At 64.7% G+C, this 57671-nt stretch carries 50 protein-coding genes (1 of these 50 running past the window's edge); 20 read left to right on the top strand and 30 right to left on the bottom strand.

Annotated elements, in window-relative coordinates:
• The 4 genes from pstB to OPU71_RS09710 all read right to left on the bottom strand — a co-directional run.
• On the bottom strand, nt 1-346 hold the beginning of the coding sequence (pstB, locus tag OPU71_RS09725; protein ID WP_267727765.1) for a phosphate ABC transporter ATP-binding protein PstB. 437 nt of this gene lie to the left of the window's left edge; 346 of the gene's 783 nt are visible here — the first part of the coding sequence; the start codon lies at nt 344-346; its stop codon lies off the left edge, out of view.
• A gap of 46 nt (nt 347-392) precedes the next feature.
• On the bottom strand, nt 393-1316 hold the full coding sequence (pstA, locus tag OPU71_RS09720) for a phosphate ABC transporter permease PstA (RefSeq protein WP_267727764.1): 924 nt from the start codon (nt 1314-1316) through the stop codon (nt 393-395).
• Between the two features lie 13 nt (nt 1317-1329).
• Nucleotides 1330-2247, bottom strand: coding sequence for a phosphate ABC transporter permease subunit PstC (gene pstC / locus OPU71_RS09715; RefSeq protein ID WP_267727763.1), 918 nt, complete (start codon nt 2245-2247; stop codon nt 1330-1332).
• Between the two features lie 105 nt (nt 2248-2352).
• On the bottom strand, nt 2353-3333 hold the full coding sequence (locus OPU71_RS09710; protein WP_267727839.1) for a PstS family phosphate ABC transporter substrate-binding protein: 981 nt from the start codon (nt 3331-3333) through the stop codon (nt 2353-2355).
• A 243-nt stretch (nt 3334-3576) separates the two neighbouring features.
• Here OPU71_RS09710 and OPU71_RS09705 point away from each other — a divergent pair, with 243 nt between their 5' ends.
• Entirely contained in the window at nt 3577-4533 is a 957-nt protein-coding gene (locus OPU71_RS09705) for a DUF808 domain-containing protein (RefSeq protein ID WP_267727762.1), read from the top strand.
• 63 nt (nt 4534-4596) lie between these two features.
• Here the strand turns inward: OPU71_RS09705 and OPU71_RS09700 are convergent, their stop codons facing one another.
• On the bottom strand, nt 4597-6450 hold the full coding sequence (locus tag OPU71_RS09700; protein WP_267727761.1) for a phytase: 1854 nt from the start codon (nt 6448-6450) through the stop codon (nt 4597-4599).
• A gap of 55 nt (nt 6451-6505) precedes the next feature.
• On the bottom strand, nt 6506-9040 hold the full coding sequence (locus tag OPU71_RS09695) for a TonB-dependent receptor (protein WP_267727760.1): 2535 nt from the start codon (nt 9038-9040) through the stop codon (nt 6506-6508).
• 321 nt (nt 9041-9361) lie between these two features.
• Between OPU71_RS09695 and OPU71_RS09690 the strand changes: the two genes are divergently transcribed.
• Together OPU71_RS09690 and OPU71_RS09685 are read left to right on the top strand one after the other, a co-directional pair.
• The gene (locus tag OPU71_RS09690) at nt 9362-10264 is read left to right on the top strand and encodes a GGDEF domain-containing protein (protein WP_267727759.1); all 903 of its coding nucleotides are present in this window, start codon (nt 9362-9364) and stop codon (nt 10262-10264) included.
• Nucleotides 10265-10275: 11 nt separating this feature from the next.
• Nucleotides 10276-11280 (top strand): AraC family transcriptional regulator ligand-binding domain-containing protein, encoded by a 1005-nt coding sequence (locus tag OPU71_RS09685; RefSeq protein WP_267727758.1) that lies wholly within the window; start codon nt 10276-10278, stop codon nt 11278-11280.
• Nucleotides 11281-11288: 8 nt separating this feature from the next.
• On the opposite strand, the gene OPU71_RS09680 is transcribed toward OPU71_RS09685, so the two are convergent.
• Together OPU71_RS09680 and OPU71_RS09675 are read right to left on the bottom strand one after the other, a co-directional pair.
• A complete protein-coding gene (locus tag OPU71_RS09680; protein WP_267727757.1) occupies nt 11289-11936 on the bottom strand; it encodes a DsbA family oxidoreductase in 648 nt (215 codons plus the stop codon).
• Nucleotides 11937-12010: 74 nt separating this feature from the next.
• Entirely contained in the window at nt 12011-13684 is a 1674-nt protein-coding gene (locus OPU71_RS09675) for a thiamine pyrophosphate-binding protein (protein WP_267727756.1), read from the bottom strand.
• 448 nt (nt 13685-14132) lie between these two features.
• On the opposite strand from OPU71_RS09675, the gene OPU71_RS09670 reads away from it, so the two are divergent.
• Together OPU71_RS09670 and OPU71_RS09665 are read left to right on the top strand one after the other, a co-directional pair.
• Nucleotides 14133-15644 carry a DUF1254 domain-containing protein gene (locus OPU71_RS09670; protein WP_267727755.1) on the top strand — a complete coding sequence of 504 codons (1512 nt, stop codon included), beginning with the start codon at nt 14133-14135 and terminating at the stop codon, nt 15642-15644.
• 867 nt (nt 15645-16511) lie between these two features.
• Nucleotides 16512-17027 (top strand): PEP-CTERM sorting domain-containing protein, encoded by a 516-nt coding sequence (locus OPU71_RS09665; RefSeq protein WP_267727754.1) that lies wholly within the window; start codon nt 16512-16514, stop codon nt 17025-17027.
• Between the two features lie 205 nt (nt 17028-17232).
• Here the strand turns inward: OPU71_RS09665 and OPU71_RS09660 are convergent, their stop codons facing one another.
• From OPU71_RS09660 to OPU71_RS09640, 5 genes are all read right to left on the bottom strand, one after another.
• On the bottom strand, nt 17233-18555 hold the full coding sequence (locus tag OPU71_RS09660; protein ID WP_267727753.1) for a magnesium and cobalt transport protein CorA: 1323 nt from the start codon (nt 18553-18555) through the stop codon (nt 17233-17235).
• A gap of 460 nt (nt 18556-19015) precedes the next feature.
• Entirely contained in the window at nt 19016-20263 is a 1248-nt protein-coding gene (locus tag OPU71_RS09655; protein ID WP_267727752.1) for a TIGR03862 family flavoprotein, read from the bottom strand.
• On the bottom strand, nt 20256-21557 hold the full coding sequence (locus OPU71_RS09650; protein WP_267727751.1) for a hemolysin family protein: 1302 nt from the start codon (nt 21555-21557) through the stop codon (nt 20256-20258). Before OPU71_RS09650 ends, OPU71_RS09655 begins: the two co-directional genes overlap by 8 nt.
• Nucleotides 21558-21665: 108 nt before the next feature.
• On the bottom strand, nt 21666-23153 hold the full coding sequence (locus OPU71_RS09645) for a PAS domain-containing sensor histidine kinase (RefSeq protein WP_267727750.1): 1488 nt from the start codon (nt 23151-23153) through the stop codon (nt 21666-21668).
• Complete coding sequence (locus OPU71_RS09640; protein ID WP_267727749.1) at nt 23150-24433, bottom strand: HD-GYP domain-containing protein; 1284 nt, start codon at nt 24431-24433, stop codon at nt 23150-23152. The genes OPU71_RS09645 and OPU71_RS09640 overlap by 4 nt, the downstream gene beginning before the upstream one ends.
• Before the next feature lie 229 nt (nt 24434-24662).
• On the opposite strand from OPU71_RS09640, the gene OPU71_RS09635 reads away from it, so the two are divergent.
• Nucleotides 24663-27344 (top strand): lamin tail domain-containing protein, encoded by a 2682-nt coding sequence (locus tag OPU71_RS09635; protein ID WP_267727748.1) that lies wholly within the window; start codon nt 24663-24665, stop codon nt 27342-27344.
• Between the two features lie 70 nt (nt 27345-27414).
• On the top strand, nt 27415-28032 hold the full coding sequence (locus tag OPU71_RS09630; RefSeq protein WP_267727747.1) for an NF038129 family PEP-CTERM protein: 618 nt from the start codon (nt 27415-27417) through the stop codon (nt 28030-28032).
• Between the two features lie 91 nt (nt 28033-28123).
• Here OPU71_RS09630 and OPU71_RS09625 read toward each other — a convergent pair whose 3' ends face one another.
• Entirely contained in the window at nt 28124-28564 is a 441-nt protein-coding gene (locus OPU71_RS09625; protein WP_267727746.1) for a hypothetical protein, read from the bottom strand.
• A gap of 363 nt (nt 28565-28927) precedes the next feature.
• Here OPU71_RS09625 and OPU71_RS09620 point away from each other — a divergent pair, with 363 nt between their 5' ends.
• On the top strand, nt 28928-29167 hold the full coding sequence (locus tag OPU71_RS09620; protein WP_267727745.1) for a hypothetical protein: 240 nt from the start codon (nt 28928-28930) through the stop codon (nt 29165-29167).
• A gap of 52 nt (nt 29168-29219) precedes the next feature.
• Complete coding sequence (locus OPU71_RS09615) at nt 29220-29846, top strand: hypothetical protein (RefSeq protein WP_267727744.1); 627 nt, start codon at nt 29220-29222, stop codon at nt 29844-29846.
• Nucleotides 29847-29952: 106 nt separating this feature from the next.
• Here the strand turns inward: OPU71_RS09615 and OPU71_RS09610 are convergent, their stop codons facing one another.
• From OPU71_RS09610 to parS, 5 genes are all read right to left on the bottom strand, one after another.
• Nucleotides 29953-30456 (bottom strand): universal stress protein, encoded by a 504-nt coding sequence (locus OPU71_RS09610; RefSeq protein ID WP_267727743.1) that lies wholly within the window; start codon nt 30454-30456, stop codon nt 29953-29955.
• A complete protein-coding gene (locus OPU71_RS09605; RefSeq protein ID WP_324256051.1) occupies nt 30453-31424 on the bottom strand; it encodes a TerC family protein in 972 nt (323 codons plus the stop codon). The genes OPU71_RS09610 and OPU71_RS09605 overlap by 4 nt, the downstream gene beginning before the upstream one ends.
• 62 nt (nt 31425-31486) lie before the next feature.
• A complete protein-coding gene (gene htpX, locus OPU71_RS09600) occupies nt 31487-32365 on the bottom strand; it encodes a protease HtpX (protein WP_267727742.1) in 879 nt (292 codons plus the stop codon).
• Nucleotides 32366-32474: 109 nt separating this feature from the next.
• Nucleotides 32475-32957 carry an RES family NAD+ phosphorylase gene (locus tag OPU71_RS09595; protein ID WP_267727741.1) on the bottom strand — a complete coding sequence of 161 codons (483 nt, stop codon included), beginning with the start codon at nt 32955-32957 and terminating at the stop codon, nt 32475-32477.
• Entirely contained in the window at nt 32957-33409 is a 453-nt protein-coding gene (gene parS / locus OPU71_RS09590) for an antitoxin Xre-like helix-turn-helix domain-containing protein (RefSeq protein WP_267727740.1), read from the bottom strand. Before parS ends, OPU71_RS09595 begins: the two co-directional genes overlap by 1 nt.
• Nucleotides 33410-33700: 291 nt before the next feature.
• On the opposite strand from parS, the gene OPU71_RS09585 reads away from it, so the two are divergent.
• Nucleotides 33701-33940, top strand: a complete 240-nt coding sequence (locus OPU71_RS09585) for a TIGR02450 family Trp-rich protein (protein ID WP_267727739.1) — start codon at nt 33701-33703, stop codon at nt 33938-33940.
• 17 nt (nt 33941-33957) lie between these two features.
• Here the strand turns inward: OPU71_RS09585 and OPU71_RS09580 are convergent, their stop codons facing one another.
• Together OPU71_RS09580 and gstA are read right to left on the bottom strand one after the other, a co-directional pair.
• On the bottom strand, nt 33958-34776 hold the full coding sequence (locus OPU71_RS09580) for a DODA-type extradiol aromatic ring-opening family dioxygenase (RefSeq protein ID WP_267727738.1): 819 nt from the start codon (nt 34774-34776) through the stop codon (nt 33958-33960).
• Between the two features lie 49 nt (nt 34777-34825).
• Nucleotides 34826-35434 (bottom strand): glutathione transferase GstA, encoded by a 609-nt coding sequence (gene gstA / locus OPU71_RS09575; RefSeq protein WP_267727737.1) that lies wholly within the window; start codon nt 35432-35434, stop codon nt 34826-34828.
• A 389-nt stretch (nt 35435-35823) separates the two neighbouring features.
• On the opposite strand from gstA, the gene otsB reads away from it, so the two are divergent.
• Both otsB and OPU71_RS21345 read left to right on the top strand, forming a co-directional pair.
• Complete coding sequence (gene otsB, locus OPU71_RS09570; protein ID WP_267727736.1) at nt 35824-36561, top strand: trehalose-phosphatase; 738 nt, start codon at nt 35824-35826, stop codon at nt 36559-36561.
• A gap of 7 nt (nt 36562-36568) precedes the next feature.
• Complete coding sequence (locus OPU71_RS21345) at nt 36569-36826, top strand: macro domain-containing protein (protein ID WP_420712367.1); 258 nt, start codon at nt 36569-36571, stop codon at nt 36824-36826.
• On the opposite strand, the gene OPU71_RS09565 is transcribed toward OPU71_RS21345, so the two are convergent.
• Nucleotides 36823-38310 carry a peptide MFS transporter gene (locus tag OPU71_RS09565; protein WP_267727735.1) on the bottom strand — a complete coding sequence of 496 codons (1488 nt, stop codon included), beginning with the start codon at nt 38308-38310 and terminating at the stop codon, nt 36823-36825. The two genes, OPU71_RS21345 and OPU71_RS09565, sit on opposite strands and share 4 nt — an antisense overlap.
• Nucleotides 38311-38504: 194 nt before the next feature.
• Between OPU71_RS09565 and OPU71_RS09560 the strand changes: the two genes are divergently transcribed.
• From OPU71_RS09560 to OPU71_RS09545, 4 genes are all read left to right on the top strand, one after another.
• On the top strand, nt 38505-38957 hold the full coding sequence (locus OPU71_RS09560) for an anti-virulence regulator CigR family protein (RefSeq protein WP_267727734.1): 453 nt from the start codon (nt 38505-38507) through the stop codon (nt 38955-38957).
• Between the two features lie 541 nt (nt 38958-39498).
• The gene (locus OPU71_RS09555; protein WP_267727733.1) at nt 39499-40620 is read left to right on the top strand and encodes a saccharopine dehydrogenase family protein; all 1122 of its coding nucleotides are present in this window, start codon (nt 39499-39501) and stop codon (nt 40618-40620) included.
• Between the two features lie 10 nt (nt 40621-40630).
• Nucleotides 40631-42184 (top strand): aldehyde dehydrogenase family protein, encoded by a 1554-nt coding sequence (locus OPU71_RS09550; protein ID WP_267727732.1) that lies wholly within the window; start codon nt 40631-40633, stop codon nt 42182-42184.
• 99 nt (nt 42185-42283) lie between these two features.
• Nucleotides 42284-42979 (top strand): DUF3047 domain-containing protein, encoded by a 696-nt coding sequence (locus OPU71_RS09545; RefSeq protein WP_267727731.1) that lies wholly within the window; start codon nt 42284-42286, stop codon nt 42977-42979.
• Between the two features lie 37 nt (nt 42980-43016).
• Here the strand turns inward: OPU71_RS09545 and OPU71_RS09540 are convergent, their stop codons facing one another.
• Nucleotides 43017-44237, bottom strand: a complete 1221-nt coding sequence (locus tag OPU71_RS09540) for a beta/gamma crystallin-related protein (protein ID WP_267727730.1) — start codon at nt 44235-44237, stop codon at nt 43017-43019.
• A gap of 218 nt (nt 44238-44455) precedes the next feature.
• Between OPU71_RS09540 and OPU71_RS09535 the strand changes: the two genes are divergently transcribed.
• Nucleotides 44456-45397, top strand: coding sequence for a hypothetical protein (locus tag OPU71_RS09535; RefSeq protein WP_267727729.1), 942 nt, complete (start codon nt 44456-44458; stop codon nt 45395-45397).
• Between the two features lie 150 nt (nt 45398-45547).
• Here OPU71_RS09535 and OPU71_RS09530 read toward each other — a convergent pair whose 3' ends face one another.
• From OPU71_RS09530 to OPU71_RS09505, 6 genes are all read right to left on the bottom strand, one after another.
• The gene (locus tag OPU71_RS09530; protein ID WP_267727728.1) at nt 45548-47971 is read right to left on the bottom strand and encodes a carbohydrate-binding module family 20 domain-containing protein; all 2424 of its coding nucleotides are present in this window, start codon (nt 47969-47971) and stop codon (nt 45548-45550) included.
• A gap of 254 nt (nt 47972-48225) precedes the next feature.
• A complete protein-coding gene (locus OPU71_RS09525; protein ID WP_267727727.1) occupies nt 48226-48702 on the bottom strand; it encodes a DUF456 domain-containing protein in 477 nt (158 codons plus the stop codon).
• A gap of 2 nt (nt 48703-48704) precedes the next feature.
• Nucleotides 48705-49295, bottom strand: a complete 591-nt coding sequence (locus tag OPU71_RS09520; RefSeq protein ID WP_267727726.1) for a GNAT family N-acetyltransferase — start codon at nt 49293-49295, stop codon at nt 48705-48707.
• Entirely contained in the window at nt 49295-51115 is a 1821-nt protein-coding gene (recQ, locus tag OPU71_RS09515) for a DNA helicase RecQ (RefSeq protein WP_267727725.1), read from the bottom strand. Before recQ ends, OPU71_RS09520 begins: the two co-directional genes overlap by 1 nt.
• A gap of 71 nt (nt 51116-51186) precedes the next feature.
• Entirely contained in the window at nt 51187-52317 is a 1131-nt protein-coding gene (locus OPU71_RS09510; protein WP_267727724.1) for a glycoside hydrolase family 5 protein, read from the bottom strand.
• Nucleotides 52318-52372: 55 nt separating this feature from the next.
• Entirely contained in the window at nt 52373-53566 is a 1194-nt protein-coding gene (locus OPU71_RS09505; RefSeq protein WP_267727723.1) for an MFS transporter, read from the bottom strand.
• A gap of 485 nt (nt 53567-54051) precedes the next feature.
• Here OPU71_RS09505 and OPU71_RS09500 point away from each other — a divergent pair, with 485 nt between their 5' ends.
• A complete protein-coding gene (locus tag OPU71_RS09500) occupies nt 54052-54930 on the top strand; it encodes a hypothetical protein (RefSeq protein WP_267727722.1) in 879 nt (292 codons plus the stop codon).
• A gap of 208 nt (nt 54931-55138) precedes the next feature.
• The gene (locus OPU71_RS09495) at nt 55139-56161 is read left to right on the top strand and encodes a hypothetical protein (protein ID WP_267727721.1); all 1023 of its coding nucleotides are present in this window, start codon (nt 55139-55141) and stop codon (nt 56159-56161) included.
• A 72-nt stretch (nt 56162-56233) separates the two neighbouring features.
• Here OPU71_RS09495 and malE read toward each other — a convergent pair whose 3' ends face one another.
• Nucleotides 56234-57433 (bottom strand): maltose/maltodextrin ABC transporter substrate-binding protein MalE, encoded by a 1200-nt coding sequence (malE, locus tag OPU71_RS09490; RefSeq protein WP_267727720.1) that lies wholly within the window; start codon nt 57431-57433, stop codon nt 56234-56236.
• Between the two features lie 39 nt (nt 57434-57472).
• On the opposite strand from malE, the gene OPU71_RS09485 reads away from it, so the two are divergent.
• Nucleotides 57473-57671: hypothetical protein (locus OPU71_RS09485; protein ID WP_267727707.1), on the top strand; the 199-nt coding region annotated here is incomplete at its 3' end.

Genomic DNA, 57671 nt, shown 5'->3' with positions numbered 1-57671 from the left:
AGGCAACGTTCTCGTAGATCGACTTCGGGAAGGGGTTCGGCTTCTGGAAGACCATGCCGATCCGCATCCGCACTTCGATCGGGTCGACCTTCGGATCAAGGATGTTGGTGTTGTCCGGGTGCAGCACGATCTGGCCGTCGTAACGGTTGCCGGGGTAGAGGTCGTGCATGCGATTGAAGCAGCGCAGCAGGGTCGATTTGCCGCAGCCCGAAGGCCCGATCAGTGCGGTGACGCGCTTTTCAACCACCGGCAGATTGACCGATTTGAGTGCCTGGAAGGCACCGTAGTAGAAGCTGAAGTCGCGGGTCTCGGCCTTGGTGGGCAGGTTCACGTTGGTCGTATTCATGAAATTGTCTTTGCTCGTTGGCGGAGTCGTGAATCGGGCGTTCGGCTTACCAGGAGATGCTCTTGCGCAGGCGGTAACGCAGCCAGATCGCAACCGCGTTCATCATCAGGGTCATGAACACAAGGATGAAGCCGGCGGCGGCCGCGTTCTGCTGGAAGGCCTCTTCAGGGCGCGACGTCCAGTTGAACATCTGGATCGGCATCACCGTGAAGCCCGACCAGAGCCAGTCGAAATTGATGTACGGCGCTTCGCCGGTAATCGGCGTCGGCGGCAGGAAAGCGATGAAGGTCAGCGCGCCGATCGTGATGATCGGGGCGGTTTCGCCGATCGCACGGGACATACCGATGATCACGCCGGTCATGATGCCGGGCGTGGAATACGGCACCAGGTGATCGCGCACCACTTGCCAGCGCGTGGCCCCCACGCCGTAGGCGCCCTCGCGGATGTGCACCGGAATCGCCCGCAAGGCCTCGCGGGTTGAGACGATCACCACCGGCAGGATCAGCAAGCCCAGGGTCAGGCCAGCCGAGAGGATGCTCTGGCCAAAACCGAAGGCATACACAAACACGCCCAGCGCGAGCAACCCGTACACAATCGACGGCACACCGGCAAGGTTCGAGACGTTGATCTCGATCAGGTCGGTCAGCAGGTTGCGCGGTGCGTACTCTTCCAGGTACACCCCGGCCGCAATGCCAACCGGAATCGCCGAAATCGCGGTCACCGTCATCACCGACAAGGAACCCACCCACGCGGAAAGGATCCCCGCGTTCGCGGCCCGCCGTGAGGGGAAGGAGGTGAAGAACTCGGGATTCAGGCGCTCCCAGCCGGTGGCAATCATCTGCGCAAACAAGGTGATGAAGGCCAGCACACCGATCATCAGCGCGAGGAACCCGGCGGCTGCGAAGATCACGTCAAGGCGGCGATTGGTCTTGATGACGCCGCGCACAAGTTCAAGGTCTTTTTTGTCCATGGTCTGGTCCGCCTCAGTAGGTTGCGTGATAGCGGCGACGAATGTAGTGGCCGAGGATGTTCAGGCACAGCGTCATGAGCATCAGGCTCAGGCCCGCGGCAAAGATCGACTGGTAGCCGATCGAGCCATGCGGCAGATCGCCCATTGCCACCTGCACGATGTAGGCGGAGATCGTTTGCGCCGGCTCGGCCGGGTTCATCGTGAAGTTCGGCTGCATGCCGGCAGCGACCGCCACGATCATCGTTTCGCCCACCGCGCGCGAAATGCCCAGGATGTAGGCCGACAGCACGCCCGAAATGGCGGCCGGCAGCACCACCCGCACGGCGGTCTGGAAGCGCGTGCTGCCCATCGCGTAGGCGCCCTCGCGCAGGCTCATCGGCACCGCGCGCATCGCGTCTTCCGACAAGGAGCTGATGTAGGGAATGATCGCAATACCCATCACCAGGCCCGCCGACAGCATCGTGAAGCCAGGCAGTTCGGGGAAGAAGTACTGCAGCACCGGCGACATGACGGTGACCGCGAAGTAGCCGTAAACAATCGTCGGAATGCCGCCCAGCAGCTCAAGGAAGGGTTTGACCACTTCACGAACGCGCGGCGAGGCGAACTCCGACAGGTAGATCGCGATGATCGTGCCCAGCGGAATGGCAACCGCCAGCGCCACGAACGAGGTGGTCAGCGTGCCCATCAAGAGCGGCAGGATGCCATAGCGCGGCTCGGAAAAGAGCGGCGTCCACATCGTGTCGGTCAGGAAAGAGAGCACCGGCACATGTTCGAAGAAGTGGTAGGACTCCGACACCAGCACCCAGATGATGCCAAGCGTGGTCATCACCGAGATGAACGCGGCGAAGAAGAGCAGCGCCTCGATGGCCCGCTCCTTCGAGTTGCGAAGAATCTTGCGCGATAGACGATCGCTGACGGTTGTTACATGCATTGAGCTGCCCTGCGCCAAAGTGTGGGATGCATTCACTGCGGTCTCCACTAAACGTAAAACAGCCCGGGCAGCAGCGCCGCCCGGGCATGATAGGCCGGACTGGAATTAGAGCTTGGCTTCGCGGGCGATCAGCTCTTCGATCGTCACACCCACTTCGGCCTCGCCACCGAACACCGTGCCAATCTTCTTCTTCGCGACGTGCTCCAGGTTCGAGGTGTAAGCCTTCGCCGGCAGCGGCACGTACTTCACTTCCGAGGCCAGCTTGGCGCCGTTCTTCATGTAGAACTCGACGAACTGGCGGATTTCCGCACGCTCAAGCGACTTCTCATTCACATAGATGAAGATCGGGCGCGCAAGCGGGTTGTAGGAACCGTCGATCACCGACTGCTCCGAGGGCAACACGGCCTTGCCCTTCGAATTGACAACTGCCACCGCCTTGAGCTTGTTCTTGTTCTCGACGTAGTAGGCGTAGCCGAAGTAGCCCAGCGCATTCACGTCACGCGAAACGCCCTGCACCAGCACGTTATCGTCTTCCGATGCGGTGTAGTCGCCGCGCGAAGCCTTCGATTTGCCGTTCACCGCCTCGGTGAAGTAGTCGAAGGTGCCCGAATCCGAGCCCGGCCCGAACAGCTTGAGCTTGCCATCGCCGAACGACGGGTCGATCTGGTTCCAGGTCGCCACCTTGCCTTGCGCACCCGGCTCCCACATGGCCTTGAGCTGGGCCACGGTCAGCTGGGTGATCTTGCTCTTCGGGTTCACCACCACCGTCAGTGCATCAAAAGCCACCGGCATTTCGTAGTACTTGATGCCGGCCTTGGCGCAATCGTCCATTTCCTTCTTCAGGATCGGGCGCGAAGCGTTCGCGACGTCGATCTCGCCACGGCAGAACTTCTTGAAACCACCGCCGGTACCCGAGATCCCCACCGTCACCTTGACCGCACCCTTGGTCGACTTCTGGAAGTCCTCCGCCACCGCTTCGGTCACCGGGAACACGGTGCTGGAACCGTCAACCTTCACCATCGACTGAGCGTGAGCGGCTGTCGCGAGCAAAGCGAAACAGGCCGAGGCAATAATGGTCTTGTTCATTGAACGCATTGAATTCTCCAAAGGTTTGCATCAAGGCCCGTGACCGCGGGGGCGGCTGGAACCCAATGCGATGGAGGATGCCGCAGATTTGTGACAGCAATATGAAACGTCACATTCAAGCATCCATCACGGCAAACAGCAACCGGCAGATCGCTGCAAGGCTTTGAAATTGCGCCACAAACGCGTGCAGCAAGCAGCGATTTCTGGTTTCATCACGCCTCTTTCAACACAACGGATTCCGAAATGGCCGGCGCCAGCCTCCTCACCCTGCTCGACGACATCGCTTCTGTACTGGATGACGTCGCCGCGATGACCAAAGTGGCCGCCCGCAAGACCGCCGGCGTGCTGGGCGACGACCTGGCCCTGAACGCCGAACAGGTTTCGGGCGTGCGTGCGGAACGCGAATTGCCGGTTGTCTGGGCCGTTGCCAAGGGCTCGTTTCGCAACAAGCTGATCCTGGTGCCCTCGGCACTCGCGCTGTCGGCCCTGTTGCCCTGGGCGATCACCCCGCTGCTGATGATCGGCGGCGCCTACCTGTGCTTCGAGGGCTTTGAGAAGCTCGCCCACAAGTACCTGCACAGTGCCCATGACGATGCCGCTGCGCACGCCGCCGAGGTCGCCGCGCTGAGCGCCGAATCGGTCGACATGGTGGCGTTCGAGAAAGACAAGATCGCCGGCGCCATCCGCACCGACTTCGTGCTTTCGGCGGAAATCATCGTGATCGCACTCGGCACAGTGCAGGACGCCGTCTTCATGTCGCGGGTAGCCGTGGTGGCCGGCATCGCGCTGATCATGACCGTCGGGGTGTATGGCCTTGTCGCAGCCATCGTGAAGCTCGACGACATGGGCCTTCACCTGATGAAAGACGCCGCTTCAAGTGCCTGGGCCGCGGGCAAGCGCGCGCTCGGCCGCGCTTTGCTTGGCGCCGCGCCGTATCTGATGAAGGCGCTCGCGGTCGTCGGCACGATCGCGATGTTCCTGGTGGGTGGTGGAATCCTGGTGCATGGCCTGCCGGCCGCCCATCACGCGGTCGAACACCTTGCCCAGGTCGCAGGTGGCGTGCCGGGCATTGGTGGCGCACTGGCGGCGGTGACCCCGACCCTGCTCGATGGCCTCATCGGCGTGCTCGCGGGCGCGCTGGTGCTGATCGGCGTTACCGCGGCCAGCCGCGTGATCGGCATGTTCCGCAAAGCCGGCTGAAGCGTCGCCGGGCAAAAAGAAAAGGCCACCTCGGTGGCCTTTTCTGTTTAAGCGAGGGCGATTTCACTCCAGGGCCAAGGCCCGCGCGATGTCGGCCCAGGGCACGTACTTGAAGTTCTGCGGCCCGTCGGGCAGGCGTTTGTGGCCGTCCTGCACCACCAGCATGCCCTGCTGCCAGGGCGCGCCGAGGTTCGCGGGGCTCACGTCGAGGCCATCGGTCTCCGACGCCGCGTCGATGCCGGCTGCGGCATTGATGCCGATGCGGAAGGCGCCGCGGTAGCGATGCGGCGGCAGCGCTTCGAGCACCACGTAACTGTCGTTACCCTGGCTCGACACGATCAGGTAAGGCGTTTTGCCGCCACGGTAGATCGCCATGCCTTCGACATCGGCCCGCAGCTTTTCGCCCACCGCCATCACCAGCCGTGGCGCAGCCGGGGCATCGGCGGCGGCATTGAGCACCCAGATGCCGCGATCTTCCTCGCCGATGAAGAGCTGCCCGCTCGGCTCGTCGGCCACGCAGCCTTCCGGCTGGCTCGCGAGCTTGAAGCGGCGCACCACCTCGCCCCCAAGCTGCTCACCGGCAAGCGTGAGGCGGATCTGGTGGAAGCGGCCGTCCTTGTCGTTGACCAGCGCCTCCAGCCCGCCCGCAGCCGGCTGATAGAGGCAGGCGCCGTAGACCTCGTCGAGCCCGGTCGCCAGTTGCGCGCGTTCGCTTACCGAGCCGTCCGCCGCGATCTGGTACACCACCAGGGTGCGCCGGTCGCGCTGGGTCGCCACCGCAAGGTCAAGCACTTGGCCGCCGAGCTTCACACCCTGCCGCAGGTCGACATTGTTGATGCGGCCGGTGGCGAGGAACTGGCGCTCGCGCCCTTCCAGGTCGTACACCAGCAAACCCTGCTTCTTGTTGGTGGCGAGCACGCGGCTTTCCTGCGGCTGCGCCGGGTTCACCCAGATCGCGGGGTCGTCCGCCGCGTCGCCCTGCTGCGCCACCGAATCGGTCTGCCGCTGCGGCAAAACGATCGGCAGGGCTGCGTTGCTGGCGCCGGGCGTGCCGCGCCACGCGATATTGCGTGCGCGCCAGGCATCCGACGCCTTCAGCTGCAGAGCCGCCGGCACGCCGCCATGCAGATCGAGCCCGATCGCTTCGGCCGGGTGCGCCAGCGCGAGCGGCGCTTGCGCCTTCCAGCGCCCCGCTTCCGCGCGCAACAGGTGCAAGCGCTCGCCGCCACCATCAAGCACCGCCAAACCGCCCGGCAGCAAGGCCAGCGCCTGCGCGCCACCCTTGAGCGGGCCGTAGGGCGCTCGCAAGGCCACCGGCGAGCGTTCGGCCTTCAGTTCGGCGTCCGCCGGGTAGGCCCAGACGCCGAAATCGCCCTCGGCCACCAGCAGCTGGCCACTCGCATCATCCACCCGGCAGGCGCTCACTTGCGGCGGCAGCGCGAGGCTGCGCAGCTTGCGTGCCTCGCTCCCGCTGAGCAGCCACTGTTCGGCCTGGCCGTCTTCGCCGATCAGGAAGGCGTGCAGCAGTTGCTGCGGATCGCGGTAGAGACACAGCGCCTCGACCGAAAAGGCCTGCGGCGGAATCGTCGCGAGCCGTTCCAGCCGCCCCGCCGCGGCATCCACACGCAGGGTCTGGACCTGCTGGCGATCCTGGTCGAGCACCAGCGCGACGAAGCTATCGCCGTTGGCACGCAGATCGAGCGATTCGCTGCGCAGTTCAAGCCGCGCCACTTCGGTGTTGGCCGCGCCGATCAGGCGCAGGCGTTTCTTTTCCTGCAACAGCCAGGCCTTGCCGGGCAGCGCGGCGATCTGCTCGGCGCGCTGGGCGCCGTCGGGCAGCGTTGCCGCCGGCGCCGCGAAGGCCGCGTTTGAAGCCAGCAGCACCAGGGCTGTGGCCAGTTGGATCATGCCTTGCATCGTTTTTCCGTTTTCTCGCCCCACGCACCGCTTCCGGCACGCGGGGCGTTGGGGATCAGTAGAGCGTGAACTTCAGGCCCAGCTTGTAGGTGCGGCCGTACTGTTCGTACTGCGCGTTGCGGCTGCGCTCGCCGCTGTACACGTAGTACGGCTCGTCGCCGATGTTGAGCACCTCGAACACCAGTTGCGTCTGCTTGCCCAGCGCGTAGCGGGCCGACAGGTCGAACTGCGTCTGCGCATCAACGAACTGGTCGCTGCGCGCATCCTGCACATTGCCGACTTCAAGCAGGTACTCCGACTTGTAGTTCGCCGCAAGCCGCACGCTCATCGGCCCCGCCTCGTAGCCGACCATCAGGTTGGCGGTGAGATCGGACTGGCTCGGCAGCGATACCTCGCGCGACACGTTCGCGCCAGCATCGGCGTCGTAGCGCTGGATCGTCGCCTTCGACTGCGAGAAGGTGGCATTCACGCCCAGCAGCAGGCCGTTCCACGGTGCCGGCAGTTGCTTGAAGGCCTGCGAGTAGGCCAGTTCGAGCCCGCGTACCGTGGCCTTGTCGCCGTTGGCGTAGGTTTCGGCCTGCTCAAACGCGATCCAGTCGCCGCTGCCGGCAAGGTCTGTCGCGTAGACGAAGTTGCGGATCTGCTTGTTGAACAGGTAGGCGGAAACCACACCTGCTTCACCGAGGCGGCGTTCGATGCCCAGATCCAGGTTGCTCGATTCCCAGGGCTTCAGATCCGGGTTGCCGAAGCTCGCCTCATCGCCGTCGATCACGAAGCCCGGCGCGAGCTGGCCGAAGGTCGGCCGCACCACCGAGTTGGTCCAGGCAGCGCGAATGCTGGTCGCGTCATCAAGCTCGTGGCGCAGGTGCAGCGCGGGCAGCCAGTTGCCGTAGTCGTGATCGTGGGTGCTCGCCTCGAAGCTGCCGTCGCGCACGCCAGTGCCTTCGGTGTGCAGGCGGGTGCCCTCGTAACGCACGCCGCCCAGCAGATACCAGGCGCCCTTGCGCCACGCAGCCTGCAGGTAGCCGGCGTTGATGTCTTCCTTGATCAGGAAGTCATTCACCCGCGAGGCTTCCTCGTCGTAGTAGGCGTTGCGGTCAAGCCCGCCGATCAGGCCCTGCACCGCGCCCGCACTGATGCGCGGGCCGAACTGGCCGAAGCGCCAGTCAACCGTGCCGTTCACGAAGTTGGGCATGGCGAGTTGCGCGTCGCTCAGCGAAGCGGGGTCTTCGTCCAGATCCTCGAAGGTCCAGATGTCCTCGTCCATGCGCTTTTCGCGGCGGCTGGCCTTGGCGCCGAACTTGAACTTCACCTCGCCCGCATCGGCCAGCACCAGCTTGTGCGAAAGATCAACGCGCAGATTGTGTTCCTTGTCGGTGGTTTCGCTGCGTGCGAGTTCCACTTCCTTGAGGCTGTAGGCGCCTGCGTCGTACAGCGATGCCGGCCCGAAGAGATCCGGCCGCTTCGTGTCGCGGAAGCCGACCTTGCCAAAGGCATCGTTGCCCTCGAACACCGCGCCGGCGATATGGTCCGGCGTGTCTTCGCCCGAACGGCTGCTGCCGAAGGCCAGATCGAGCTTCCAGTCGCCAAACTTCTGCTCGGTACCCAGCGTGATGCTCTGGATGGTTTGCGTTTCCTTGCGCTGCTTGAGCTCGCGCGAGGACTCGGCATCGCCCTCGGCGCCCGGTGTTTGCGCGTCGTCGAACTCGATACTGTGCGCCTGGCGCTCTTCCTCATCGGTAAAGCGGCTGGCCAGCGTGCGGACGAAGTAGCGCTGGCCCTTGGCCGGCTTCCAGTCGAGATTGAGCACACCGCCCAGACGCTCGCGGGTGATCTGGTAATCACGGCGTTCGAATTCCTCCAGCAGCGCGTTGCCGGCGTCGTCGAAATCCCACTTGCCGCCGGTCTCAACGTTGTCGGAGCCGAACTTGCGCTTCTCCCACGACACCCCGGCGGCGACGCCCAGCGTGCCGTCGAGGAAGCGGTCAGACCAGGTGCCGGCAAGCTTGGGGCTGGTCTCGCCGCTGTTGTCGTCGTAGCCGGCGCCCGCCTCCAGCGAGAGGAAGCTGCCGGCGTGATCGAAGCCCGACAGGGTCTTCACCTCGACGGTGCCGCCGATCGAGTTGGCGTCCTGATCCGGCGTCAGCGTCTTCTGCACTTCAAGCGAGCGCACCAGGGCGCTCGGGATCACATCCATCATCACCGCGCGGCTATCCGCTTCCGGTGCCGGAACCAGGCTGCCGTTGATCGTGACGCTGTTCAGATCCGGGCCGAGGCCGCGGATGCGCACGTAGCGGCCTTCGCCCTGATCCCGTTCGATCGACACGCCGGGCACGCGTTGCAGCGCTTCGGCGGCATTGGTGTCGGGTAGCGCGCCGATGTCGTCGGCGTGCACCACGCTGACTACGTTGTCGGCGGCTTCCTGCACATCGAGCGCGCGGCGCATCTGGGCGGCCTGGCCGTGCACCACGATGGTGGCGACTTCCGGTTCGGCGGCGTAGGCACTGCTGCCGAGCGCCGCAATGCAGAGCGCCAGCGTGCGGCGGCGCAGGGGTTGAACGGGCCGCTTGGGCGGGCGTTGGCGATTCATGTGTGCTGCTCCCTTGAAACGTTGCCGCACTGGGCAGTGGCGGCGCTGGAGCGGCACCTTAGGCGGGGGGCGTGTCGGATTTGTTACGCAACCCCAGCATCGACGCGGGTTTGCCGGCGATTGACAGGAAATCTTGCGGCTTCTGAGCCGAATTGCCGCGGCCACCTTGCCACAGCCGGCCAGCCTTGCGGGCGGAAACCGCGCATGGAGGGGCACAGGCCTCAAGTCATGTGAGCCGAATTGCCGCGCGGGGGCCGCTGCAACACCCCTGCCACGTCCGGCCCTTAGGCTTGCGTCACTGAATCGACGCCTTCCACCGCCATGCGCCCACCGCTCTACACACCGCTCGCCCTGCTCGGCACCGCCGCCCTGATGACCCTCGCGCTTTACGCCACGCAAGGCACGGCCAAACCGCCAGCGGTGTGGAACTGGATGGACATCATCGGCGAAGGCGGCACTGCGCTCTTCGCCGGCGTGTGGCTGGCGCTGATCCTCAGCAGCCGGCCTGGCGGGCGCGTCACCACGCTGCTCGCGCTGGGCTTGGGCGCGATCACGCTCGGCGCCCTCGCCGACTGCCTCGACGAGTTCTGGAAGATCGCCCCGCAGGCGCACTGGGACCACTGGCTCGAAGGCGTGCTGACGCCCGGCGGCATGCTGACGCTGACGGTGGGCCTCTACTTCTGGCGCCAGGAACAGTTTGCGCTGAACGAACACCTGCTGCGCCGCGAGCGCCTGTTCCGCGAACACCGGGCCTTCGATCGCATCACCCAGCTCGCCAACGCCGACTACCTGCGGCGCCAGATCACGCTGGAACAAGCGCGCGCACCGGATGCCCCCTGCGCACTGGTGCTGCTGGACATCGACCGCTTCCACCTGATCAACCGCGAATTCGGCCGCGCCGAGGGCGACCGCGTGCTGCAGGCGCTCAGCCACCTGCTGCTGCTGAACCTGCGCAACGACGATCTGCTCTGCCGCTATGCGGGCGACCGCTTTGCGGTGCTGCTGCCGGAAACCGACGACGCCGCCGCGCAGGCAATTGCCACCACGCTGCGCAATGCAGTCGAGCAACTGGCGTGGCATACCCGCAGCGGTGCGCGCCTGGCGCTTTCGGCGCGCGTGGTTGCGGCAGTAGCCGACACCTCGCCCGGCAGCCTGCTCGATGCGCTGAACCACGCCATCGAGCCCGCCGCGCGCCGCCCCGGTGGCGCCCTGCAAGCGGCCTGACACCGCCAGCGATGCCCGCGCCCTGCTACCACGCCGATACGCCGCTGATCCCGGCGCACTACCAGCCTGCGCTGGTGCTGGAGCATGCGCGCGGGCTCGATCTGAACAGCCACGTCCTGCTGCGGCACAGTGGCTTGTTTGAAGAGGATTTTGCGAGCGAAGCGCGTGCGCTGTCGCCCGCCCAGCTGCTCGCGATGCTCGCGAATCTTGCACAGCACGACGCGGCCCGCGACGCCGCCTTCCAGCTCGGCCAGCAGATGCTGCCCGGCCACTACGGCGCCGCCAGCCTGGCGCTGATGCAATCGCCGGATCTGGGCAGCGCGCTACGGCTGCTGGTGGCGCATCAAGCGCAGCTATGCCCGCTGCTCGCGCCACGCCTGAGCATTGCCGGCGGCGAAGTCTCGCTCGACTGGTTCGACAGTTGCGGTGCCGGGGCAACGAAAGCCCTGCTGGTGGATCTGCACATGACCGCGGTGACCGCGATGTGCCGCTGGCTCGGTGGCGAGCACCTGCCCTGGCGCTACCACTTCAACCGCACGCGGCCGCGCTCGCCGGAGCATCACCAGGTGCATCTGGGCAGCGCGCTTCACTTTGGCGAGCAGACGGACAGCATGCGGCTCGACGCCCGCTGGCTCGATCAGCCCTGGCCGCGCGGCAACGCCCGTGCACTGGCGCTGACGCAGCGTGAGCTGGCCGACACCGCCGGCCGCCGCAGCCTGCTGCAAGCAGTGCGCGAGCAGCTGTTCGACACGATCCGCCTGCCGCCCACGCTGGAGCACACCGCGCAGCACTTCGGCGTGAGCCCGGCCACGCTCAAGCGCCAGCTCGCGCGCCACGGCACGCACTTCCAGGCCCTGCTTGACGAAGTGCGCACCCATGTCACGCTGCAACTGATGCAGCACGGCGGGCTCGACCACGACGCGATCGCCAGCCACCTGCGCTTTCACGACGCCCGCAGCTTCCGCCGCGCCTTCCAGCGCTGGACCGGGCTGGGCGCCGCAAGCCCCTGCGCCTGAACGCAGCGTCAGCCCTGCGCGGCGATCTGACGCAGCGCCTGCACAAAGGTTTCGGGTGGCTGGCCCCCCTGGATCAGGTGCCGGTTGTTGATGATGACGGCAGGCACCGAATGGATGCCCGCATTCAGATAACGCGAAGCCGCCGCCCGCACCTCGGCCGCGAACTCGTCCGAGGCCAGGATGGCTTGTGCGCGCGTGACATCCAGCGATACCTCGGCGCACGCGGCGAGCAGAACTTCGTGCGATGAGGGCGCCTGGCCCTCGGTGAAGTAGCGCCGGAACAAGGCTTCCTTCAGCGCCAGCTGGCGGCCTTCGAGTTCGGCCCAGTGCAGCAGGCGGTGGGCGTCGAAGGTGTTGTAGATGCGGTCGCGCTTGCCGACCGCGAAATCGAAGCCCAGCGCCGCACCACGCTTGCGGATCGCCTCGCGCGTCTGCGCGAGTTGCTCGTCGCTGGCGCCGTACTTGCGGCGCAGGTGCTCGCCAATGTCTTCGCCTTCGGGCGCCATCTGCGGATTGAGTTCGAAGGGCTGGAAGTGAATATCTGCCGTCACCTCCCCTTCCAGTTCGGCGAGCGCCTTCTTCAGTGAGTACAGGCCCACTGCACACCAGGGGCAGGACACATCGGAAACGAAGTCGATCTTGATCTGGGTGCTCATGCTGCATCGCCCTGAAAGTGAATACGGGAAGTGTCCGACGTGGGGCCGGCTCGCCTGAACGCAAGAGCGGCCACTCAGCGCCGCTTCGACTGCCCCTTGATCTGCGCAATCGTCGCCGCGGGCGTGATCACCTCAGGGTTGGTGCGCAGTTCGATCAGCGCCGGGCCGCCGGCCGCCAATGCGCGCTCGAACGCCGGCGCGAAGTCCTCGGTGCGGGTCACGACTTCACCAAAGGCGCCGTAGGCGCGCGCCAGCGCGGAAAAGTCGGGGTTGGCCAGCTCGGTGCCGGAGATCCGGTCCGGGAACTCGCGCTCCTGATGCATCCGGATCGTGCCGTACATGCTGTTGTTCACAACGATGAACACCACCGCCGCGCCGTACTTCACCGCAGTGGCGAACTCCTGCCCGTTCATCATGAAGCAGCCATCGCCGGAGAACGACACCACGATCCGCTCCGGGTGCGCGATCTTGGCTGCCACCGCCGACGGCACGCCGTAGCCCATCGAACCATTGGTCGGCGCCAGTTGCGTGCCGAACTGGCGGTAGCGATAGAAGCGATGCAGCCAGATCGCGTAGTTGCCGGCGCCGTTGGTAAGGATCGCGTCGGCCGGCAGGCGCTCGCGCAGCCAGCGCATCACTTCACCCATCTGCAATTCACCCGGCGTCGCGGGCGGCTCGGTCCAGGCGAGGTAGTCGGCGTGCGCGGCTTCGGCGCTGCCGGCCCAGTTCAGGCTTGCAGGTGGCACCAGCTCGCTCGCCGCAGCGGCGAACTCGGGGTAGCCGGCGTTGATCGGCAGGTCGGCGGCGTAGACGCGGCCCAACTCGTCGATGCCCGCATGCACATGCACCAGCGTCTGCTTCGGGCGCGGGATGTCGAACAGCGCGTAGCCGCTGGTGGTGGACTCGCCCAAGCGCGGGCCGACCGCGAGCACCAGATCCGCCTCGCGCACGCGTGCGGCAAGCTTGGGGTTGATGCCCAGGCCCACGTCGCCGGTGTAGAGCGGATGCGTGTTGTCGAACAAATCCTGGTAGCGGAAGGCGCAGGCCACAGGCAGCTGCCAGGCCTCGGCGAAGCGGCGAATATCGGCGCAAGCCGCGTTGCTCCAGCCGCGACCGCCGAGGATCATCAGCGGCCGCTTTGCGGCGGCCAGCCGGCTACGCAGCTCGGCCATGTCGGCCTGCGCGGGCGATGGCATCACACGGCGATAGGGCTGCGGCTGCGCCACCGAGCAGGGCTCGTGCTGCATGTCTTCCGGCAGCGCCAGCACGACCGGGCCGGGGCGGCCGGAAGTGGCGATGTGGAAGGCGCGCGAGACGAATTCCGGAATGCGCGAAGCATCGTCGATCTGCGCCACCCACTTGGCCATCTGGCCGTACATGCGGCGGTAGTCGATTTCCTGAAAGGCCTCGCGCTCCAGCATGCCGCGCCCGACCTGCCCGATGAACAGGATCATCGGCGCCGAATCCTGAAACGCCGTATGCACACCCACCGCCGCGTTGGTCGCGCCCGGCCCGCGTGTGACGAAGCAGATGCCGGGCTTGCCGCTGAGCTTGCCGTAGGCGTCCGCCATGTAGGCCGCCCCGCCCTCTTGCCGACACACGACCAGCTTGAGCCGATCACGCACGTCGTAGAGCGCATCGAGCACCGCAAGGTAGCTTTCGCCCGGCACGCAGTAAGCGGTGTCGGCACCGTGGGTCAGCAGGGCATCGACCAGCGCGCGGGCGCCGGTGGGGTGGGCTGGGGTCATGAACGCTCCGTCAGTGGCGCAATGTGCGCGCAGTCTGTGCGCGTAGCGCTACGGAGGCAGTCCGGAAAGTGACAAGAGATTGCGTTCAGGCGTCGCGGCGGACCCGGCAATCCGGACCGCCTGCGTGGCCGCTTGATCGTGGGCTTACTCCGGTGCGATACGAACAAGATATCGACACGCATCCCTGCGGTGCGTCGCGCTGCACCTTCGCACGCACGGCCATTCACACGCGAACCTCGCCACACCGTTGATGCGGCGCATACCGGGCGCACACAGGCCGCGCGAAGATGCCGCGCAACAAGATGTGCACATGTGGCGCATCCGGGTTCCCCTCGCAGGCGGTAGTGACTACCTTGGGCGCACCCGCGATCAACACAGGTCCAGTTCGCGGAGAACGCCTTTCTTAAGCAAGTTCGATCGCAGTGACATCAAAACTGGAGGTTGATATATGAAAAGAAATCGCACGCTCGCGGCCCTTGGGGCGGCGGCACTCTTCATGGCGTTGCTGTCCTCGTGTGGCAAGCAGGAGGACGACCAGGTTGCAAAGGCCGCCACCGAGCTCAAGGCCAAGGCCGAGGCCGCCGCGCAGGCCGCCGCGCAGGCCGCAAAAGCGGCAGCCCAGGAGGCGGAAGCCCTGGTCATCGCCACCGAAGCCTATGTCTACGCCTACCCGCTGGTGACCATGGAAGTCACCCGGCGAATCATGACAAACGTCGAGGCACCGAAAGGCACGCACGCGCCGATGGGCCAGTTCAGCAGGGCCCGCTCCTACCCGGATGCCTCGTTCAAGGACGTAACCGCGCCCAACGCCGACACGCTCTACACAACGACCTGGCTTGACGTCTCGAAGGAGCCCTGGATCCTGAGCATCCCCGACATGAAGGGGCGCTTCTTCCTGTTTCCGATGCTGGACGGTTGGACCAACGTGTTCCAGGACCCGGGCAAGCGCACAACGGGGACCAAGGCGCAGAAGTACGCGATCACCGGTCCGGGGTGGACGGGCAGCTTGCCGGCCGATGTAACCGAATACAAATCGCAGACCGGCATCGTCTGGATTCTCGGCCGCATCTACTGCACCGGCACGCCGGAGGACTACAAAGCCGTGCACGCCTTGCAGGATCAGGTCTCGGTGGTACCGCTGTCGGCCTATGGCAAACCCTACACGCCCCCGCCCGGCGTGGTCGATCCGTCAATCGACGTGAAGACCGCCGTGCGCGATCAAGTGGACGCGATGGACGCTGCAAGCTACTTCAAGCTGTTCGCGGAACTCCTCAAGACGAATCCGCCTGCGGCTGATGACGCACCGATCGTGGCCAAGCTCGCCAAGATCGGCGTCGTGCCCGGGCAGGATTTCGACGTATCGAAACTCGAGCCCGCGGTCGCCAAGGGCCTCGCCCGCGCCCCCAAGCCAGCGCAGGAACTGATCATGGGCTGGATGAAGGGGGGCATCGCCGCTGGCGACATGAAGCTCGAGAACGGCTGGCTGTTCACCACCAAGACTGGCCAGTACGGCACGAGTTACCTGCAGCGTGCGCTGATCACCGCGATCGGTCTGGGTGCCAATCGCCCGCAGGACGCGGTCTATCCCACCTCGGAAGGGCCGAATGTGCTCTCGAAGTACAGCGGCGAGAAGAAATACGTCATGCGCTTCGAAAAAGGCCAGCTCCCGCCGGTGAACGGCTTCTGGTCGCTGACCATGTACAACGCAGGCTATTTCTTCGTGGACAACCCGCTCAACCGCTACACGCTGAGCCAGCGCAACAAGTTCAAGTCCAACCCGGATGGATCGGTCGACCTCTACATCCAGCACGAATCGCCCGGCAAGGACAAGGAATCGAACTGGCTGCCCGCACCGAAGGACGAATTCATCCTGATGATGCGCCTGTACTGGCCGAAGGAAACGCCGCCCTCGATCCTTGATGGCTCCTGGAAGGTGCCCGAGGTGAAAGAAGCGTCGTAACACCGCACTGAAGCCCCGCGCGGCGCACGCACCGCAGCGGGGCGTTCACCGCGCCGGACGGCCAAGGGCTCACCCTTGCCGCCCGGCACTCTGCAGAGTCTGTTGAAAGTCACTCTCCTCTGCACACGCCATTGCCATGGTTCCCTGCGGCGCGCAAGTCCGGTTCGCTGCGTCATGTGGAATACCATCCGCCGGTGCCGCCGGCCACGCCAGTCAATCCCTTGTGTGATGCGCTTGAAGCAGCCATCGCCGCCAGCGGAACAAACCGGGGGCTCATCCATGTCGAGACAATACCCGCTGCGTCTGTGACTGGCGTGCCAGCCGAGGGGCTGCGCTGAGCTCGCACCCGGTTTGTTCAAATCGGGCACTACCCGGACTGTGGTAGTGCGAATACACGCTTGCATGTATTTCCATCGCTACCGTGAGTTTCTATCGTTGGTGGGACGACGCCCTTCAAACGTGCTGCGGATGAATCTGCATCGCGGGTTGGGGCGTTGCCCAAGCACACAACAACCCAATCAACTGTGTTGATTGGGTTGTTTCACTCGCGCGAGACGTTCTCGCTCGTGAGTCATTGACGGCAACACGTCCGTCGAGCAATGGCAGTCATCAGGGATGGGAGGAGTCATGTCATACAAAAAACGGTTGATGTGCATGTCCGCAGCCTGCGTTGTTTCATTTGCATTAGCGCCCAGTTGTCTGGCGGGCTTGCAGGTCGTTGATTTCAGCGGTGGCGCATCGTGGCGATCAACGGACGACTCGGTGCTCGGCAACCGATGGGCGCATGGGATCTTTGATGCTTCCGATGGGGTGGCGGCTTACGCCCCCTATTCAAACTCAGGCACCACCGCGCTCAATTCAAATCGAATGATGTGGTACTGCGGCACCGGGGGTGACGCGTGCCGATCGCAAACCGGCGAAATCACCGGCGCCTCGGGCCCGACCGAAGTCTTCTTCGGCTATTCGTTCTACGTCAAACCTGGCGCCTCGATTCGTGGCGCGCGCGCGGCGATCATCGGCGATGACTTCTTCACGCTGGTGGTCAACAGCCAGCGAGTCACGTCCGCCGTGCTGGACGAACATAAGCGGCCCGATGGTCAGCCAGACCCGCTGATCGTCGATCTGGCGGCCTACCTCCATGAGGGTTGGAACGTCCTCGCGATCCGGGCGATGGATGGCTATCTGAAAGGCCCTGAGGAATGCGGTGGCGGCTATATCACCGCCCCAACAGCGATGGGCGCTTTCTGCAAGGGCGATCGTGGCAACGAGTACATGTTCGTCAGCGGCAGCGCCATGGTTGTGCCGGAGCCGGCGTCAATTTCCCTGGCTGCAATCGGCTTGCTCGGCGTCGGTTTGCTGCGCAGACGCCCCCCCACGGCCTGAGTGGCTGCGCCATGAAGTAGCCGGCAGCCTGAGCGTTGCGCCCAGGCTGCCTCCTCCTTCCTGACTGCGCCGGCGCAAGCGGCGCGATGCCTGAACGGCATGGCTAGGTTTTCCGCTTACGCTCAAGGGTTGCAACAAAGCCCGTCAGCCCAAAGCGAGTGTTCGTCATATCCAGACGTTTGGGTGGCGTCACTCGGCGCATCGTTCAAACCGCTGCCGCAGCCTTGGTCTTCAAAGCCTGTCTGGCCCTGCGAACCTCTGCACAGCGCAGTGCAACGTAAGTGCCCCAACCGATCACGCCCATGCCGACGATGAAGGCGCCGAACGAGATCGGCCACGGAATACCCGCCGTCATCATCGAGAACTCGGACATCCCGCCGACACCGGCGAGGATGTTGATCGGCATGAAGACGACGCCGAATACGGTGAGCTGCGAGACCCGCCGGTTCTGGTTGATGTTGATGAAGCCGATCGTGGCGTCCATCAGGAAGTTGATCTTGTCGAAGAGGAACGCGGTGTGGCTGTTGAGTGATTCGATATCGCGCAGGATCTGTTTGGCGTCTTCGATTTCGGCGGGCGACAGCATCTTGCAACGCATCAGGAATGAGAGCGCACGCTGGGTATCGAGGATGTTGCTACGGATGCGCCCGTTGAGGTCTTCCTCTTCGGCGATATCCGCCAGGATGCCAGCCGCTTCCTCATCGCTGATCGTTTCGCTCAGCACCTGACGGCCCACCTTGCCAAGCGTGTTGTAAACGCCTTCCAGCGCATCGGCGGAGTACTCGACATCGGCGCCGTACAGATCGAGCAACACATCCTTGCAGTCCGACACATAGCCCTGCTGCATCCGCGCCCGACGCCGCTGCAGGCGGAACACCGGCAGCTCTTCGTTGCGCACCGAAAACAGGATCTCGCCATGCAGCACAAACGCCACCGGGATACTGCGGGAGTTGCCTTCGCGATCGAGCAGGAAGTTCGAGTGCAGGTGGATTTCACCCGCCTCTTCGACATGGAAGCGCGAACTGACCTCAAGGTCGGTGGTATCGCCGGAATCGGGTAGCACCAGTCCGTAGTGGGCGCCCACGTAAGCCCGCTCGGCCTCGCTGGCGTGGAACAGATCAATCCAGATCGGCTGCACGCCTTCCAGATCTGCACGGCAGGTGATCGTGCGCTGGCGCAGGCGGCCATCGACAAGCTCGAAGGCATTGATCTGGCTCTGCGGAACATCAACAGCGTGGTCAAGACTCAGGCGATCTTTCAGTTCATCCGAGAGTTCCCACAGCACTTCGCCGCGGCGCTCGCCCGGCAACTGCTGCCACAGGAAGGCGGCGTCATCGAAACGCACCGATTCGAGCACCGCTCCAATGTCCGCAGCCGGTGTGCTCTCGAGCAGGTGCAGCACCTCACTCAGGTGTTTGCGATGAACGATCGCCTCGACCAAGTCTTGCGTCGCCATCGGCTGGCTATGCACCAAGCCCTCGACCAGTTTCTGTTTGTTGAGTAAGGCGTTGATCTGTTGGAGGGACATTGCAGCGTATCCGGGTAGTTCAGGCGCAGCCGGGGGCAGCGCGGCGCGGTGGTGATCGGGAATCATCTGTCGACGTCCGCAGACGTCGGGTATGACGACAAGCCGCCAGAGCAGCCGAGGTGATGCCCACGACACATCGCCGGGACAAAGCGCCGCACTGTGCCAGCTAACGGAGCCCGCAGGCGCCCAGCAAATCAAACGCCATTCAGGTTCCCGGCGCGCAGGCCCGATTCATCCGCTCATTGACACCATGAGCGCCACGGAGCAAGCCAACCAGCAGATTCAGTGCGCCACAGTGTACGGCGCCGTGATTGTGTTGGAATGGCGTGCCGCCAGCCCGAGCAAAGCCCCGAGCAGGATCGCGCGGGGGATGAAGGGCCTGGCGTTGGCGGCGCCTTGCGGCCAACGGGTCGAAATTGAACCACGGGGGCCGATGATATTTGCTGTGGGCTTGAAGCTGTCAGTCGGGCGCAGCCGATGCATCCAGCCAGGCAAGCACACCCTGCGCGGCGGCGCGGCCGGTAGCGAAGCAGGCGGTCAGCAGGTAGCCCCCGGTGGGGGCTTCCCAGTCGAGCATTTCGCCGGCGCAGAACACGCCGGGCAAGGCCTTGATCATGAGGCGGCTGTCGAGCGCTTCGAATCGCACGCCGCCGGCGCTGCTGATGGCTTCGTCGATCGGGCGTGGCGCGATGAGCCTGACCGGCAGCGCCTTGATTGCGCGGGCCAGCGCTTCGGGGTCGTCGTAGGTTTCGCGCGGCGAGCATTCGCGCAGCAAGCCCGCCTTGACGCCCGCGATACCAACGCGGCTTTGCAGATGGCTGGCCATCGAGCGTGAGCCACGCGGGTGCGCGACTTCCGCCCTCACCCGGTCGAGCGACTTGCCGGGGGCCAGATCGAGGACGAGCGTGGCCGAGCCGTGCGCGGCAATGGCGTCGCGAATCGGTGCGGACAAGGCGTAGATCAGGCTGCCTTCGAGGCCGCTTTCGCTGACGACGAACTCGCCCTGCCGCTGCCGGCTTCGCCCTTGCGCATCGGTGAACTGGGCAACGACGGCCTTCACCGGCTCACCGGCGAAACGCCCGCGGAAGTGTTCGCTCCATGCGGCGTCGAATCCGCAGTTGGCCGGCTGCAAGGGCGCCACCGCGACGCCCTGCGCCTGCAGCCAAGGCACCCATGCGCCGTCGGAACCCAGCCGCGCCCAGCTGCCGCCGCCAAGCGCGAGTACCACCGCATCCGCCTGCAGGTGCTGTTCGCCATCCGGCGCTGCAAAACGCAGCGAGCGGTCGGCCGCCCAACCCAGCCAGCGGTGCCGCACATGGATCGCGACGCCCGCTTCGCGCAGCCTGTGCAACCACGCACGCAGCAGCGGCGCGGCTTTCATGTCGGTGGGGAAGACGCGGCCGGAACTGCCGACGAAGGTGTCGATGCCGAGCGCATGAATCCAGCTGCGCAGCGCGGCCGGATCGAACGCGTCGATGAGCGGACTCAGCACATCCTGCCGCGCGGCGTAGCGCCCAAGGAAGGATTCACGCGGCTCGGAGTGCGTGATGTTCATGCCGCCCTTGCCGGCCATGAGGAACTTGCGGCCCACCGAGGGCATGGCCTCGTACACATCAACCCGCAAGCCGGCTTGGGACAGAACTTCGGCCGCCATCAAACCCGCTGGCCCGCCGCCGATCACGGCGACGCGGCGCGGGGCGTCAGCCATCGGCTTCTTCGCCGAGGCCCAGGCGCGAAGCCAGCACCTTGTCGATGCGCTTGCCGTCCATGTCCACCACTTCAAAGCGCCAGCCTTCCCACTCGATCGCGTCGGCCGTGTGCGGCAGGCGGCCCAGCAAGAGCATCACCATGCCCGAGAGGGTGTGGTAACGGCCCTTGTCTTCTTCGGGGACTTCCTTGAGGCCGAGTTTGTCCTTGAGCTCGGGCACCGGGATCAGGCCGTCAAGCAGCCAGCTACCATCGTCGCGCTGCACCGCCCAGGCGTCTTCGACATCGCGCGGCTTGAATTCACCGGTCACGGCTTCGAGCAGATCCTGCAAGGTCACGATGCCCTGCACTTCGCCGTACTCGTCGATCAGGAACACCATCTGCGTGGCCGAGGCCTTGAAGTGCTCCAGCAATTCCATACCGGTGAGGGTTTCGGGCACGAACACGCAGGGGTGCAGATGCTTCTCGAAATCGGGCGATTCGCCGCGCAGGGTCTGCCCCAGGATCTGCTTGGCGTGCACCACGCCAACGATGTGATCGAGCCCGCCACGGCAAACCGGAAAGCGCGTGTAGTCCGAACCGGCGATGTGCTGCAGGTTCGATTCGAGCGGCTGCTCCAGATCGAGGTAGACGATATCGGCGCGCGGCACCATCAGCGAACCGATCTCGCGTTCGTCAAGGCGGAACACGTTGCGCACCATCTCGTGCTCGCGGGTTTCAATGACGCCCGATTCCGAGCCCTCTTCAAGCATGAGGTGGATTTCTTCTTCGGTCAGCGCCGGGCCGCCGTTTCGCTTGATGCCCACCAGGCGCAGCAGCGCATCGGTGGAAAACGTAAGCAATCGAACGAAGGGGCGCGTGACCAGTGCAAGGCCTTCCATCGGCCGGGCCACGATGCGCGCGATCAGTTCGGGGTTGCTCTGGCCGATGCGCTTGGGCACCAGCTCGCCGATCACGATCGAGATGTAGGTCACCACCACCACCACCAGCACGGTGGAGCCGATCTCGGCGATGTTGTTCTGCAGCCCGAGTCCTTCCAGCCACAGCGCCAGCGGTGCGGCGAACACGGCCTCACCGACGATACCGTTGAGGATACCGATCGAGGTAATACCGATCTGGATGGTGGAGAGGAAGCGGGTGGGTTCTTCGCCGAGCCGCACCGCCGCCGCTGCGCTGGCATCGCCTTCGGCGGCCAGTTTCGCCAGCCGCGCCTTGCGCGCGGTGACCAGAGCGATTTCCGACATCGCGAACAGACCGTTGATAACGATCAGGCCAATCAGCAGAAAGAATTCCATCGAACCTTGTGAACACGATTGCGGCCCGAACTGCGGCCGCGGAGTCTGGATTATAGCTGCACATCCACGGGCCGCTCCCACCCGCGCCGACGCCACGCCAGCATGGGATCAGTGCGTGCCTGCCATGAAGGCCAAGGTACCATCGGGCAGGCTCAGGGTGAAGATGCTGCCCTCGCCCGGCGTGCTTTGCACGGCGATGTCGCCGCCCATCAGGTTGGCCAGCTTGCGCGAATGCGCCAAACCGAGCCCCGTCCCTTCGACCTCGCCACGCCGCGCGCCCACCCGGGTGAAAGGTTCAAAAATACGGGCAAGGTCTGCCGCGTCGATGCCGATGCCGGTATCTGCAAAGTGCAGCGCAAGGCACCCGGCCGCAGCCGCCGTTGCGGTAATCGTCAGGCTGCCGCCCGGGCGGTTGTACTTGCAGCCGTTGGAAATCAGGTTGATGACGATCTGCCGCGTGCGCCGGCGATCGGCCAGCACCGCCAGCTTGAGCCCCGGTGCGACACGGATGTCCACATTGAAGCTGCGGGCGACCGGCGCGGTCATCGTGCAGCACTCGTTCATCAGCTCGGCCAGATCAAGCTGCTCTGGGTGAAGGTCTACCTTGCCGGCTTCGACCTGCGCAAGGTCCAGCACATCGCCGATCAGCGCCAGCAAGTGCTGGCCAGCGGTGTGAATATGCTGGGCGAACTCGGCCTCGGCAGGCGGCAGCTCTTCGCGCAGCAGATCGGCGAAGCCAAGAATCGCGTTGAGCGGGGTCTTGAGCTCATGGTTCATCGAGGCAATGAAAGCGGACTTGGCCTGATTGGCGCGATCCGACGCTTCGCGCGCCGCCAGCAGTGCGGCCTCGTAGCGCTTGCTGTCGGTGACATCCGAGAACGCGTAAAGGCGGCCCACCGGCCGGCCGCGCAGTTGCTGGGGGCGCGCGGCGCATTCGACAAAGCGATCATCGGCCAGCGCCAGCGTGAGCACCCGCTCGGCCTGCGGATCGTCGGCTACCTCGACGAGCATGGCATGCCAAGGCGCGGGATCAACTTGCAGCGCCGCCACGGCGGCGGCGACCGCCGCACCATCCAGATCGCTGCCGGCAACACCGAACATGCGCGCGAAACGCCGATTGAAATTGCGCAGCCCGCCCGACAGATCGGTCACCAGGACACCATCAGCAATCGATTCAAGCGTTGCCGCCAGCAAGGATGCAATCTCGGCGGTCTCGTCCGAGCGCGCGAGTTCGGCAGACACATCGGTGAGCGTCAGCGCGATGCTCTGCGCCGGCGGCGCCCCGAGGATCCGCACCTGCTTCTGCACATGCACCGTGCTGCCGCTGGCATGAAGGTAACTGCCGGGCGCGCAGTCCAGATCGTGTGCCAGCCCAGAGGCGACTTCCTCCCAGAAGAACATGTCTTCGAGCCCGACTTCGAATTCGCTGATCGGCCTGCCGAGTAAAGCCGCCGCGGGCACCCCGAACAACCGCCCCAGCGCATCGTTGGCAAAGGCAATCGTGCGCGTGGCGCCATCAACCAGCAGGAAGGGGCTGGCGCTGCCGCTGGCTACCAGCGCAAGCAATTGCTCGGGCGCCGTGTCCTGTGCGCTCATCCGCCCACCCCGCCGCCCGATTCGGCATCGAAGTAGTAGGTGACGCGGCGGCGCGGCGAGAGGTACTCGAAAACCGGCCGCGGCAACTGCTGGGGTTTGAGCGTGCGGGCGATGCTCACTTCCGCCTCTTGCTCCAGGTCGACCAGGATGGCTTCTTCCTTGGGCACGGCGGGGTCGTACACCAGCACGGTGGGCTTGAGCGGGCGCGTGCTATTGACCGACACGACCATGCCGATGGTTTCGTTGGACAAGACCACGATCGAGCCCGGCGGATACACCCCCATGCAGCGGATGAAGACCGACAGCGCGTTGGCGTCGAAGTGGGCGCGCTGCTGCGCGTACATCACCGACAGCGCCTCATGCGGCGTCATTGCCTTGGCCGGGTTGGGCGGGTTGCACAGGTTGTCGTAGGCATTGACGATGGTGACGATGCGCGCCAGCAGCGATATCTGATTGCCCTGCAGCCCGCGCGGATAGCCGCTGCCATCGGCGTGCTCGTGATGCTGCGCAACGATCGCCATCACTTCGCCAGAGAGTTCAAGCTTCTTGCCGATCTCCAGCCCGTACACCACATGTTGCTGCATCAGCACGGCTTCAGCATGCGTCAGCGGGTCGATCTTGCGCAGCACCTTGTCGGGGATCTCGACCTTGCCGATGTCGTGGAACAGCGCGCCCACCCCCAGCGACTTGATCGCCTCGGCCGGCGCCTTGAGTTCCTTGGCCAGCATCATCGCCAGCACGGTGACGTTGAGCGAGTGGTAGTACACGTCTTCGTTGCCGGCCTTGTCGCTCATCAGCGTTATCGCCACATCGGCGTCGGTCAGCATCGAATCGACCATGGTGTCGGTCAGGCCACGCGCCGCTTCGTAAGACTCTTTGGGCCGCGCGAACAGGTTCTGCGTAATGCTCTTGATCGCCTTGGTGGCGGACTGGAATTCGCGCTCGCAGGCGTTCACCTTGGCGCGCTGGGCGGCCAGCCGCTCGACCCGCTGGCGCTTGGCCGCGTAAGCCGGGTCATGTTCGCGCGAAAGCGCCGGCGGCGGCGCAGAAACTGGCCCGGTTGGCACCGCCAGGGGCTCGGCCTCGCTCTTGCCGGGCGAGTAACGGATCCGCGTCAGCCCCAGCGATTGCAGGGTCGCGATCTGATCAAGGCTCTTGATCTTGAAGCTGGAGAAGGTGAACGGGTGATCCATCCACGACAGGTCAAGGTGGATCTGCAAGCCAATGCACAGTTGCTGTGGCGTGATGTAGTGATCGTTCGGATGCTCTTCGCGCTCCAAGGCCCAACCTCCAGAAAACGCGGTGCAGGGTTTCCCCTGCTATAGCGGCAGGCGCGGAAGAACCTTGAAGGCCTTGATGACCGCGACGGCCTCCCGCCGCCACAAAGCTGAAATAAGCCCTCAATGGCGCTGAAACACGGCGGAGCCAATCTTTGCGCCTTTTCGCGCCGGCTTGCCATCCGCATCGCCGGCCTCGACTGAGCCCAGACAAAACGAGGCATCGAACCCCATGAAATACCACCCCATCGCCTGCGCGCTGCTTGCCGCAGGGCTTGCTCTCCCTGCGAGCGCCGCATCGCTGGTGATCAGCCAGGCCTACGGGGGCGGCGGCAACACCGGCGCCACCCTGAAGCACGACTTCGTTGAACTGTTCAACCCCGGCACCACCGCCGTGTCGCTCAGCGGCTGGAGCCTGCAGTACGCCTCGGCCAGCGGCGGCACCTGGCAAGTCACGGCGCTGAGCGGCTCGGTCGGCCCCGGCCAGTACTACCTTGTGCAGCAAGCTCCGGGTTCGGGCGGCACGCAGGCACTGCCCGCGGCCGACGCGATCGGTAGCATTGCGATGAGTGCCAGTGGTGGCAAGCTGGCGCTTGTCAGCCAAGGTGCGGCACTCACCTGCGCGAGCGCCTGCGCCGGCACCGCTGGCGTGGTGGATTTCCTCGGCTATGGCAGCGCCAACAACGCTGAGGGCAGCGCCGCCTCGGGCGCATCGAACACCCTGGCGCTCCAGCGCAAGGCGGGCGGCTGTACCGACACCAACAACAATTCGGCCGACTTCAGCAGCGCCAGCCCGGCGCCGCGCAACAGTGCAAGCGCGGCCCTGGTGTGTGGCGATGGCAGCGGTGGCGGCGACGGCGGGAGTGGTGGCGGCAGCGGTGGCGCAATCAGCGCACGCATCCGCGACATCCAGGGCATTGCGCATCGCTCGCCGCTGGTGGGGCAGGACGTTGCCAACGTGCCGGGCATCGTCACCGCCGTGGTGGTCAACGGCTTCTACATGCAGGATGAACAGGCCGACAACGACCTGCGCACCTCTGAAGGCATCCTCGTCTACACCGCCAGCACGCCAGGCGTTGCTGTCGGCGACGCGGTCACGGTGAGCGGCAAGGTGGCCGAGTTCCGCCCCGGCGGCAGCGGTGGCACCAACAACCTGAGCATCACCGAGATCACCACCCCCACCGTCACCCGCATTTCAAGCGGCAACGCCCTGCCCGCGCCCGTGCTCATCGGCAACGGTGGTCGCCTGCCGCCCGGCAAGTCGATCTACAGCACCGGCAGCGGCGATGTCGAAACCCTCGGCGCGCTGAACCCCACGGCCAACGGACTCGACTTCCTCGAGAGCTTCGAAGGCATGCGGGTGCAGTTGAACAACCCGGTCGTGAGCGGCCCCACCAACCAGTTCGGCGACATGCCGGTGCTCGCCGACGGTGGTAGCTGGGCCGCAACCCGCACCACACGCGGCGGCATCGTGATCGCCAGCGACGATTTCAACCCCGAGCGCCTGATTGTCACCAAGGGCGCGGTGGCAACGCCCAGCGCCAACGTGGGCGACAGCTTCAGCCGCATCACGGCGGTGGTCGATTACAGCTTTGGCAACTACAAACTGCTGGCGACCGAACTCAATGGTTTTGCCAGCGGTGGCCTCGCGCCCGAGACCACGCGCCGCCAAACCGCCAACGAACTCGCCGTGGCCTCGTTCAACGTAGAGAACCTCTCTGCGGCTGACCCGGTGGCCAAGTTCGACCGCCTCGCCGGCCAGATCGTGAACAACCTGCAATCGCCGGACGTCATCGGCCTGATGGAGATCCAGGACAACAACGGCCCGACCGACAACGGGGTGGTCGATGCGAGCACGACTTTCGCGCAACTGATCGCCGCCGTTGGCCGCGCCGGCGGGCCCGCCTACCAGTACCGTTCGATCGACCCGGTCAACAACCAGGATGGCGGCCAGCCCGGCGGCAATATCCGGGTCGGCTTCCTCTTCAATCCGGCGCGGGTGAGTTTTGTCGATCGCGCCGGCGGCAGCGCCACCAGCGGTGTCGGCCTCATCAATACGGCCGATGGCATTGCGCTGTCGGCCAGCCCGGGCCGCATCGACCCGACGAACAGCGCCTTCGCTGCCAGCCGCAAGCCGCTGGCAGCAGAGTTCCGTTTCAATGATCACAAGGTCTTCATGATCGCGAACCACTGGAACTCGAAGGGGGGCGATCAGCCGCTTTATGGCCGCTTCCAGCCGCCCGAGCGCAGCTCCGAGGTGCAGCGCAACCAGCAGGCTGCGGTGGTGTCGGGCTTCGTCAAGTCGATCCTGACGGCAGAACCCGCTGCGAACGTGGTGGTGCTGGGCGATCTGAACGACTTCGAGTTCTCTGGCGCGGTCGGCCAGCTCAAAGCCGTCGGCATGACTGACCTGGTCGAAACCCTGCCCGCCGCCGAGCGCTACACCTATGTGTTCGAAGGCAACTCGCAGGCGCTCGACCATATCCTGGTCAGCCCGGCGCTCGCCGCGCGCACCGAGTACGACGTTGTGCACGTGAACAGCGAGTTCGCCGACCAGAGCAGCGATCACGAGCCCGAAGTCGCGCGCCTGAACCTCGCGCCCAAGGCGATCAATCTCTCCAGCAACTTCACCTGGTACGCCTCGGGCCTGAGCTACAACCGCGCCACCGGCCTGTACTCCGGCACCGTCACGCTCGTTGCCAAAGCGGCGGTGGCGGCACCGCTGGCGATGGCGCTGGGCGATCTGCCCGCGGGTATCACGCTGGCCAACGCCACCACCAGCGTGGGCGGCAAGCCGGCGATCCGCATCAACACGCCGCTCGCTGCCGGCCAGTCGTTCGCCGTGCCGGTGCAGTTCCGCAACAGCGGCAGCGCGAAGATCGGCTACACGGTGCATGTCTTCGGCGGCCTGTAACCGCGCGCACGCGCACTGATCGAAACAACCGGCGGCAAGGCGCCGCCGGGCTTGAAAGAGGAATCCAAGCATGAACACCCTGCAACGCAGTCTGATAGCAGCGCTCGCGGGCCTGGCCATGGCCCTGCCCGCTTCTGCCGCCACTTACGCGGTGACGGTTGATACCAGCAGCCTCGCCGGAGAAACCGGCTACCTAGATTTCGGCTTTGCCGGCCTGGCGGACTCGCCAGCGGCCATCAGCACCATCTTCGGCCTGGCCGGCGGCAGCGCACTCGGCGCTGCCCAGCTCGACGGCGCAGCATCAATCACGACCGGTGGCTGGCAGCTTGGCACCGGAGAAGCCTTCAACGCGGTCTTCCAGTCGTGGCAGTTCGGCAGCCAGCTGAGCTTTTCGGTCGACTTCAGCGGCGACTGGCTCAGCGCCGGCAGTGGCAGCGGCAACAGCTTCTCGCTCAAGCTGTGGGATGGCGCCGTCAGCAACACCCTGCTCACCGCCGATGGCGCCGGCGACGTGCTGCGCTTTGAACTCTCCCCCGGTGGCAGCATCGGCGTCGAAACCTTCGCGCGCGATGCGTTCGGCACGCCCTCGGCAGTGCAGGTGAGCGCGGTACCCGAACCGCAGACCTACGCCATGCTGTTGGCGGGCCTCGCCCTGCTGGGCGCCGCCAAGCGCCGCCGCGCCGGCTGAGCGTAACCGTGCACGAAAAAACGGCGCCCCAGGGCGCCGTTCTTGTTTTTCACCCGCCGACGCAAACACGCGTCGCCGGCCGGGCAGCGCCCTAGAACCCGAGCGCCTTGAGCACCCGGCGGTTGTGCGCCGCGTAGTACGGATCTGGCATGCCCAGTTCGTAGATGCTGCCACTGATCGTTTGCACCCGGCGGGCCGCACCATCAAACGCGGTTATCGCCGAGGTGTTGCCAGTCGCGGTGCAGACAGATGCGCCAACGATTTCCTCAGGCCTGCGAATTGCGCCCACGCCGGGCGCTTCGATTCGCCATCCCTTGATCTGGCCATGCGCTTCGCCCGGAATCCGGATCGAGATGGCCACCGGATCGAGCGAACGCTCCACCTCCGCCATCATTTGCAGCAAATCGCCCGCGATATTGGTGCCGGCAAAATCCAGGTCAGCGGTGTCATGGCCCGCGTCTTGCAAGGGCGAAGCCATGCCACGTTGGCGCAAGGGGGATTCAGGCCGCGCCGGGCCCAAGGAATTGCTCATGTTGATCTGTCTCGGTTTGTCTTGTTGTATCGCACGGGACGCCCGCACGAGGGCCGGGCATGCCTTCGAGGGCCTGCGTCCGGAACTGCCGGAAGGCTTCCGCCGTGTCGTGCCGCGGCTGCGTGGGTACGCCAGCACTGTATGCACGAGAAAGCGAAGGCTGAGATTTTCACCGTGCGGGCCGGCAAGAGCAAGGCTTCCCGATCAAGCCACCCAGGCATCGTGCTGGCGACATCCCGCCGCAGCGCCAGCCCGTGCCCGCATGCCCGGCGGCCGCGTCGCCCGGCGGGTCGGCCGACTTGGTTTTTCGCCAGCAGCCTCAACATGCCTCATCATGGAAACACTGCAACACGGAGCCCACTCATGAACGACCAAATGTTCCGCATTGCCGCCGAGGAAGACCTGGAAGAAGGCATTGCCAAGGCCCTTTCCGAGATCGACGCCGGAAACCTGGACGACCTCGTGATTCAAGCGCATGGCCAGGACGAGCATCAGCAGATGTTCCGTCAAATGCTCGCCGAATTTGCCAGCAGCCACGCGCGGCGACTGCTCGAAGACGAAGCGCGCGGCGTTTTCTACTTCCTGCCGCTGCGTCTGCAATGACAAGGCGGCCCGCCGCGCAATGACAAGCAGCCCCGCCACTGAAACACAAGCCATGTCGAACCAAGCATTGATCAGCGCGCTCGCGCGCCTCCTGACGTCGCCCGGGCGTCTGCCAAGCACGGCGTTCTCGTCGGAAGAACGCTCTGCAATCGCAGAGTTCTCGCGTCACAAGGGCGGGCTGCGACTGGTGATGATTGCGCGCAACGCCAGCTACGCCATCACCAACCGCAGCGCGCTGGAAGCGCACCTCGCTGATCTGGACCCCGCCGCCCTGGCGAGCTGCCGCGCGGCAGGCGCCTCACCCGAAGCGGGCGCAAGCCCCGATTCGCCCGCCGAAACGGCGGGCGTTCTACTCAAGGGCCCGTTCTATCTGCTGCTCAAATCGATCAGCCCGTCGGCAAGCTGGCAGGATGCGACTCGCACGCTGAACGTAGCGCAGATCGAGCAGAACGCCGGCGTGGCCGCGCTTGCCCTGAAGACGCACGACAGCTGGCACACCGCAGAGCCGCTGTGGCTGGTCGCATCACAGGCGCGCTTCGAGCACACCGAATGGCTACCCGCCACCGCCCGCGGCACCCTGGCCTATTACCCGCCCCAATACAGTGCATTGGTGCGCCAGTGGCTCGCCTTCACCGCCCGGGCGCCACTGCTTGAGCACTACACCGACCCGCCCACTTGACGGCAACACGCAAGGCGGGCGATCACACACGGAAATTGCCGAGGGACGGCGCGGCCATACCGGGCACAGCCCAGGACGCTCATCCGCCGTACCCAGCCGCGACAGATCAGGGCACCACCGTCACCGGCACGCGGGCGTGGTGGATCACCTTTTCGGTCACCGAGCCGAACAGGAGGCTTTCGACCAGGTTCAGGCCGCGACAGCCGATGATCAGACCATCCACCGACAAGGCCCTGGCGCATTCGAGAATGCGCTCGGCCGGGTCGCCCATCGCCACATGCAGGCGCCAGGCCAGTCCGGTGGAGTCGAGCATGGCGCGCGCCTGGGCGGTGGCACCGAGTGCGCGATGCGCCAGTTCGGCGTCGGCGGCTTCTCTGGCCAGCCAGGGCACCACATGCACCAGATGCAGCGCCACACAGCTCATTTCTCGCGCGTGCTCGGCGGCATGCGTGAGGGCGCGCAAGGCGTTGTCCGACGGATCAATCGCGACCAGCCAGACCTTGCCCGCCACGGGTGGCGGCGGCGTGCTGTCGTAGCGGAGCGCAACCAGCCGGCCGTCGTCGTCATGCTCACGGCCGATAAGCACCGGTTCAGGCTGCACGCGGTTCATGGTTTTTCTCCGGCGGGAACGGGCTTTCGTTTCGAGAGCGCCAGGCTGGCGACGACCGAGATCAGGATGATGCTGCCGACGATCGACAGCGACCACTGGATCGGCATGTGGAACCAGGGCATCGCAAGCATCTTGCCGCCGATGAAGACCAGCACGATCGACAGGCCGTACTTGAGCAAATGGAAGCGATCGGCCATGTCGGCCAGCAGAAAGTAAAGCGCGCGCAGCCCCATGATGGCGAAGATGTTCGAGGTGAAGACGATGAAGGGGTCGGTCGTCACCGCAAAGATCGCCGGGATGCTATCGACGGCGAAAACCACGTCGCTGGCTTCGATCAACACCAGCACGAGGAACATCGGCGTCGCCCAGAGCACGCCGTTCTGCCGGATGAAGAAGCGCTCGCCGTGAAACACCGGGGTAATGCGAAGGTGCCTGCGCAGCCAGCGCAGCAAGGGATTCGATTCCAGATCGGGCTCGGCCTCGGCGAAGATGAGCATCTTGATGCCGGTCATCGCCAGGAAGGCTCCGAACACGTAGAGGATCCACGCGAACTGCTGCACCAGCCAGACGCCCGCGAGGATCATCGTGGCCCGCATGACGATCGCCCCGAGCACGCCGTAGAGCAGCACGCGGCGTTGCAGTTCGGGCGGCACCGCGAAGTAGCTGAAGATCATCACGAAGACGAACATGTTGTCGACCGAGAGCGACTGTTCGATCAGATAGCCGGCCAGGAACTCCAGCGTCTTCGTGCGCGCGACCTCGGCGCCCTGGGTGCCGTTCAGGTACCACCACAGCAGCCCGGCAAAGGACACCGCAAGCAGGCACCAGGCAATCACCCAGGCCAGCGCTTCCTTCACATGCACGCGGTGCGCCTTGCGCCCGCCAAACACGAAAAGGTCGAGCGCCAGCATCGCCAGCACGAAGCCAACGAAACCGGCCCACATCGGGGCGGTGGCAAAGGTCTGCACGCCCGCGCTCATCGGGGTTTAATCACTTCTCGTGGGTGGCTTGCGGGTTCGGCGCGCCGCTGTCACTGCGCCTGGCGGCGCAAGGCTTCGATCCGCTCGGTAAGCGGCGGGTGCGTCATGAACAGCCGCTTGAGCCCCCCGCCGCCGCCACCGGCAATGCCGAAGGCCGCCATCTTCTCTGGCAAGGGTTGCGGATGCAGGCTGTTGAGGCGTTCGAGCGCCGCAATCATGTTCTTCCGGCCCGCCAGGCTTGCGCCCCCGGCGTCGGCACGGAACTCACGGCGGCGCGAGAAGTACATGACGATGATGGACGCCAGCACGCCCAGCACCAGTTCCGCGATGATCATCGTGACAAAAAAGGCCGGCCCCTGGCCGCGCTCGGTCTTGAACACCACACGGTCGACAAGGTGGCCGATCACGCGCGACAGGAACATCACGAAGGTGTTCACCACGCCCTGGATCAGGGCAAGGGTGACCATGTCACCGTTGGCGGCGTGCGCGACTTCGTGGCCCAGCACGGCTTCCGCCTCTTCGCGCGTCATCTGCTGCAGCAAGCCGGTGGACACGGCGATCAGCGAACTGTTCTTGCTCATGCCGGTCGCAAACGCATTGACGTCGGGCGAATCGTAAATGCCGACTTCGGGCATCTTGATGCCGGCCTTGTCCGAATACTTGCGGATCGTTTCGTAGAGCCAGAACTCGGTCGAGGTACTTGGTGAATCAATCACGCGAACGCCCATCGAGCGCTTCACCGACCATTTTGAAATGGCCAGCGAAATGAACGATCCGCCAAAGCCCATCACTGCCGCGAAGATCAGCAGTGAAGACAGGTTGAGCCCATTGGCGTTGAGGTAGGGCTCGACGCCCAGCAAGCGCATGGTGACTGACAGCACCAGCACAATTGCCATGTTGGTTGCCAGAAACAGGAAGATGCGTTTCATGAAGTGGCCTTTTACTTGAAGGTAAATCGGTGCCGGGCGGCCCGCGCGACGCGCGCGGGGCCAGTCCGCAGTGTTGGCAGAACAATCGGGCGCATTGCCATCGGCTGCCTCAGTTCGTGCCGCCGCGCGATCGACGGATCAGGCGCAGATCGGTAATGAATTCAAGCGGCTCACCAATCTGGATCTGGTGGAACGCCGGGTGCAAGGGATTGAGCAAATAGTTGGTTTCAGACGGAATCACCGCGCTGGGTACTGCCAGCACAGCGCTGCGTGCACTGCGCGCCCACTCCGAGCCGATCTGCTGCAGATGCTCACGCGCCGCCATCTCACGCCAGCCCTCGGGCAAGGCATTTGCGGCGAGTTGTTCAAGCTGCACCTGATCAGGAATGAAAGCCGGGATCATGACGTATCGCGCGCGTAGGGGGTCGTCCTGCACCAGCAGTTCGAGCATCGCAAGAGACTGCGTGGCGGCCGTGTAGACCATCGGCACATGCTTGCGGTTCCAGCGGCCGCCGTAGAGCCGCGCGCCTTCGCCGCTGAAGGCGGTGTCGGCAAAACGCGCGGTGACGAGCCGCCAGACGGTGAGCGACATCAGGAAAAGACGCCGTGCTCGATACGGCCCAGGGTATCGAGCACACTCTCGGCGCCGATATCGGTATCAAGCAGCGAGATGGGCGTGGCGCTGCACAGCGCGGCGTTGGACGACTTGAGCCAGTCGAGCGCCACGTCGAGGTCTTCGAACACCTCTTCCGCGCGGTCCACCACCCGGGCAAGCCGCACCACCTTGGCCGACTCTTCACTGTTGAGCATGCCTTCACGCTTGCGGCGTGCGAGCGTGCGCTCGGGAATGCCCAGCGCGCCCGCCAACTCCGCCTGCGTCAGCTTGACCATGCGGGCCAGCGCCTCGACCGACTGCGATGGAATGCCGTGGCGGATCAGCGTGACCCATTCAAGCGGCGTACGCGGCGCACTTTGCAGCACGCCCCGCCCGCCCAACAAGCCTTCGATTGACAGGTCTTCGCGTTGCAGCGCGGCTGAACTCATGATGCACCCCCCAACTCTTGCCATATGGCAATCAATATAGGCAAATTTGGCGCATCGCTCAAGCCCACCCCGAATTGCTCGCGTGCATGCGGTGCCGCTTGCGCAGGGTTTGACGGCCGCGATCTGGCCCGATTACTGCATGCGGCGCCACGCCAGGGCCGCTGCGCAAAGCAGGCCGCCATGCGTGCGTGGCAAACCGCTACGGCTCTCCGATGCTTGAGCGAACCAGGCCCCGCGAAAAATGTCTCAACACCGCACCGGACAGACAGGACCGCCCCCGAGGACTGAACCATGCCGCCACAGCTTGCCTATCGCCGACTCAATCCAGCCAAGCTCTTGCTCAGCAAATGGACCGCCGCCAGGCCGAGCAATCGCGAGAAGCACTTCCTCGTGACAAAGCTCTTCGAGCCCGATGAAGCCGGATCGGGCATCGAGTGGGTTGAAATCGAGGCGATTCACTCCCGCCGCTGCGAACGCATTGCATGGCGCGAGCTGTGCGACGGCAGCCGCTGGCTGCAGGGCTGGAAGTAGCGTCGGCGCAGGCGCGCTCAGCCGGCCGCGGAGCGGTGCCAGCGCCAGCTGTCCATCGCCAGTGCGGGGCCATCGCCGATTGCCAGCATGCGTTCAGCGCGTGCGCCCTGCCCTGCGGCGCCAAGCGCAACAAACAGCGGCAGAAAGTGCTCCGGCGTCGGATGCGCACGCGCAGCGCCGGGGGCCCGTTGCGCCCAGTCCAGCAGATCATCGATCCGCTGCTCGGTGATTGCACTGGCCACCCAATCGCTGAAAGCCTGCACGTAGGGCAAGGGTGCCATCGACTGGCCAAGCAAATCGGGGCGCGCGAAGGCGTCGTTCAAGTTGTGGGTGGTATGGCCGGAGGCGAGCACCAGCACATCGTCACCAATCAATGGCGCGAGCGCCTGCCCCAACGCGAAGTGATGGCGCGCGCCCAACGCCGCCTGCACCGAAAGTTGCAGCACCGGCACATCCGCATGCGGAAACAGGTGCATCAACGGCACCCACGCGCCGTGGTCCAAACCGCGCGAGCCATCGATTCCGCTTGCAATACCGGCCGCGGCAAGCATGCCGCGCACGCGCCCGGCCAGCTCTGGCGCGCCCGGCGCCGGGTAGCGCAAGCGATACAAGGGCTCGGGAAAACCACCAAAATCATGGATGGTCGGCGGCGACACGGCCCCGGTCAGCATCGGTGTCCCGGTCGTCCAGTGCGCCGACACGGCAAGGATTGCGCGTGGCTTGCGCATCTGCGCGCCCAACTGCGCCCACAGCCGTGCGGCATCACTCTCCAGCATCGCGTGCAGGGGCGAACCATGCGAAAGAAACAGGACCGGCATGCCTTCGATTCGTGTCATCGCGGTATCCATTACGGCGGCGCGAACTTGCCACGCCGCCTTGCCATGACTACTTGAGCAATCCTTCAGCGCGCAGTGCTTCCTGCACCGCCGGCCGTGCCGCCACCCGCGCATGGAATGCGGCCAGCACAGGCCATCCAGACAGATCGATGTCCACCCACTGGCACCAGTTAAGCACGGTGAACAAGTAGGCATCGGCCACGGTGAAGCCAGCGCCCATCAGGTAATCGCGCCCGGCAAGCTGGCTTGCGACATAGTCGAAACGCTTGCCCAGCAGCGCCACCGCGGCACTTTTTGTCTCGGCGGGCGTAGCCGGGTTGAACAAGGCGCCGAAGGTCTTGTGCAGCTCGGAGTTGATGAAGCCCAGCCACTCCTGCAAGCGGTAACGCGCCAGGGTGCCGTTGGCCGGGGCAAGCTGCGCGTGCGGCTGCAGATCAGCAATGTACTGAACGATCGCAGGCCCTTCGGTCAGCAGCTCTCCGCCATCAAGTACAAGCGCCGGCACATAGCCCTTGGGGTTGATCGCGCCAAAGTCCGCCCCGTCGGCCGTGGTTTTGCGCTTCAGATCAACCTTGACGAGTTCAATCGGCAAACCCGCTTCGCGCAAGGCAATGTGCGGTGAGAGCGAACAGGCACCCGGGGAAAAGTACAGTTTCATCGTAAGACTCCTTGTTTTGAAGGCGAATCCAGAACGGTGGGACAGGTCATGCATGCGCTCGGTTCGATTCAGCGCTGCCGATGTTCAGCGCAAATGCGCCGGCACCAAGCAATGCCTGAACCGCAACGGCCAGGCTCAGAAAGGCAGGGTACTCCCAGCCACCACCGGGCGCATTGCCTGCGCGGACAACGGCCCCGCTGACCCAGGGCATCGCAACATGACCTGGAACACCGCTTCAAGATCCATTTCAGGGAAGGCAGTATGTGCGGGCGGCGCGAATTACTTTCCTTACGACGGAACAAGCCCCCAGAATGGCTGTCGGGAAACAAGAGACGCCGATTCAACAGTCCAAAACAGCACGACACGGCCGCCCAGCGAGGAATCAACCCATGCCCATGCAAAAACCCCCGCGCCTGGCCACAGGCACACTTGCGTTCTTTCTCGACTTCGATGGCACGCTCGTGCCCTTCGACAAACCCGACGAATCCGTGCCCCTGGTGGATGACGGTTTGCGCTCGCTGCTCACCGAGTTGCGCAACCGTTCAGATGGCGCACTGGCCATCATCAGCGGCCGCAGCATCGAAGTGATCGACGAGTTGTTCGAACCGCTGAAGCTTGCCGCAGCAGGTGAGCACGGCGCGGAGTGGCGCTTCACCCCCCATGCGCACCGCGAGCAGATCATTGCGCCGCCGGGCCTGGTCACCGCACATGCCAGCTGCGAGCAGTTTGCCAACCGCACCTTGGGCGTGCGCTTTGAGCGAAAAGCGCTGTCGATGGTGCTGCACTTTCACCGCCACCCGGAACTGCGCGACGCCGCAGCCAAGGCCGCCGAAGCGGGCTGCCTGCCCGACAGCGGGGTACGAGTGATGCACGCACGCGGCATGGTCGAAGTCAAACCGGTGGATGCCAGCAAGGGGCATGCAATCAACCGCTTCATGCAGGCGTTTCCGTTCACGCGCCGAAAACCGGTTTTCATTGGCGACGATGTCACCGACGAAGATGGCTTCATTGCGGTCAACGCGCTCGACGGCGTCTCGATCAAGGTTGGCGCGGGCAACTCCCACGCGCGCTACCGTCTGCCCGATGAAGACGCGGTGCGCGAGTGGCTTGAATCACTGCTCGACTGAGCGGTAACTGCTGCGCTCGGCGTCATCACGGCTTGCCCGCCTGAAGGTTTGGCGCGGCAACATTACAACGCTGGCTCTCTACGGCGCGATCCACCGGGCTGCGGGGCCGCAACTGCGTGCGTTTTTCGCCACGCAGGGCGGTTGCCCGGTCGGCGAAGCGCGCATCACGCCAGGCTTTGGCTTGCCGGCCCGGCACATCCTTCCGAGCGCCTGCAGCACGATGCGATCGGCACCCACTGAGGAGCGCTGCTTGACGCCTTGCTAACGCGGTACGGCCGGAACCGGCTCGGGCGCGGCCTCCCGGTCGCGGATCAGGCGGCGCAAGTAGGGAATCAGTACCACCAAGGCACAGCCAACCAGCAGGCTTCCCAGGCCGAGGCGGCCAAACAGGCTTGAATACGCGGCATTGGTGGAAAGCGCTGCGCCTTCGGTCGGCTCTGGGATCATGCCGGAGAAATCCCCCGCGAACAGCGACGCAAGGCCGGTGACGAGCATCCAGCTGCCCATCATCACGCCCTGGTACTGACGCGGCGCCATGCGCCCGATCATGGCGTAGCCGATAGGCGAAATCAGCAGCTCGCCCAGACTCTGCAGCACATAGCTCAGGAAGAGCCAGCCAAAGGCCACCATGCCCTTATCGTCGGCCAGCGCGATCCCCAGCGGCAGAGCAAGAAAGCCCAAACCCATCAGGATCAGCGATACCGCGAACTGCTTCGGCACATCGATTGTCCAGCCACGATCCCGCAGCCGGAAGAACAAGGCCGCCATCAGCGGCCCGCCAATCACGATCACCACGGTGTTGATGTTCTGGATCCATTGCGGCGCCACTTCGAAACCCATGACGATGCGGTCCACGTTGTTGAGAGCGAACAACTGCAATCCGTTGGGCGCCATCTGGTAGAGCGTCCAGAACACCAGCGAGCCCAGCGCCAGGATCAGGTAGGCCCACATGTTGTTCCGCTCGCGCGTGTCACGATGCCGCACCGTCAGATAGACCAGCGCCAGCGCCACCGCCGCACAGATCCCCTTGAGCCACATCCCTGTTTCGGCCGGCGACTGCAGCATCTTCCACACCACGGGCACGAGGCCGAACAGCACGAGCAGCCCCAGCACAAAGCGCAGCCGGTACTGGGCCTGGCTAAGTTCGAGCAAGGGCGTGTCGCGATCCGCGAGTGTCTTCCAGTTCAGCACCGACAGAACAATCGCGAGCAGATTGCCCACCGTCGCGAAGATAAACAGGCTCGAGTAGTCGCCGTTGAGCTGGTAGTACCCCGCCACGGTGAAGCCCACAAAGAAGCCGACGTTCATGCCTGCGTAGTTCCACAGGAACGCCGCCTCGCGGCGCGTGTCCTCCGGCTTGAAGCGCTGCGTCAGCATCATGTTCAGGCAGGTCACATTGAGCCCGCTGCCGGTAAGGAACAGCGCCAGCCCAAGGTAGAGCATTGCCACCGTACCACCCGCAATGCAGGCGCTGCCCAGCATCTGTAGCACCATGCCGCCCACAAACAGATTGCGGTTACTCAGCAAGCGCCCGCCCAGGTATCCACCAAACAGGTGCAAGCCATAGTTGAAGGCGCCGAACACCCCCATCATCAAGGCCGCATCCTTGCTTGAAAAGTGCAGATGCTTGGTCGCGTAAAGCACCAGCGTCGAATACAGCACCGCAAAACCCAGCGTCGCGAAAATCTGGATGAAGAAGAGCGACGCAGCGCCTTCTGGAATGTCCGACAGCCTTTCTTTGACCAACACCACGCAATACCTCAGCCACTTTGCCCCGGCAAACGCCGGCTAGGCGGTGTATACCAGAGCCTCGCGAAGCGCCAAAATGCAATGAATGACGCGGAGGCACCGCACACCGTCTGGCGATGCTTGTTCAGCGCAGCCAAGCATGCCCCGCCGCCCGCACCAGACTGATCCAGTCCAAAGAGAAAGCCGAGACGGCCATGCCTATCCATCGCTTGCGTCACATCCTCACCAACACCTTGAGCCTGATGCTCGGTCTTGCGATTGCGGCCACGCCGGTGCTTGCCGAGCCCCCGCCCGGCAAGGGCAACAAGGGCGGCGGTCATGGCAAGAAGGGGCAGGACAGCGAAGAAGTGACGGCATCGATCACGCTGACCACCGCAGGCATTTCGGTCAGCGCGGCGCGCAGCATTGCGATCGATTCCGGCTATCGCCAGGGCAGTTACAAACCGCTGCCGCCCGGGATCCGCAAGAACCTCGCACGCGGCAAGCCGCTGCCACCGGGAATCGCCAAGAAGATGGCGCCGCCCAACATGATTTCGCAATTGCCGCGACATCCTGGCTACGAATGGCAGGTATGCGGGACCGATCTGGTGCTGATCGCGATTGGCACCGCCATCGTTGCCGATGTGCTGAGCGACGTTTTCAACTGATTCCGGCTGAATCGCGACCCCGTCGTTGGCCACGACGGGCGTCACGTTTTTGACAACTCCCGCCGCAGCGCGGCAAGCCGCCCTGGCCGGCTGCGTCTCTAATGCGATCTCTGGTCGTCGACGCATGGCGATGACTGGGGAGCGGACGCACACCACGGCTTGCCTGGTGCTCGCGGCCAACATGAGGGGGAGCCAATCCCCCCGCTTCGCCTCTCCTCGGGGTGAAGCCACTTCGCTTCTGGGGGGAATGCGAGTGGTTCGTGGCAGTGTCAAATTGCGCATGTTGGTCTTGAGCACACCCAAGGGGATTCCCGACGGTGCGTCCGCCCCGCTTTCTTGTGCCCACCTGTATCAGCCCCCCGCTCATGTGATGTGTCGCACTTGCCGACCCGGCAGGACCGCGCGCACACGCATTCCGTATCCGTTTCTACCCAGCTCGACACGCAACCCGCTGGCCATCGGCACAACCGGTCGGCCCAGTCACTAACGACCGCTATGAAAGCGGCGCACCTCCAACCCACAACGGTGAGAGAGACCCGTCATGTATCCGATCCTGATTCTTGGCGCCGGCAAGATCGGCGCATCCATTGCCAAGCTGCTCCACCAGAGCGGTGACTACCGGGTTACCGTCGCCGACAAGGACCCGGCCGCGCTTGCCAGACTGGAAAAGCAACTGCGAGTCGCGACCCGTGAAATCGATTTGAGCGAAGCCGAGCAGCTCAGGCTGGCACTCGATGGCCAGCGCGCGGTGTTTTCGGCCTGCTCCTTCGATGTGAACCCGGCCATTGCGCAAGCCGCGCTGGACGCGGGCGTGTCCTATTTCGACCTGACCGAAGACGTGGAGACCACACGCAAGGTTCGCGAATACTCGGCGCAAGCACGTGATGGGCAAATCTTCATGCCCCAGTGCGGACTGGCGCCGGGTTTCATCGGCATCCTCGCGCATGCAATGAGTCGCCGTTTCGACCGACTCGACAGCATCAAGATGCGGGTCGGCGCCCTGCCCCAATACCCGCACAACCACATGAAGTACAACCTGACCTGGTCTACCGACGGGGTCATCAACGAGTACTGCAATCCCTGTGAGGTGATCCACAAGGGGCGTCAGCTCGAAGTGCTGGCGCTCGAAGGGCTTGAGCGATTCTCGCTCGACGGCCTTGAATACGAGGCCTTCAACACTTCGGGCGGGCTGGGTACGCTATGCGAAACACTGGCCGGCCGGATCAACGACCTCAACTACAAGACCGTGCGCTACCCCGGCCACCAATACCTGATGGACTTCCTGATCAACGGCCTGAAGATGGGCCACACCACCGAGCGCCGCCACCAGTTGCGCGAGATCATGGAGTCGGCGCTGCCGATCACCAAGCAAGACGTCGTACTCGTCTATTGCGCGGTATCCGGCTGGAAAGACGGGCACTACTGGCAGGAAACCGATGCCCGGAAGATCTACCATCAGAATCTGTTCGGCGAAGCTTGGAGTTCGATCCAGCTCACCACCGCCGCCGGCGCCTGCGCGGCGGTGGATCTGCACCGCGAAGGGCGGCTGCCGAACAAGGGATTCGTGCGGCAGGAATCGGTGGACCTGGAACACTTCCTCGCCAACCGGTTTGGCCGCTACTACTCGACGGAATCGCATCACGCGGAACGCGTCACGCTTTGAGGCTGCAGCAATGACTGAAAACACCCTGCCGGTACTCGCCGGCCTTCACCCGCCGGTGCGCGGGTCTACCTACCCGGCCGCAATCATCGACGGCGAAGCGCGCTTCCCCGAGGGCGGCGCAAGCCGCCTGCTGAAGAGCCCGCTCGATGCCGCTCCGCTTGGCACGCAGTTGCTTGCCACCCCTGCACTGGCGGCCGAAGCGATCGAGCGCGCCGAAGCGGCCTTCCGCGCCTGGCGCACGGTACCGGCGCCGCGCCGGGGCGAACTGGTGCGGCGCATCGGCGAAGCGGTGCGTCAGCACAAGCGTGAGCTGGCCCGCATCATCACGCTTGAAGCCGGCAAGATCCCGGCCGAAGCCGAAGGCGAAGTGCAGGAGTGGATCGACATCTGCGAGTTCGCAGTGGGCCTCTCGCGCCAGTTGCATGGCCTCACCATTGCAAGCGAGCGCCCCGACCACCGGATGATGGAGCAATGGCTGCCGCTGGGCCCGGTGGGCGTGATCAGCGCCTTCAACTTCCCGGTGGCCGTCTGGGCGTGGAACGCCATGCTCGCCTTCGTATGCGGCGATTCGGTGATCTGGAAGCCATCGGAAAAAACGCCGCTTTGCGCGCTGGCCGTGCAAACCCTGGTGGGCCAGGCCATCGCAACGCTGGACGAAGCGCCAGTCGGCCTCTCGCAACTGGTGGTTGGCGAAGCAGAGGTGGGCGAGGCCATCGCGAGCGACCGGCGCGTGCCGCTGGTGTCGGCCACCGGATCGGTGCGCATGGGCAAGCGGGTAGCCGCCACGGTGGGCGCGCGCCTGGGTCGCAGCCTGCTTGAACTGGGTGGCAACAACGCGATGATCGTCACGCCCAGCGCCAGGCTCGATCTGGCCTTGCGTGCGATTGTCTTCGCCGCGGCCGGCACCGCAGGCCAGCGCTGCACCAGCCTGCGGCGCCTGATCGTGCACGAATCGGTGCTGCCGGTGCTCATGCCCAAGCTGATCAGCGCATACGAAAGCCTGCCGGTGGGCGACCCGCGCGTGCCCGGCACACTGGTCGGCCCCCTGATTGATGCTGCGGCATTCGAAGCGATGCAACTTGCGCTGGACGACGCCAAGACCCAGGGCGCGCGCATCGTCTACGGCGGCAAACGGATCAACGACAACGTGCCGGCGGGCGGCTTTTATGTGCAACCGGCGATTGTCGAAGTCGCCGGCAACCTGCCGGTGGTGTGCCATGAAACCTTCGCCCCGATTCTGTACGTGACCACCTATCGCGAACTGGACGAGGCGATCGCGCTCAACAACGAAGTCCCGCAAGGGCTCTCCTCGGCAATCTTCACCGAACGCATGCAGGAAGCCGAACGCTTCCTGGCAGCAGCCGGTTCGGACTGCGGCATCGCCAACGTCAACATCGGCACGTCCGGCGCCGAAATCGGCGGCGCCTTCGGGGGCGAGAAGGAGACTGGTGGCGGCCGGGAGTCCGGCTCAGACGCCTGGAAGGCCTACATGCGCCGCACCACCAACACGATCAACTATGGCGACAGCCTGCCGCTGGCGCAGGGCATCCGCTTCGACGTGTAGGCTGCCAGCAGGTTCAAGAGTCATGTGGTTTTGGGGTCGCCCGGTTGGCGGCCCCTTTTTCGTCTACGCTGGGAAGTCCTGAAAGCGAGCGACGCCCCGTTGAACACTCGAACCACCCTGAGCACTGTGCTTGTACTGCTTGCGCTCGACAGCGCGCATGCCAGCATCGCCAGCGACGCCGGCAATGTGCCGCCGGACTGGCACCGGATCGCACTGAGCGAGCACAAACGCCCCACCGAGTACAGCGCCGAACAGGACTCCGGGCGACTCGTCCTGCATGCCCACGCCGCGGCATCGGCCCTGGCGCTCGCGCACGCCGCGCCACCTGACTGGCGCAAGCGCCCGACACTTCGCTGGCGCTGGAAAATCTCCGCACCGCTGGAGACGGCCGACAACCGCGATGGCAGCCGCGAAGACGCGGCCGCGCGGATCGTGCTGACCTTCGAGGGCGATCGCCATGAGCTGAGCCTGCTGGACCAGGCGGCGCTCGCGATTGGCAGCCAATACGCCGGACGCACGATGGCCTACGCAACCCTGATGTACATCTGGTCGGCGCGCGATCCGGTCGGTACGGTCATCGATAACCCGCATACCTCGCGGGTCAAGATGATCGTTGCGGCAAACGGCCCGGGCGGCCGCTGGCAAAACGTCAGCGTCAATTGGGCCGCCGACTACCGCCGCTGCTTTGGTGAAGCAGCCCCTGAGCTGACGGGCTATGGCGTCATGACCGACACCGACAACACCGGCGAAACGGTTGATGCGTGGTACGGCGACATCAGTTTCGCCGCCCACTGAACAGCCCGCGGGGCCCGGCACGCCGGGCCACCGTGCGCTAGCGCAGTTGGCGAATCGACGAGATCTCGTCGTTCATGCCGCGCCGGTCAAAGTTTGAAACGCTGCCATAAATCGTTTCGCAACGGCCCTTGAAGCCGGCATCCGAGCAGACCTCCCAGCGCCCGCTCGATACCCGGATCGAGGAAACCTGATCGTTGAATCCCAGCCGCGCCAGATCCTGGACCGCCCCGCGCACCCGGATCTGGCGGCCACGATAGTCGGCATCCGCGTAAAGCACCACCGCGTCCTGCGGCGTATCGTCGAAGCCGCCCTCCTGCTGGCTCCAGCCGCCACCGTTGCCGCCCCACGCATTACCGCCGCCGTCATGAAGCCGCCGGATCGACGACACCTGATCATTGACGCCAAGCGCCGCGAAATTGCCCACGCTCCCGGTGAGAATCACGCAGCGGCCGCCGAAATCGGCATCGGTACAGGCCTGCCAACGCCCGCCCTTGAGGCGAACGGACGAAACGCGGTCGTTGAAGCCCCAGCGGCTCAAGTCGCGCGACGATTCGGTCACCGAAATCTGACGGCCAGCATAGTTGGCGTCTTCGTAGAGCAGCGCCACATCGCCGTCTTCGTCCTGATACCCGCCATCCTGGCCACCGAGATCAATTCGCCGGAGCGATGACACCTGATCGTTGAAGCCCAGGTTCTGGAAGTTGCCGATGCTGCTGCTGATCTCGATGCAACGGCCGCGAAACCCTGCGTCCGAGCACGCCTGCCAGCGTCCGCCGTGAATCCGCATCGACGAGACGCGGTCGTTGAAGCCCATACGCTGCAAATCAGGCGCGGCATCAATCACGGTCAAGCGGGCGCCGCCAAAGCCCGCATCTTCGAACAGCTCGGCCACACCATCGCCCCGGCCGCCACCAGCCGAGTCTGTGTCATGCCAGCCGCCCACCGGCCGCAGGCTGACAATGCTGTCCTGGAAAGGTGTGCCGGACAGGTTGTGCTCGCTGCCCTCAAACACATGGCACACGCCCTTGAAATCGCGCCGCGTGCACATCATCCAGGCGCCCGATTCGACTGCGAAGCTGGAAATGGCATTGGCCATACCCAGTTCCGAGAGATCACGGAAGGTCTTGCTCAGCCTTGCGCAGGGCGGCTCGAACTGCGCATTGGCACAAACCCTCACCGAGGGTTGATCGGCCAGCGCCGCGCCACCCAACAAACCCAGCCAAACCCCTGCAAACGCGTTTCGCATCGAACTGCGCATCGTTTCCTCCGGAAATTACTGATCAGACCTGCAGCAAGGCCAGGTCGCGTGCGCCGCAGCGGCCCACCGGCTCGGGCGGCGCCCCCTTCCACTCATACGCAAAGCATGCCGCATTCGTGCCGCATGCTCCAGCGCTTGATCCAGAACAGGCGAAAGCAGGATCCTGTCGCTAGGCTTGTCGGCTACCAGGATCTGCGCCAGACCGCGGGAGGACATACATGAGCAAGGCAATCGAACGAATCGGAAACATCACCGTCGGCCATGTCGGCCTTGGCGGCCATGGCAAAGGCATCGGCAGTATTCGAACGCTGGTGCACGATGGCGACACCATCCTGGTGCGCCCGCTGGGCAACCTCGCAGTGCGCTTCCTCGGCGTTGATACCCCGGAAATCAGCCTGCCGCTTCCTGGATCGAGCGCGTTTGTGCCAACCGATCACCCGGCATGGGACGCCTTCCTCAGTGACCCCTTCGCATCACATCTTCCGCCGATCGCGCTGGATCCGGGCCTGCGGGACTACCTCGCCGCACGTGTCGGCCCCGGCTGTGCCGCCAACCACCATCGGCATGCCGAAGCCGCAGAACGTGGCCTGGAAGGCGAGATCGCCTCAGACCTGGCGACGACCGGCCTGGAGCCCGAGGACTTCCGCTTCTACGTGACCTTCTCTCGTGAGGTGATGGATGGCTATGGGCGCCTGCTGGGCTGGATCAACCGGGAAGAAGCCTCGGATGACCGCCCGCCCACCTACAACCACCGGATGATGCTCAAGGGCCTGGCGCTGCCCTACTTCATCTGGCCGAATGTGGCGCCGTGGCGGCGCATGGGGGCGCTGCGCGAAGCCGTGCCTATCCCGGGCAGCCAGGCGCGGATCGCCGAGACCGACGCGCGGCTCAAACAGGCACGCGAATGGTTCCGCGCCAACCGCGAAGCAGGCGTTGGCGTATTCGACAGCGAAGATCCGCTGCGCCTGCAGGCGTTCGAGCTGCGCTACCTAACGCAGCGCAAAGCGCCGAACCGTTGGGTGATCGATCTGTCGAAGGCCGATCACCTGCTGGTGCCGCCGCAGAAGTACTACACCATCGAGAACGCCGAAGACCGCCTCTACGTGCCGGACGACTATCTCGAACTCTTCCTCGCAAAGGGCTGGAAAACCGCCACCTGAGGCCTACCCATCACAGCCGGCCACGACCGGGATCCGGCTCGGACAGCCCGGCCCGAATAACGGCAGCTACAAAACAAAAAAGCCGCCCGGCGCAAACCGGGCGGCTTTTCTTTGCTCCGCGTCATTGCAACGCGGAGCTGGCGTCACCGATTAACGGAAGGCGCCGTTGTCGATCTCGGTTGCCACGGCCGGGAGCGTGAGGCTGTAGTTGCCGCCGTTTTCCCAGGTGGTGTTGCCGTTGCCGATCTTCTGGAACTTGTACTCGATGCCGACACCGCTTTCCGGGAACTTGATCACGCAGGTCCATTGCGGGTAAGCGGTGGCATTGCACTGGCGGAAGGTATCCGGGTTGGTGCTCCAGTTACCGATCTCAGGGCGGTTGCCGACGATGTAGACGCTCTCGCCCCACGCCGTTTCGGCGGTGACCTTGAACGTCATCGTGACTGAGTTATCCACCGCAGGCGTCACCGGGAGGTTCCAGTTGCTGCCGTTGTTGTTATCCCAGTTAGTGCCATCGGTCACGACGAAGTTGATCGCGTTGGCACTCGGCGGCGGCGTGATGGTGGCCGACCAGAAGCCATCACCGCGCTTGGTCATCACTGTGTCGGTCACGTTGTTCCAGCCCGAGTAACCCCAACGCACCGTCAGTGCCTCGCTCGTCGCCAGGTTGCCGATGTAGTACAGCGTCACCGGCTTGCCACCGACAATGTTCGACGGCGTGTAGTCCAGCGGCGCCGTCGTCGGGCAGTAGGCTTCGACACACTCGGTGCCAGCCGTTGCGACCTTCCACTGACTGCTGACGCTGCCAACACTGAACTTCACCAGCTTGACGGTATGGTCGGTCACCGGTGCGGTAGCACGCAGCTTGAACGACTGACCCGGCTTGATCGTGACCGGGCCGGCGGTAAAGGCCGCGCCGTTCACGCTCACCAGACCATCGACAACGGCAAGGGTCGCCGGCTTGAAGTCGAAGTAGATCACCGGCTTCGAGGTCACGACCTGGCCGCGCGCCACGTTCAGGCGGTCAGCCACACGGGTCGGGAAGGTCTTCAGCACGCCGCTCTGCGCGATCGCACCAAAGTGCAAGGCAACAGCGCTGTTAGCCGGGATGCTGAGCGTTGCCTGGCCATTGGCCACGGTCACTTGCGCCGACACCGGGCAATAGCCGGTTTCCGGCTTGCTGCTGGCCACCACGTTGCAGTACTTGGCATCCGGCAGGTTGGTGGCAAAGGTCTTGTTCCACACGGTGGTGGTGTTGTTGATCGCAACAAAACCCTTGTTGCCGCGGCTGAACGAGATGCGGTTCTCGCCATCGGCAGCCCACTTGAGCAACGGTGAAGCGGCCGTGTAGTTGCGGAAGCCAACCATGTTCGCAACGCGGCTGTCACGGTGCACGCAGTCCCACTTTCCGGCTGCCGTCGGGTCGCTGGAGCAGTTCGACGGCGTCAGCTCGAAGCCCTTGTACGGCTGACCCACCGGGCCCATGTCGTGGCTATTGAAGTTGTAGCCAGACATCACCTGCGGGTAACCGTAGGGGTAGCCGAGCATGAACACGTTGGCGAGGAAGAGCTTGTCGCCATTGAAGACGTTCATCGAATCGCAGGCTGCGCCGGGCGCGTACTTGTCACAGTACTTGCGCTCGGTGTCGTGGTTATTCACGAACACGGTCGCCTTGTTGCTCGGGAACATGCCCCAGTTCGCAAACGCCTCAGGCATGCGCGAAAGGTTAAAACCGTAAAGGTTCATGAACATGTTCTTCATGGCGTAGACGTAGCTGAACTCGTTCACCGTCCCGATTTCGGGGTAGCGGTTGATGTCGCCCGAGTTGTACAGCGAACCGTCCTTGATCACTTCCTGCGTGAAGAAGTAATCGCCCGGAACCTTGGCCTTGATGGCTGCAAGTTCTTCAGGCTTGATGTGCTTCGCGGCATCAATACGGAAGCCGGCAACGCCCATCGAGAGCAGGTCTTTCAGGTAGGCCGCAATGCGATCCTGCACGGCAGGGTTCGAGGTATCCAGGTCCGGCAGGCCCGGCATCTCGCACTGGGTGACGTTCGAACGGATAGCGTCGTAGTCCGACGGCGCGATCGTGCACTTCGGATGGAAGCTCGATGCCGTGTACGGAACCGCGGGGAAGTTGTAGCTGCTGAAGGTCGAACCGGCGGTGCCGACCGCTGGCGTCGCCGGCGGCGTAGCCATGTGGTTGATGACAGCATCCACGTAGACATCAACGCCGGCAGCCTTACAGATCTGCACCATGGCGTGGAACTGCTCGCGCGAGCCGCCACGCGAGCCGAGCTTGTAGCTCACCGGCTGATAGCGGGTCCACCACTCAGTGCCTTTCACATGCTCTTGCGGCGGGGAAACCTGCACCGCGGCATAGCCCTTGGGCCCCAGCTCGGTCACGCACTCGCGTGCCACCGACGACCAGTTCCACTCAAAAAGGTTAACGTAGGCGGTGCGTGGCACGCCCGATTTCCAGTCGGCGGCTGACGCGGCCGGCGCGAGCGTCAGCCCGGCACCCGCGATTGCAAGCCAGATCGCGCAGCGGCGACCCAAAGTCGTAGTGGTCATACGAGTTCCAGTTGAAACCCGGGCACGGCATGAAACGGGGCCGCACCAGAGTGAATGAGGGAGCGACAGGTGCACACGGACACATGCCGGTCGCATTCTGAGACCACGCCCCAAACCGGATTAGACCAAATTTGCTATTTTCTGCGGATTGCTCGTTGTGATCAGGGGCGGCTAGGCGTTTATCGGGTAAACCCCTAGCGAATATCCGCTCACAAACGGCAGGAGCAAGAGACTCGCCCGTGTGCCTGCGTGCCTTATATGAAATAGGCGAAGAGGAACACCCCGAGCATGGCAACCGTGATGCCCAGTTTGGCGGCCATTGCAATCACGAAGCCGAGGCCGGCCGCGACCCCGGCCTTGGCCGCCTGCTGCGTGCTGCGCCGCGCATACAGCTCACCCGCTGCAGCACCGATCACTGGCCCAAGAATCAGGCCGGGAATGCCGCCAAAGAGACCCAGCACCCCGCCGATCCCCGCGCCCAGCATCGATTCCGTGCTGGCGCCGACGAGCTTTGTGCCCAGCATGCCGGCCGCAAAATCAATCGCCCACGCCAAGGCAGCCAGGACCGCCAGCACCACGACGGCAAGGACACCCACCTTGCCAAAATCATCCAGCCACGCCCCCAGCAACATGCCGCCGAACAGCAAGGGCGTTCCGGGCAGCACCGGCAGCACCACACCGGCGACCCCGATCAGCATCAGCGCAATTGCGATCAACCACAGCCATTCCATCGTCAGCTTCCTTGTTCAAGAGCGCCGCCAGATCGCGCCACCCAGTCACTGCGCAAGAGCGCAAAGAAATCGAGATCGTGATGCCGCCCATTCCAGAAGCCCGCTTCGCGCAAACGCCCTTCCTGCAAGAAGCCCAGCTTTGTCACAACGCGCGCCGACGCAGCATTGTTGGGATGAATCATCGCTTCGACCCGATTCAGGGCCATGTGTTCAAAACCCCAATCCAGCGCGCCGCGCAAAGCCTCAGCCATATAGCCAGCGCCGTGCATGTCGCGTGCCAGTTCGTAACCAAGACTGCAGCTGCGCCAAGCCGCGTTCCATTTGAACAGGCCGCACGTGCCGATCAGTGCGCCATCGGCCTTGCGCTCGATGCCCCAACGCACGCCCGGGTTAGTTTGCGTTCGCCACGACGCAAACAATTCAACCAACTGGGCTGCCTGAGCCCGCGACCTCAGCGGATCAGCGCCGAACCAGCGCATCGTCTCCGCATCGCCATGGATTGCGAACAAGGTATCAACATCGTCCGCGACCAGTTCGCGCAAGCGAAGACGTGCTGTTTCGATTTGCGGGAAAACAGCTTCGGTGGCCGCCATCAATACGCCGCCGCGTGTGCGCGCAGCACCGCCAGGAAGGCCTCGCCGTAGCGTTCGAGCTTCTTGTCGCCAACGCCGGAGAGCGCGGAGAGTTCGTCGAGCGTGGCCGGGCGCCGTTCAAGCATCTGCTTGAGCGTGGCGTCGCCGAACACGATGTAGGCCGGTACGTTGTTTTCTTCCGCGAGCTTGCGCCGGCACTGGCGCAGCGCCGCCCACAAGGCGCGGGCCTCGTCGGATTCGAACTCGATCTCGCGGCGCACGCTGGTCGCCCCGCCAGGCGCGGCTTCGCGTACTTTGCGCGCCATGAAACTCGCTTCACCGCGCAGCACGGCGCGGCACGGTTCCAGCAGAAGCAAGCCACCGAACTCGTTCACGCCGACAAAGCCCTGCGCCACCAGTTGGCGCAGCAGCGAGCTCCACTGCACCTCGCTCACGCCTTTGCCCATGCCGAAAGTCGTCAGATGCTGGTGGCCACGTTCGAGCACCTTCGGGGTTTCACGCCCCTGCAGGATGTCGATCAGGTGCCCCGCGCCGTAACGCTGACCGCTGCGGTAGATCGTTGACAGGGCCTGCTGCGCGGCCACGCTCGCGTCCCAGGTCTGCGGCGGGTTGAGGCACATGTCGCAATTGCCGCACGGGCTTGAGCTTTCGCCAAAGTAACGCAACAACACTTCGCGCCGGCAGGCGGGCGCTTCGCAGTAGCCCAGCAGTGCGTCGAGCTTCTGCCGCTCCACCCGCTTGACTTCGTCCGGCGCTTGCGACTGTTCGATCATCTCGCGCTGCAGCACCAGATCCTGCAGCCCGTAGGCCATCCACGCATTGCTCGGCAGGCTGTCGCGCCCTGCCCGGCCGGTTTCCTGGTAGTAGGCCTCAAGCGACTTCGGCAGATCCAGGTGCGCCACAAAACGCACGTCCGGCTTGTCGATGCCCATGCCGAACGCGACGGTGGCGACCATGATCACGCCATCGCCGCGAATGAACTTGTTCTGATGCGTCGCACGCGTCTCCGCGTCGAGCCCCGCATGGTAGGGGTAAGCATTGAGCCCTTCGCTGCGCAGCCACTTCGCGGTTTCTTCCACCTTCTTGCGCGACAGGCAGTAGACGATGCCCGAGTCGCCATCGTGGGTGCTGCGGATGAAGCGCAGCAACTGTTTGCGCGGGTTGTCCTTCTCCACCACCGTGTAGCGGATGTTGGGCCGATCGAAACTAGAGAGAAACACCTGCGCGTCTTGCAGGCGCAGCCGCTCGATGATCTCGGTGCGGGTTGCGTGATCTGCCGTGGCGGTGAGCGCGACCCGCGGAATCTGCGGAAAGCGCTCGTGCAGCACCGAAAGCTGGATGTACTCGGGGCGGAAATCGTGCCCCCACTGCGACACGCAATGCGCCTCATCGATCGCAAACAGCGCAATCTGCGCCTGCCCCAGCAGCTGCTGAAAACGCGGCGTCATCAACCGCTCCGGCGCCACGTAAAGCAGATCCAGCGCGCCTTCGAGCAATTCGCGCTCGATCACCGAGACTTCGGTGAAGTCCTGCGTTGAATTGAGGAAGGCGGCGCGAACCCCCAGCAGCTTGAGCGCGCTGACCTGATCCTGCATCAGGGCGATCAGGGGCGATACGACAATGCCGCAGCCGGGCCGCAGCAAGGATGGGATCTGGTAGCAAAGTGACTTGCCACCGCCGGTGGGCATCAGCACCAGCGCATCGCCGCCACCGGCCACATGCTCGACAATGACTTGCTGCTGTCCCCGGAACGCGGGGTAGCCAAAGACATGGCGCAGCGTTTCGAGGGCCGGTTCAGCCGGGTTCGCAGATGGGAGCATCCGGGCGATTATAGCGGCCCACCCGGCAAGCCCCCCCGGCCACCGCTGTGGCAGCCGGGGCATCACAGCACTCAAGGTGCGAGCAAGGAGTCGAGCAAACCCTGGCGGAACGTCAGGCTGACCGGGTCATACACACCAAAGCCCGCGGCAAACTCCCAGTACGACCAGCTCATGCCGCGCGCTTCCATCGCATCGCGCATCGTGCGGTTGAACGCGATCCGCGACGCCTCGTCCGCCTTGCCGAAGGCCCCAAACTCACCCACGAATACCGGATATCTGGTGGTGTTCGACCATGACCTGGCGGTATCCAGCGGCGCCAGCATCTCCGCACGCTGCGCGTTGCTGCAGCATTTCACGCCAAGCGGAAGAGGCGGGCTGATCCAGTCGGCGCCCTGGTGAGTGAAGTTGAACGGGGCGTAGTTATGGATCGTAGCAATCAGGTTCGCATCGTTCGGCATCTTGAGCAGACGCAGATCGCTGGCGTTGTGCCAGCTCGTCGGGCCGATCACCACGACGCGCGCCGGGTTGGTCTTGCGCACCACGCCGAGCGTCCGCGCGGCCAGTACGTTCCACGCCTCACCGTTTATGCGCCCATGCGGCTCGTTGTAGAGCTCGAACAGCAGCTTGCCGCTGCGATCCTTGAAACGCGTGGCGATCTGCTGCCACATCATGACGAAACGCACATCCAGGGCCGCCGGCTCAACCCGGAATTCGCCGATATCGAGCGGATCACCGTCGAGCTGCCGGTAGTGGTGCATGTTCAGCACCACCACCAGGCCCTTGGCCAGGAGCTTATCCACCACCGACTCGACACGCGCCATGAACGCCGGGTCGATCGTGTAGGGCGCGCTTGCACCGGCGTGATTGCTCCAACGCACCGGCAAGCGCACCGACTCGAACCCGGCCGCGGCCACCTTGTCGATGAAATCATCGGTCAAGGTCACGCCCCACGCGCCTTCAACCGGTGCTTCAAGCATGTTGCCGAAGTTCACCCCGCGGCCGATTGCCGCCGCCGCAGCCAACGCGCTCGCCGACGCACCGGGCGCGGCATTGTTCGGCATAGGCGGGTAGGCGTTGATATCCGGCACCGGCGACGGACCGACCGGTCCAATCGTCACCTCGGCGCCGCCGCCACATCCAAGCAAGGTGGACGCGGCGGCCGCCAGCAGTGCCATGCGGATTGCACCTTTAGCATTCTTCATTGATCGTCTCGCTACGATTCATTACATGAGCAGCCGAAGCCCACGGCGACGGCCACTATCCACCTCCCCTGCGTTCGCGCCCGGTCTTTGCCGGGGCATTGCTATCCATTCCGCGCGCGATCGCAGCCGCCGAGCCCGCGCCCGCCGCAATCAGCCAGCAGATCGGCCATACGCCGGCCACCAACGTAGTGGCCCCAAAGACCAAAGGCACCGCAAGGCCGGAAGCATTGCCAAAGAAGGAGCGCAAGCCGATCGCCTCGCCGCTGCGCCCGGGCGGCGCATACCGATGCAGCAAGGACAAAACGTTCGGCTGCCCGCAGCCCACCCCGCAGCCCAGCAGAAAGGGCAGCACGAAGAGCGCGGGGCCCGCTGGCGCAAACGGAAACGCCAACCACACGGCCGATACCAGAGCCAGCGCCATGCCAAGCATGCGCCACTCGGTAAAGCGATGCCCCAGCGAGGACACCAACAGACGGATCGCGAAGGTGCCCACCGCAAAGCTAGCGATCATCGTGCCGATACCGGTTGCTGACATCTGCGCACGGTGCCCAAGCACCGGGCCAAGAAAGCTGAAGGCATCCCAGGCGATGGCGTTGGCGGTCGTCACCCAGTAGATCCGTCGCAAGCCCGGTTCGGCCAGCAGGCCGCGCCAACCCAAATGCGCCCGGGGTGCCGCCAGTGCAGAGGGCGCCTGGGGCACGCGCGGCACGCGGCGCGAAATCACAAGAGCGGCCAGCGTTGCGGCGCTCAGCATGCCGAATGCGGCGCGAAAGCCGATGCCATCGACCATCACGCCCGCAATCATCGGCCCCAGCACCGACGAGGCGGAATGCCCCAGCGTCAGCCACCCGAACACGCCCACGCGCGCGTGGCCGGCTGGCAGCGGAATTGCGCCTGCCGCGTTCTGGATCGACACCGCCAGCAGGGTCATGCCAGCCCCCGCCGAAAGCGCCCCAAGGTAGATCGCTGTCAGCGCCGGCCAGGCCGCCGGCAGCAATATGCCCAGCAGGATCAGCAGCAAGCCGCCGCGCGCGACACGGCGCGAACCATACAGATCGCACCAGCGGCCGAAGTGCAGGCCAAACAACACCGGCAGCACGCTGTAGAGGCCCACGATCACGCCGACCGCCGGCTCGCCGGCGCCCTGCTGCAACGCGAACAGAGAGGACGCCATGCGCCCGCCCGACACGGCAACATGGCCGAGCAGCATGATCGCGATCAGGGGCAGAAGTTGCGGTGGAAGAGCCAAGAAGCGCACCCCCTGATCTTACCCGCTGCCAGCCTGCCCGATCTTGCGCAACACGGGCTTGCATAGCCCCCGAAGCGCGCCCCGCCGATGCGCCGGCGGCAGCGCAGCGAAGGCAATCCGCGCCGCCGCAGGGTGCAACGCCCCCCGCCGGGACGCGCCGCCGCCGATGCTGCACTGCGCCGCAAGGGCGACACTGCTGCCTCGGCCTGCAGTATCGGACGCGCCGGAAAGCCCCGTCGCCGCGCGCCCCGGACATACCGGACGGTATGGGCAAAGTGTGCGCTGGCAGCACCGCAACAGGGCCCCGCACACATGCATGCAAGGCGGATATAGTCCGCGCGTTTTCCCGGCCCGGCCGGAAGAACAATCACCCGAACTGCGCCTGCCTCCAAATACATCAAGCCCTGGCAGGCACACCCCGGAGTGGGCAGCGCACCGCTCCGGCATGCATCGCATCGTGTCCCTCACCCGAACGGAGAACGCACATGTCGAACCTGCATCGCCTCGTCCTCGCACTCTTTCTGAGTTGCCTCGCCGCACCGGCCATGGCCACCAACTACACGCTGTGGGTCAACGGCCGCGGCGGCGGTGGCCAGATCGGCAACTACGACAGCTTCAGCTATTGGGGCCCGGCCAGCACCGCAGCGGGCGTGAACAAGAAAGCCGCAAACTGGGACGGCAAGCGCCGCATCGCAAGCGCCAGCCCCGGCATTCGCGATGCCCTTGACTGCTTCTGCACCGGCAACAACTGGTGCTACATCGCCGTGCATAGCGCGGGTGACCTGATGATCGGCTATACCCTGGCCAACTACGGCAGCAGCACCCGCTACAAGAAGAACGCCACACCGAATGCATCGGGGCAATGCGGCAACTCGGACGGCAGCACCCAGAGCGGCTGGAACATCAAGTGGGTCAACGTCGCCTCCGGCGCGGCGGGCGGATCGGAATTGGCCGATGTCGGCTCGTGGGCGGTGTCCGATGAACTGACCAAGGACCTGAAAACCACCACCGCCCGCGCGCTTTACAACCACAACGACACCAAGGCCATCTGGTTCAACATGTTTGCCGGCGCCAAGGGCACGCTGTATTCGAGCGTACTGCCGGGGCAGGACGACGAGGTGGTTGCCTACCACTCCACCGGTGGCGTCTCGGGCAGCTCAGGCGCGGGCTTCTGCAACCCATCGGACTGGTTCTGCAACGACCTCACGCTGGGCACCGCTGCGGCCGAGGGCGGCCGGGCGAAATGGAGCTATCACACGGTGAAGTTCCGCGATGACAGTGAGGCCTACAACCATTACGCCAACGGCAACTGGGGCGGAATCATTTCGGTGGTGCGCACCGACGTTGTGAACAATGCCCGCTGAGCGCTCAAACCAAGCCCCGCCCCGCGCGGGGCGGCGTGGCGCCGCTGCGCGTGCGGTGCTCGCGGTGTGCGGTGCCACCGCTGTGGGCTGGTGGCTATGGCCTGTAAGCTCGGCGAGCACGAATCCTCCAGGGCAGCACACCGCTGCAGCCGCAACGGACGGCACGCCCGCTTTCTCGCCGACGGCCTCTTCCGCCGCGGCGGTCCCGATGAGCGCCGAGCAGCGCGCCGCCGCAATTGCCGAATGGTCCGAACGGCTTTCGCAGGCGAAGCAGCGCCTGGCCAGTTATCGAAAGGCCACGGAATATCCGTTCAATTCGCGGCCGGCTTCCGAACAGCCAGACCAGATGTACCCGAACGAGCCGGTGGTCGAAGACCGCGCAATGAACAATGGCAGCGACGAAACCGACCCTTCCGTGCGAATCGTCAGTAGCCAGAGCCGCGTGTTTCTGGCGAGCGACGAAGCAGTGATATTCACCATCGCCGCACGCGATGCCGACGGGAAGCCCCTGCCCCTGACGATCAATGCTGCGCGGGCAACCGGCTTGCCGGGCGAAGCTGGCGCGGCGGGCATCAGCGTCGCCATGGCGTTCAACGACCAGGGCCGCGCAGGTGACGCACAGGCGGGCGACGGCACCTTGAGCGCCACGCTCACCCCGTCGCCCGGCCCGCTCGCAAGCTTCGATGGCACGATCCGCGTCGAACTGGCCTTCAAGGCGGACGACAAGCCCGGCCAGCACTTTTTCGACGTGGTACGTGCGAACACCGCACCGGCCACCTGGGCCGGCGGCTTCACCGACACCCTGACGGACGGCTCACTTGTCCTGAGCGCCCCGGTCGAGGTGCGGCAAGCCGGCCGCTATGTGATCCATGCACGGGTGGATGACGCCAGCGGCAAACCGGTCGCACTGGCGAGCTTCAACGAGCAGCTGGAAGCCGGCGCGCAAACCGTCAGGCTCACGGTGTTCGGCAAGCTGATTCGCGACGCTGCGCCGCGCTTCCCCCTGACGATCCGCGATGTGGACGGCTACCTGCTGCACGAGCACGGCCACCCGGACCGCGCACTGATGCCAAGGCTTGCCGGCCCGGTCGGGGTGACGGCGCAATACTCGCTGAGCAGCTTCTCGAATGCCGAGTGGCAGGGCGAACAACGCAGCCGCTATCTGGCCGAATTCGGCAAGGATCTCGACCAGGCCAAGCAGGCGCTGGACGCGCTGAAGCAAGGCGGCTAAGCCACGCTGCTGCGTTCGAAAACGAATGGGGGCACGGCGCTTGCGCAGCCCTGCCCCCATTCGCCAGCTGGATTACTGACCGGCCACGATCGCCTTTGCGGCGGTATCGAGCGCATCCTTGGGCTTCTTGCTACTGGTGGTAATGTCTTTCAAGGCGCTCGCCAGATTCTTCCAGAAGTACTGCATTTCCGGGTTGTTGGGCATCGGCCGGCCGGCAAAAACCCCTTCCATCGCCTGGCGGATCTGCGTGTCCTGGAAGAAGTCCCAGAACACGGCCTTGCTCGCGGGCACGCCAATCGGTTTGTCGTCGTTGACCAGCTTGATACCTTCCTGGGTGAGCAGGTAATTCTCGATCAGGTTGACCGCGGCGGCACGGTTGGGTGAGCCCTTGGGCAGCATTGCCCCCAGCACCCCGACGAAGGGCCGCGCCGGCTGGCCCGCCACGGTGGGCAAGGGCGCAATGCCGAACTTGATGCCCGCCTTGGTCAGACCTTCCCAGGCCCAGGGGCCATTGATCCACATGGCCTGCTTGCCGCTCTTCATCGCCTCTTCGGCGTCGCCGTAAGACATGGCGGGCTGCACCGCGCCAGACTTGATCAGCTTGACCAGCACTTCGGCGCCCTTGACCGCGCCGGCATGGTTGATGCCGGTGTCCTTGCCCAGGTAGTTGCCAAGCAGATCGCGCTGGAAGGGATAGCCACCGTTGGCGGCCAGCATCGGCCAGGTGAAGTACGGGCTCTGCGTTTCCCAACCGACGGCGCGCACGCCCTTGCCTTTGAGCCGTGCATCAATCTCGGCAAATTCTTCGTAAGACTTCGGGGGCGTCTCGATCAAGGCCTTGTTGTAAATCAGCGAGATCGCCTCGACTGCGATCGGGTAGCCCCACTGCTTGCCTTGTGCGGTGAAGCCATCCCATGCAATCTGGACGATCCCGGTCTTCATGGCCTGCGTGGGCTCAACCGGCGTCAGCCAGCCGTTCTTGACCCAGTCGCCGATCCGATCGTGCGGCCAGATCCAGATGTCTGGCCCATTGCCCTTGGCCATTGCGGCGGCAAAAGCCTCGGTCGGGTTATCCGGTGTTTCTACCTTGACCTTGATGCCGGTCTTCTTGGTGAACTCATCGCCAACCTTCTGCAGCCCCTTCCATCCCTTGTCGTTGTTCACCCAGATGAGGATCTTGCCGTTCTCCCACGCCAAGGCAGGCTGAGCCGACAAGGCCCCGATGACAAAAGCGCTGGCGAGCAAGCGCGCGACAAGGGATGAATGCTTCATGGATAGCGTCTCCTAGTTTGTGACCCTCATGATACCCGGATGTCATCAGCGCACACCCGGTATGAAGTGTTGCAAGCCAGGAGACAGCCTAAGGAAAGCCTGAATAAGTGGCTGCGACGGCGCATCGCTGCGTTGCGGCGTGCTCGCTCCCGCGCCTATCGCTTTGATATGGCTTGGTCGCTGCGCGCGCCGCGCCTTGCGCTGCATCCCTCTCGCTCACTTATTCAGACCTTCCCTA

It is taken from the genome of Niveibacterium sp. 24ML (assembly GCF_026586805.1).
In the GTDB taxonomy this organism is placed as follows: domain Bacteria; phylum Pseudomonadota; class Gammaproteobacteria; order Burkholderiales; family Rhodocyclaceae; genus Niveibacterium.
This window is presented reverse-complemented; position numbering and strand designations above follow the sequence as displayed.

Coding starts and splice junctions, on each gene's coding strand:
- pstA (WP_267727764.1), bottom strand. CDS start 1,316: ATGGACAAAAAAGACCTTGAACTTGTGCGCGGCGTCATCAAGACCAAT.
- pstC (WP_267727763.1), bottom strand. CDS start 2,247: ATGCATGTAACAACCGTCAGCGATCGTCTATCGCGCAAGATTCTTCGC.
- OPU71_RS09710 (WP_267727839.1), bottom strand. CDS start 3,333: ATGAACAAGACCATTATTGCCTCGGCCTGTTTCGCTTTGCTCGCGACA.
- OPU71_RS09705 (WP_267727762.1), top strand. CDS start 3,577: ATGGCCGGCGCCAGCCTCCTCACCCTGCTCGACGACATCGCTTCTGTA.
- OPU71_RS09700 (WP_267727761.1), bottom strand. CDS start 6,450: ATGCAAGGCATGATCCAACTGGCCACAGCCCTGGTGCTGCTGGCTTCA.
- OPU71_RS09695 (WP_267727760.1), bottom strand. CDS start 9,040: ATGAATCGCCAACGCCCGCCCAAGCGGCCCGTTCAACCCCTGCGCCGC.
- OPU71_RS09690 (WP_267727759.1), top strand. CDS start 9,362: ATGCGCCCACCGCTCTACACACCGCTCGCCCTGCTCGGCACCGCCGCC.
- OPU71_RS09685 (WP_267727758.1), top strand. CDS start 10,276: ATGCCCGCGCCCTGCTACCACGCCGATACGCCGCTGATCCCGGCGCAC.
- OPU71_RS09680 (WP_267727757.1), bottom strand. CDS start 11,936: ATGAGCACCCAGATCAAGATCGACTTCGTTTCCGATGTGTCCTGCCCC.
- OPU71_RS09675 (WP_267727756.1), bottom strand. CDS start 13,684: ATGACCCCAGCCCACCCCACCGGCGCCCGCGCGCTGGTCGATGCCCTG.
- OPU71_RS09670 (WP_267727755.1), top strand. CDS start 14,133: ATGAAAAGAAATCGCACGCTCGCGGCCCTTGGGGCGGCGGCACTCTTC.
- OPU71_RS09665 (WP_267727754.1), top strand. CDS start 16,512: ATGATGTGGTACTGCGGCACCGGGGGTGACGCGTGCCGATCGCAAACC.
- OPU71_RS09660 (WP_267727753.1), bottom strand. CDS start 18,555: ATGTCCCTCCAACAGATCAACGCCTTACTCAACAAACAGAAACTGGTC.
- OPU71_RS09655 (WP_267727752.1), bottom strand. CDS start 20,263: ATGGCTGACGCCCCGCGCCGCGTCGCCGTGATCGGCGGCGGGCCAGCG.
- OPU71_RS09650 (WP_267727751.1), bottom strand. CDS start 21,557: ATGGAATTCTTTCTGCTGATTGGCCTGATCGTTATCAACGGTCTGTTC.
- OPU71_RS09645 (WP_267727750.1), bottom strand. CDS start 23,153: ATGAGCGCACAGGACACGGCGCCCGAGCAATTGCTTGCGCTGGTAGCC.
- OPU71_RS09635 (WP_267727748.1), top strand. CDS start 24,663: ATGAAATACCACCCCATCGCCTGCGCGCTGCTTGCCGCAGGGCTTGCT.
- OPU71_RS09630 (WP_267727747.1), top strand. CDS start 27,415: ATGAACACCCTGCAACGCAGTCTGATAGCAGCGCTCGCGGGCCTGGCC.
- OPU71_RS09625 (WP_267727746.1), bottom strand. CDS start 28,564: ATGAGCAATTCCTTGGGCCCGGCGCGGCCTGAATCCCCCTTGCGCCAA.
- OPU71_RS09620 (WP_267727745.1), top strand. CDS start 28,928: ATGAACGACCAAATGTTCCGCATTGCCGCCGAGGAAGACCTGGAAGAA.
- OPU71_RS09615 (WP_267727744.1), top strand. CDS start 29,220: ATGTCGAACCAAGCATTGATCAGCGCGCTCGCGCGCCTCCTGACGTCG.
- OPU71_RS09610 (WP_267727743.1), bottom strand. CDS start 30,456: ATGAACCGCGTGCAGCCTGAACCGGTGCTTATCGGCCGTGAGCATGAC.
- htpX (WP_267727742.1), bottom strand. CDS start 32,365: ATGAAACGCATCTTCCTGTTTCTGGCAACCAACATGGCAATTGTGCTG.
- OPU71_RS09595 (WP_267727741.1), bottom strand. CDS start 32,957: ATGTCGCTCACCGTCTGGCGGCTCGTCACCGCGCGTTTTGCCGACACC.
- parS (WP_267727740.1), bottom strand. CDS start 33,409: ATGAGTTCAGCCGCGCTGCAACGCGAAGACCTGTCAATCGAAGGCTTG.
- OPU71_RS09585 (WP_267727739.1), top strand. CDS start 33,701: ATGCCGCCACAGCTTGCCTATCGCCGACTCAATCCAGCCAAGCTCTTG.
- OPU71_RS09580 (WP_267727738.1), bottom strand. CDS start 34,776: ATGACACGAATCGAAGGCATGCCGGTCCTGTTTCTTTCGCATGGTTCG.
- gstA (WP_267727737.1), bottom strand. CDS start 35,434: ATGAAACTGTACTTTTCCCCGGGTGCCTGTTCGCTCTCACCGCACATT.
- otsB (WP_267727736.1), top strand. CDS start 35,824: ATGCCCATGCAAAAACCCCCGCGCCTGGCCACAGGCACACTTGCGTTC.
- OPU71_RS09560 (WP_267727734.1), top strand. CDS start 38,505: ATGCCTATCCATCGCTTGCGTCACATCCTCACCAACACCTTGAGCCTG.
- OPU71_RS09555 (WP_267727733.1), top strand. CDS start 39,499: ATGTATCCGATCCTGATTCTTGGCGCCGGCAAGATCGGCGCATCCATT.
- OPU71_RS09550 (WP_267727732.1), top strand. CDS start 40,631: ATGACTGAAAACACCCTGCCGGTACTCGCCGGCCTTCACCCGCCGGTG.
- OPU71_RS09540 (WP_267727730.1), bottom strand. CDS start 44,237: ATGCGCAGTTCGATGCGAAACGCGTTTGCAGGGGTTTGGCTGGGTTTG.
- OPU71_RS09535 (WP_267727729.1), top strand. CDS start 44,456: ATGAGCAAGGCAATCGAACGAATCGGAAACATCACCGTCGGCCATGTC.
- OPU71_RS09530 (WP_267727728.1), bottom strand. CDS start 47,971: ATGACCACTACGACTTTGGGTCGCCGCTGCGCGATCTGGCTTGCAATC.
- OPU71_RS09525 (WP_267727727.1), bottom strand. CDS start 48,702: ATGGAATGGCTGTGGTTGATCGCAATTGCGCTGATGCTGATCGGGGTC.
- OPU71_RS09520 (WP_267727726.1), bottom strand. CDS start 49,295: ATGGCGGCCACCGAAGCTGTTTTCCCGCAAATCGAAACAGCACGTCTT.
- recQ (WP_267727725.1), bottom strand. CDS start 51,115: ATGCTCCCATCTGCGAACCCGGCTGAACCGGCCCTCGAAACGCTGCGC.
- OPU71_RS09510 (WP_267727724.1), bottom strand. CDS start 52,317: ATGAAGAATGCTAAAGGTGCAATCCGCATGGCACTGCTGGCGGCCGCC.
- OPU71_RS09500 (WP_267727722.1), top strand. CDS start 54,052: ATGTCGAACCTGCATCGCCTCGTCCTCGCACTCTTTCTGAGTTGCCTC.
- OPU71_RS09495 (WP_267727721.1), top strand. CDS start 55,139: ATGAGCGCCGAGCAGCGCGCCGCCGCAATTGCCGAATGGTCCGAACGG.
- malE (WP_267727720.1), bottom strand. CDS start 57,433: ATGAAGCATTCATCCCTTGTCGCGCGCTTGCTCGCCAGCGCTTTTGTC.